At 71.6% G+C, this 44752-nt stretch carries 43 protein-coding genes, 2 tRNA genes and 4 pseudogenes (1 of these 49 running past the window's edge); 27 read left to right on the top strand and 22 right to left on the bottom strand.

What is annotated here, in order from left to right:
• A pseudogene (locus tag SSQG_RS44150) lies at positions 1-125 on the top strand (Gfo/Idh/MocA family protein); the annotation flags it as partial.
• A 101-nt stretch (positions 126-226) separates the two neighbouring features.
• Here SSQG_RS44150 and SSQG_RS33710 read toward each other — a convergent pair.
• Genes SSQG_RS33710 through SSQG_RS33690 form a run of 5 tightly spaced genes read right to left on the bottom strand, consistent with a single transcriptional unit; the run spans position 227 to position 5166 of the window.
• Positions 227-1249 (bottom strand): Gfo/Idh/MocA family protein, encoded by a 1023-nt coding sequence (locus tag SSQG_RS33710; RefSeq protein ID WP_003994454.1) that lies wholly within the window; start codon positions 1247-1249, stop codon positions 227-229.
• Between the two features lie 18 nt (positions 1250-1267).
• Positions 1268-2170 carry a sugar phosphate isomerase/epimerase family protein gene (locus SSQG_RS33705; protein ID WP_003994453.1) on the bottom strand — a complete coding sequence of 301 codons (903 nt, stop codon included), beginning with the start codon at positions 2168-2170 and terminating at the stop codon, positions 1268-1270.
• A 1-nt stretch (position 2171) separates the two neighbouring features.
• Complete coding sequence (locus SSQG_RS33700; protein ID WP_039934193.1) at positions 2172-3065, bottom strand: ATP-binding cassette domain-containing protein; 894 nt, start codon at positions 3063-3065, stop codon at positions 2172-2174.
• A 5-nt stretch (positions 3066-3070) separates the two neighbouring features.
• Positions 3071-4147, bottom strand: a complete 1077-nt coding sequence (locus tag SSQG_RS33695; RefSeq protein ID WP_003994451.1) for an ABC transporter permease — start codon at positions 4145-4147, stop codon at positions 3071-3073.
• Positions 4147-5166, bottom strand: coding sequence for a sugar ABC transporter substrate-binding protein (locus SSQG_RS33690; protein ID WP_003994450.1), 1020 nt, complete (start codon positions 5164-5166; stop codon positions 4147-4149). Before SSQG_RS33690 ends, SSQG_RS33695 begins: the two co-directional genes overlap by 1 nt.
• Positions 5167-5487: 321 nt before the next feature.
• On the opposite strand from SSQG_RS33690, the gene iolC reads away from it, so the two are divergent.
• The 6 genes from iolC to SSQG_RS33660 all read left to right on the top strand — a co-directional run bounded on the left by iolC (position 5488) and on the right by SSQG_RS33660 (position 12560).
• On the top strand, positions 5488-6465 hold the full coding sequence (gene iolC, locus SSQG_RS33685) for a 5-dehydro-2-deoxygluconokinase (protein ID WP_003994449.1): 978 nt from the start codon (positions 5488-5490) through the stop codon (positions 6463-6465).
• A gap of 13 nt (positions 6466-6478) precedes the next feature.
• Complete coding sequence (locus tag SSQG_RS33680; protein WP_003994448.1) at positions 6479-7357, top strand: Cgl0159 family (beta/alpha)8-fold protein; 879 nt, start codon at positions 6479-6481, stop codon at positions 7355-7357.
• 73 nt (positions 7358-7430) lie between these two features.
• A complete protein-coding gene (gene iolB, locus SSQG_RS33675) occupies positions 7431-8324 on the top strand; it encodes a 5-deoxy-glucuronate isomerase (protein ID WP_003994447.1) in 894 nt (297 codons plus the stop codon).
• Positions 8321-10204, top strand: a complete 1884-nt coding sequence (gene iolD, locus SSQG_RS33670) for a 3D-(3,5/4)-trihydroxycyclohexane-1,2-dione acylhydrolase (decyclizing) (protein WP_003994446.1) — start codon at positions 8321-8323, stop codon at positions 10202-10204. Before iolB ends, iolD begins: the two co-directional genes overlap by 4 nt.
• Positions 10205-10259: 55 nt before the next feature.
• Positions 10260-11753: a CoA-acylating methylmalonate-semialdehyde dehydrogenase gene (locus SSQG_RS33665; protein ID WP_039934191.1), complete on the top strand. Its 1494-nt coding sequence runs from the start codon at positions 10260-10262 to the stop codon at positions 11751-11753.
• Between the two features lie 21 nt (positions 11754-11774).
• The gene (locus SSQG_RS33660) at positions 11775-12560 is read left to right on the top strand and encodes a GntR family transcriptional regulator (RefSeq protein WP_003994444.1); all 786 of its coding nucleotides are present in this window, start codon (positions 11775-11777) and stop codon (positions 12558-12560) included.
• Between the two features lie 9 nt (positions 12561-12569).
• On the opposite strand, the gene SSQG_RS33655 is transcribed toward SSQG_RS33660, so the two are convergent.
• Positions 12570-13385 (bottom strand): DUF427 domain-containing protein, encoded by an 816-nt coding sequence (locus SSQG_RS33655; RefSeq protein ID WP_003994443.1) that lies wholly within the window; start codon positions 13383-13385, stop codon positions 12570-12572.
• A gap of 186 nt (positions 13386-13571) precedes the next feature.
• Here SSQG_RS33655 and SSQG_RS33650 point away from each other — a divergent pair, with 186 nt between their 5' ends.
• Positions 13572-14849, top strand: a complete 1278-nt coding sequence (locus SSQG_RS33650) for a PP2C family protein-serine/threonine phosphatase (RefSeq protein WP_003994442.1) — start codon at positions 13572-13574, stop codon at positions 14847-14849.
• Positions 14850-14935: 86 nt separating this feature from the next.
• Positions 14936-15943 carry an MASE1 domain-containing protein gene (locus SSQG_RS33645; protein ID WP_039934190.1) on the top strand — a complete coding sequence of 336 codons (1008 nt, stop codon included), beginning with the start codon at positions 14936-14938 and terminating at the stop codon, positions 15941-15943.
• 59 nt (positions 15944-16002) lie between these two features.
• Here SSQG_RS33645 and SSQG_RS44145 read toward each other — a convergent pair whose 3' ends face one another.
• Both SSQG_RS44145 and SSQG_RS33640 read right to left on the bottom strand, forming a co-directional pair.
• On the bottom strand, positions 16003-16080 hold the full coding sequence (locus tag SSQG_RS44145) for a 50S ribosomal protein bL37 (RefSeq protein ID WP_370443954.1): 78 nt from the start codon (positions 16078-16080) through the stop codon (positions 16003-16005).
• 207 nt (positions 16081-16287) lie between these two features.
• Positions 16288-16361: transfer RNA gene (locus SSQG_RS33640), tRNA-Pro, on the bottom strand.
• Between the two features lie 99 nt (positions 16362-16460).
• Between SSQG_RS33640 and SSQG_RS33635 the strand changes: the two are divergent.
• The 3 genes and pseudogenes from SSQG_RS33635 (at position 16461) to SSQG_RS33625 (ending at position 18652) form a co-directional block, all read left to right on the top strand.
• Positions 16461-17000 (top strand): annotated as a pseudogene (locus SSQG_RS33635) (DUF309 domain-containing protein).
• A 53-nt stretch (positions 17001-17053) separates the two neighbouring features.
• The gene (gene cobF, locus SSQG_RS33630) at positions 17054-17824 is read left to right on the top strand and encodes a precorrin-6A synthase (deacetylating) (protein ID WP_003994439.1); all 771 of its coding nucleotides are present in this window, start codon (positions 17054-17056) and stop codon (positions 17822-17824) included.
• A gap of 27 nt (positions 17825-17851) precedes the next feature.
• Positions 17852-18652: an HAD-IIA family hydrolase gene (locus SSQG_RS33625; protein WP_003994438.1), complete on the top strand. Its 801-nt coding sequence runs from the start codon at positions 17852-17854 to the stop codon at positions 18650-18652.
• Here the strand turns inward: SSQG_RS33625 and SSQG_RS33620 are convergent.
• Together SSQG_RS33620 and SSQG_RS33615 are read right to left on the bottom strand one after the other, a co-directional pair.
• Positions 18638-19411, bottom strand: coding sequence for a sulfite exporter TauE/SafE family protein (locus SSQG_RS33620; protein WP_003994437.1), 774 nt, complete (start codon positions 19409-19411; stop codon positions 18638-18640). The two genes, SSQG_RS33625 and SSQG_RS33620, sit on opposite strands and share 15 nt — an antisense overlap.
• A gap of 75 nt (positions 19412-19486) precedes the next feature.
• A pseudogene (locus SSQG_RS33615) lies at positions 19487-20675 on the bottom strand (thiolase family protein).
• Positions 20676-20871: 196 nt separating this feature from the next.
• Between SSQG_RS33615 and SSQG_RS33610 the strand changes: the two are divergent.
• From SSQG_RS33610 to SSQG_RS33595, 4 genes are read left to right on the top strand one after another with little or no spacing between them, the layout of a single operon-like run.
• Positions 20872-21126: a WhiB family transcriptional regulator gene (locus tag SSQG_RS33610; RefSeq protein ID WP_039934188.1), complete on the top strand. Its 255-nt coding sequence runs from the start codon at positions 20872-20874 to the stop codon at positions 21124-21126.
• Entirely contained in the window at positions 21123-21605 is a 483-nt protein-coding gene (locus tag SSQG_RS33605; protein ID WP_003994434.1) for a Dps family protein, read from the top strand. Before SSQG_RS33610 ends, SSQG_RS33605 begins: the two co-directional genes overlap by 4 nt.
• Before the next feature lie 33 nt (positions 21606-21638).
• A complete protein-coding gene (locus SSQG_RS33600; protein WP_003994433.1) occupies positions 21639-21983 on the top strand; it encodes a DUF3140 domain-containing protein in 345 nt (114 codons plus the stop codon).
• 3 nt (positions 21984-21986) lie between these two features.
• Positions 21987-22634, top strand: coding sequence for a hypothetical protein (locus tag SSQG_RS33595; RefSeq protein ID WP_003994432.1), 648 nt, complete (start codon positions 21987-21989; stop codon positions 22632-22634).
• 9 nt (positions 22635-22643) lie between these two features.
• On the opposite strand, the gene SSQG_RS33590 is transcribed toward SSQG_RS33595, so the two are convergent.
• The 7 genes from SSQG_RS33590 to SSQG_RS33560 are packed head-to-tail and all read right to left on the bottom strand — an operon-like array spanning position 22644 to position 29604.
• Positions 22644-23333, bottom strand: a complete 690-nt coding sequence (locus SSQG_RS33590; RefSeq protein WP_003994431.1) for an SDR family oxidoreductase — start codon at positions 23331-23333, stop codon at positions 22644-22646.
• Positions 23330-24217, bottom strand: a complete 888-nt coding sequence (locus SSQG_RS38380; RefSeq protein ID WP_003994430.1) for a cupin domain-containing protein — start codon at positions 24215-24217, stop codon at positions 23330-23332. The genes SSQG_RS33590 and SSQG_RS38380 overlap by 4 nt, the downstream gene beginning before the upstream one ends.
• Positions 24214-25590 carry an amidohydrolase family protein gene (locus tag SSQG_RS33580; protein WP_039934187.1) on the bottom strand — a complete coding sequence of 459 codons (1377 nt, stop codon included), beginning with the start codon at positions 25588-25590 and terminating at the stop codon, positions 24214-24216. Before SSQG_RS33580 ends, SSQG_RS38380 begins: the two co-directional genes overlap by 4 nt.
• 40 nt (positions 25591-25630) lie before the next feature.
• Entirely contained in the window at positions 25631-26611 is a 981-nt protein-coding gene (locus tag SSQG_RS33575) for an alpha-ketoacid dehydrogenase subunit beta (protein ID WP_003994428.1), read from the bottom strand.
• Positions 26599-27576, bottom strand: coding sequence for a thiamine pyrophosphate-dependent dehydrogenase E1 component subunit alpha (locus tag SSQG_RS33570; protein ID WP_039934186.1), 978 nt, complete (start codon positions 27574-27576; stop codon positions 26599-26601). Before SSQG_RS33570 ends, SSQG_RS33575 begins: the two co-directional genes overlap by 13 nt.
• Positions 27576-28913: a M24 family metallopeptidase gene (locus SSQG_RS33565; protein WP_039934185.1), complete on the bottom strand. Its 1338-nt coding sequence runs from the start codon at positions 28911-28913 to the stop codon at positions 27576-27578. The genes SSQG_RS33570 and SSQG_RS33565 overlap by 1 nt, the downstream gene beginning before the upstream one ends.
• Before the next feature lie 52 nt (positions 28914-28965).
• Complete coding sequence (locus tag SSQG_RS33560; protein ID WP_003994425.1) at positions 28966-29604, bottom strand: helix-turn-helix domain-containing protein; 639 nt, start codon at positions 29602-29604, stop codon at positions 28966-28968.
• A gap of 192 nt (positions 29605-29796) precedes the next feature.
• Here SSQG_RS33560 and SSQG_RS33555 point away from each other — a divergent pair, with 192 nt between their 5' ends.
• The 7 genes and pseudogenes from SSQG_RS33555 to SSQG_RS44140 all read left to right on the top strand — a co-directional run.
• On the top strand, positions 29797-30630 hold the full coding sequence (locus SSQG_RS33555; protein ID WP_003994424.1) for a hypothetical protein: 834 nt from the start codon (positions 29797-29799) through the stop codon (positions 30628-30630).
• A gap of 147 nt (positions 30631-30777) precedes the next feature.
• Positions 30778-31590 carry an SAM-dependent methyltransferase gene (locus tag SSQG_RS33550; RefSeq protein WP_003994423.1) on the top strand — a complete coding sequence of 271 codons (813 nt, stop codon included), beginning with the start codon at positions 30778-30780 and terminating at the stop codon, positions 31588-31590.
• A gap of 23 nt (positions 31591-31613) precedes the next feature.
• Positions 31614-33017, top strand: a complete 1404-nt coding sequence (locus tag SSQG_RS33545) for a glutamine synthetase family protein (RefSeq protein WP_003994422.1) — start codon at positions 31614-31616, stop codon at positions 33015-33017.
• A 1-nt stretch (position 33018) separates the two neighbouring features.
• Positions 33019-34143, top strand: coding sequence for an amidohydrolase family protein (locus tag SSQG_RS33540; protein WP_003994421.1), 1125 nt, complete (start codon positions 33019-33021; stop codon positions 34141-34143).
• 84 nt (positions 34144-34227) lie between these two features.
• Positions 34228-34755 carry an NUDIX hydrolase family protein gene (locus SSQG_RS33535; protein WP_039935612.1) on the top strand — a complete coding sequence of 176 codons (528 nt, stop codon included), beginning with the start codon at positions 34228-34230 and terminating at the stop codon, positions 34753-34755.
• Between the two features lie 32 nt (positions 34756-34787).
• A complete protein-coding gene (locus SSQG_RS33530) occupies positions 34788-35789 on the top strand; it encodes a glycoside hydrolase family 43 protein (protein WP_039934183.1) in 1002 nt (333 codons plus the stop codon).
• A 78-nt stretch (positions 35790-35867) separates the two neighbouring features.
• Positions 35868-36061: pseudogene (locus SSQG_RS44140) on the top strand (hypothetical protein); the annotation flags it as partial.
• A 147-nt stretch (positions 36062-36208) separates the two neighbouring features.
• Here the strand turns inward: SSQG_RS44140 and SSQG_RS33525 are convergent.
• The gene (locus tag SSQG_RS33525; protein ID WP_003994417.1) at positions 36209-38380 is read right to left on the bottom strand and encodes a TerD family protein; all 2172 of its coding nucleotides are present in this window, start codon (positions 38378-38380) and stop codon (positions 36209-36211) included.
• 173 nt (positions 38381-38553) lie between these two features.
• On the opposite strand from SSQG_RS33525, the gene SSQG_RS33520 reads away from it, so the two are divergent.
• Together SSQG_RS33520 and SSQG_RS33515 are read left to right on the top strand one after the other, a co-directional pair.
• Positions 38554-39567: a LacI family DNA-binding transcriptional regulator gene (locus SSQG_RS33520; RefSeq protein ID WP_244299334.1), complete on the top strand. Its 1014-nt coding sequence runs from the start codon at positions 38554-38556 to the stop codon at positions 39565-39567.
• 183 nt (positions 39568-39750) lie between these two features.
• The gene (locus tag SSQG_RS33515; RefSeq protein ID WP_003994415.1) at positions 39751-41085 is read left to right on the top strand and encodes a glycoside hydrolase family 68 protein; all 1335 of its coding nucleotides are present in this window, start codon (positions 39751-39753) and stop codon (positions 41083-41085) included.
• A 363-nt stretch (positions 41086-41448) separates the two neighbouring features.
• Here SSQG_RS33515 and SSQG_RS33510 read toward each other — a convergent pair.
• Positions 41449-41522: transfer RNA gene (locus tag SSQG_RS33510), tRNA-Pro, on the bottom strand.
• A 136-nt stretch (positions 41523-41658) separates the two neighbouring features.
• Between SSQG_RS33510 and SSQG_RS33505 the strand changes: the two genes are divergently transcribed.
• The gene (locus SSQG_RS33505; protein WP_003994413.1) at positions 41659-42360 is read left to right on the top strand and encodes a transketolase; all 702 of its coding nucleotides are present in this window, start codon (positions 41659-41661) and stop codon (positions 42358-42360) included.
• A 49-nt stretch (positions 42361-42409) separates the two neighbouring features.
• Positions 42410-43330, top strand: coding sequence for a transketolase family protein (locus tag SSQG_RS33500; RefSeq protein WP_003994412.1), 921 nt, complete (start codon positions 42410-42412; stop codon positions 43328-43330).
• A gap of 13 nt (positions 43331-43343) precedes the next feature.
• Here SSQG_RS33500 and SSQG_RS33495 read toward each other — a convergent pair whose 3' ends face one another.
• The 3 genes in view from SSQG_RS33495 to SSQG_RS33485 are tightly spaced (at most 30 nt apart) and all read right to left on the bottom strand, a layout consistent with a single transcriptional unit that may run on beyond the window.
• Entirely contained in the window at positions 43344-43703 is a 360-nt protein-coding gene (locus SSQG_RS33495) for an MmcQ/YjbR family DNA-binding protein (RefSeq protein WP_039934182.1), read from the bottom strand.
• Positions 43704-43733: 30 nt separating this feature from the next.
• Positions 43734-44267 (bottom strand): GNAT family N-acetyltransferase, encoded by a 534-nt coding sequence (locus tag SSQG_RS33490; protein WP_003994410.1) that lies wholly within the window; start codon positions 44265-44267, stop codon positions 43734-43736.
• Positions 44264-44752, bottom strand: partial view of a helix-turn-helix domain-containing protein gene (locus SSQG_RS33485; protein ID WP_003994409.1) — the 3' portion only. Its footprint extends 87 nt past the window's final position; 489 of the gene's 576 nt are visible here — the last part of the coding sequence; its start codon lies off the right edge, out of view — the gene reads right to left on this strand; its stop codon occupies positions 44264-44266. Before SSQG_RS33485 ends, SSQG_RS33490 begins: the two co-directional genes overlap by 4 nt.

Below are 44752 nucleotides of genomic sequence, written 5' to 3'. Positions count from 1 at the left end.
CGCCCGGGTGCGGGACGGCGCACCGCTGCCACTGGACCCGGACGACGCGGTGACGACGATGGAACTGATCGACGCCTGTTACCGGGCGGCCCGGGTTCGAGCCCCGGCCGCGGACCAGGATCTGACGCACACACGGAAAGGGCCCGGGGCGTGACCCCGGGCCCTTTCCCGCATACAGCGTTCACGCACACATCGGTCAGGCACACATCGGTCAGGCACACAGCGGTCAGGCGTACAGCGCGGGTCTCTCCACGAGTTCGACCTCGACCCGCCCCCCGTCCTCCAGCGCCCGGACCCCGGCCTCGCACACCGCCGCCGCGGCGTAGCCGTCCCAGACGCTCGGGCCGGTGACCTCGCCTCGGCGGGTGGCGTCGACCCAGGTCTGGACCTCCTGGTCGTAGGCCGTCTCGAAGCGTTCGGTGAAGTCCTGGGCGATGGTGCCGCCCCAGCGGCCGGCCATGTTGGTGACCAGGGCGTGGCCGTCGCCGATGCGGGCGGTGCCGCGCTCGCAGACCACCTCGGCCTGGACCTGGTAGCCGAAGCCGCAGTTGACGAAGATCTCCACGTCGGAGAGGGCGCCGCCGTCGGTCTCGAAGACGACGAACTGCGGATCGCGCAGCCCGTCGGGGGCGTTGGCGGACGGGGTCGGGCGCAGCACCGTGACCGCCGTGATCTCGTGACCCAGGAGCCAGCGGGTCGCGTCCGCCTCGTGGGCGACGGAGTCGCTGATGAGCATGGTGCTGGTGAAGAAGGGCGGGCTGGCCGCGTTGCGGTGCCGGTTGTGCACCATCAGCGGCCTGCCCAGCTGGCCGGTGGTCAGCAGGGCCTTCAGCTTCACGTACTCGGGGTCGTAGCGGCGCATGAAGCCGACCTGGACACGGCGGTGGCCGAGGCGCAGTTCGGCTTCGAGGACGCGCAGGGCGGAGGCCGCGTCGGGGGTGAGGGGCTTCTCGCACAGGACGGGCAGGTCGCGCTCGAAGGCGGCGAGCAGGGTGGCTTCGTGGGCCGGGCCCGGTGAGGCGATCAGGACGGCCTCGACGTCGGCCGCGGCCATCGCGGCGGCCGGGTCGGTGTAGGCGGTGCAGCCGTCGACGCGGGCGGCGACGGCCTTCGCGCGTTCCGCGTCGACGTCCACGACGGCTGTCACCCGTGCTCCGCTGGTGACTTCATGGATGCGGCGCACATGGTCGGCGCCCATCCTTCCGGTACCGATGACCGCGACTCCAAGGGTGGTGGCGCGCTCAGTCATGGCCGTCCTTTCGGGTCGTCAGGCGCCGCAGGACCGAAGGAACTTGCGGGTGCGCACCGCGATCGGCAGCGGCTTGTCCGGCTCGCAGGGGTACATGTCCTGCTCGACGATGGCGAAGAGGTCCACGCCGAGCTTCTGCGCGGCCGTCAGGACCGGGCCCAGCTCCGGGACACCGGCGGGCGGTTCGCACATGACGCCGCGCGCCACCGCGGGGCCGAACGGCACCTCGTTCTTCACCACGTCCGCGAGGATCTCCGGGTCGACCTGCTTGAGGTGGAGGTAGCCGATGCGCTCGCCGTACGTCTCGATCAGCTTGACGCTGTCACCACCGCAGTAGGCGTAGTGCCCGGTGTCCAGGCAGAGGTTGACCGCGTCGGAGTCCGTCGAATCGAGGAACTGCTCGACGTGCTCCTCGGTGTCGATGTGGGTGTCGGCGTGCGGGTGGACGACGATGTCCAGGCCGTACCTGTCCTTCACCTCACGGCCGAGACGCTCCATGCCCGTGGTGAGGTTGCGCCACTGCTCGGTGGTGAGCTCCGGCGCCTCCAGGATCTCGGCGGTCTTGTCGTCCCGCCAGAAGGACGGGATGACGACCAGGTGCTTCGCGTCCATGGCCTGGGTGAGGGCGGCGACCCGGCTGACCTGCTCCCAGGTGGAGTCCCACTCGGAGGGGCCGCGGTGCAGTCCGCAGAAGATCGTGCCGGCGGAGACCTTCAGGTTCCGCTTGGTCACCTCGTCGGTGAGCCGGGCCGGGTCGGTCGGCAGGTAGCCGTAGGGGCCGAGTTCGATCCACGAGTAGCCGGCTTCGGTGACCTCGTCGAGGAAGCGTTCCCAGGGCACCTGCTGGGGGTCGTCGGGGAACCAGACGCCCCAGGAGTCGGGGGCGGAGCCGACCCGGATACGGTCGAGCGCGAGGGCCATGTCAGGACTTTCCTTCCGAAGACGAGGCTACGGGGGCGGTGAGGTCTCCCGCCTCGGGGAGCTCTTCGACGTCGACGCCGCGTACCTGCGCCAACTCGTGCTTGAGGGAGGCCAGTTCGGTACCGCCGGCCATGTGGTTGGTCAGCTCCTCGAGGCTGACCTCGCTGCGGGAGGCGGACAGTTCCATGGTGCCCAGGCGCAGCACGCTGAAGTGGTCGCCGACCATGTAGGCGTGGTGGGGGTTGTGGGTGATGAAGATGACGCCGAGGCCCTTCTCGCGGGCGGCGGCGATGTACTTCAGCACGACACCGGACTGCTTGACGCCGAGGGCGGCGGTGGGCTCGTCCAGGATCAGGACGCGGGCGCCGAAGTAGACGGCGCGGGCGATGGCCACGCACTGGCGCTGGCCGCCGGAGAGCGTGCCGATGGGCTGTTCCATGTCGTCCAGGACGATGCCCATGTTGCGCAGCTCTTCGTCGGCGGTCTTCTTCATCTTCTCGATGTCGAGACGGCGGACGGGCCAGGGGCCCTTGGTCAGCTCGGAGCCGAGGAAGAAGTTGCGCCACACCGGCATCAGCGGGACGACCGCGAGGTCCTGGTACACGGTGGCGATGCCCTTGTCGAGGGCCTCGCGCGGGGTGGAGAAGCGCACCGGTGCGCCGTCGACGAGGAAGTCGCCCTCGGTGTGCTGGTGCAGCCCGGAGACGATCTTGATGAGGGTGGACTTGCCGGCGCCGTTGTCGCCGAGGACGCAGGTCACCTTGCCGGGATGGACGGTGAGGTCCACCCCGTGCAGGGCACGGATGTTGCCGTAGGACTTGCCGGCGCCCTTGAGTTCGACGAGAGCGGCGTCCTGGGTGGCGGCCTCGTCGGTGGCGGTTGCTTCGCTGGTCATTGCGGTCACCTCCGGGTCGCCGTGCGCTGGACCCACAGATTGATGAGGACGGCGCCGAGGAGCATCACGCCGAGGAAGGCCTTGAACCAGTCGGGGTTCCAGCCGGCGTAGACGATGCCCTGCTGCACCATGCCGAACATGAAGGCGCCGAAGACCGGGCCGATCGCGCTGCCGGAACCACCGGTGAGCAGACAGCCGCCGATGACGGCCGCGGCGATGTAGATGAGCTCCTGGCCCACACCCTCACCGGACTGCACGGTGTTGAAGGAGAACAGCTGGTGCATGCCGACGAACCAGGCGCCGAAGCCGACCAGCATGAACAGGGAGATCTTGGTGAAGGTCACCGGGACACCGACGGCCCGCGCCGACTCCTTGTTGCCGCCGACCGCGAAGATCCAGTTGCCGTACTTGGTGCGCAGCAGCACCCAGGTGGCCAGGGCCGCGAAAACCAGCCACCACACCACGGTGATCTTCACGTTGACCCCGCCGACCTGGAAGGTCGAGGCGAAGAGCTTCTGCGCCTGCGTGAAGCCGTCCATGTCGCTGATGTCGTCGGTGGCGACGTTGCCGGTGACCAGCTTGGTCACCGCGAGGTTCACACCCTGCAGGATCAGGAAGGTGCCGAGGGTGACCAGGAAGCTCGGCAGCCCGGTCTTGACCAGCAGCCAGCCGTTGAAGGCGCCGATGCCGAGCGAGACCAGCAGGGCGACGATCACGCCCACCCAGACGTTCAGCGTGAGCTGGTAGCTGAGCATCGACGCGGTCAGCGCCGAGGTGACCACGGCGACACCGGCCGAGAGGTCGAACTCGCCGCCGATCATCAGCAGCGCGACCGGAAGGGCCATGATCCCGATGGTCGACGACTGGTACAGGATGTTCGCCATCGAACTGCCGTCGCGCACCGGCGGGGCGGCGAACAGGAAGAACACGAGCACGGCGACCGCGCCGAGGAACACGCCGACCTCGGGCCGGGCGAGCAGCCGCAGTGCCGGCGGGCGCTGCCGCGTCCGGCCGTCGGACTGCTTGGGGCCGGGGGCCGGCGGTGTGTCCGCCGCCGGCGTGGCCTGCTGGGTCATGCTCATCACCGGGTGCCCTTCGCGGCGAACTCCCCGATCTTGTCCACGTTGGACTTGTCGACGAAGGCCGGGCCGGTCAGCACGGGCTGCTCACCGCCGCCGCTGTAGTTGCCGTTGTTCTTGTAGAGCCACAGGCCGTCGACGGCCAGGTAGCCCTGGAGGTAGGGCTGCTGGTCGACGGCGAACTGGATGTCGCCGGCCTTGATGGACTTGATCAGGTCCTTGTTGAGGTCGAAGGTGGCGACCTTCGCCTTGCTGCCGGCGTCGCCGACCGACTGCACCGCGGTCAGCGCGAAGGGGGCGCCGAGCGTGACGACGTAGTCGATGGACGGGTCCTGCTTCAGCTTGGCGGTGATCGTCGACTTCACGGACGGCATGTCGGTGCCGTTGACGTTCTGCGGGTCGACCTTGCCCTCGAAGGTCTTCGCCACACCGTCGCAGCGTTGCGTCAGGCCGACGTTGCCCTGCTCCTGCATGACGCAGAGGACCTTCTTGGCGCCGACCTCGTTGAGCTTCTTGCCGAAGGCCTCGCCGGCCACGGACTCGTCCTGGCCGAAGAACTCCAGCATGTTGAGCTTCTTCCAGTCGCTCAGGCCGGAGTTGAGGCCGACGACGGGTATGCCGGACTTCTCGGCCTTGCCTATGACGCCCTTGAGGGCGTCCGGCTTGGCGAGGGTGACGGCGATGCCGTCGACCTTCTGGTCGATCGCGTTCTGGACCAGGTTGGCCTGGTTGCCCGCGTTCGGGTCGGCGGAGTAGACGAGCTTGATGTTGTCCTTGGCGGCTGCGGCCTCGGCGCCCTTGCGGACGGTGTCCCAGAAGGTGTCGCCGGGCGCCTGGTGGGTGACCAGGGCGACGGTCATGCGCGGCGTGGTCGCCTTGCCGGCGGAGGCGTTCGCTGCGCCTTCCTCGGACTTCTTGCCCCCGGAACTGCTGGAGCAGCCGGCGAGGGTCAGGGCCGCCGCCGCGGCCACGGCGACGACGGGCGCGATCCTGCGAGAGCGGGGGTGAGAAGAGCGGTCCATCTTTCCTGGCACCTCACTGTGGTACTGCGGGGGAAAGGGAGGGGATCACGAGGATCCGTGGTCCCGGAGCCTTACGGAGTCCGGATCATGATGCCGCAAACACACTGTTGCGATGCCACGGGATCCAAGTCCTTGCCGCGCCTGCTGTCAATACTTTGTTAAGACATCATTTCACAAGCAGGTCCGAATGTAAGTACAAAGTCTTGACAGGGCCGCCCTCGGAGACCTAAATCTGAGAGGCGGCAGGTCCATGGATCCACGCCCCCCACCGTGTCAGGGCGCCCCGGGACCCGCATCCCCAGCTTCCCGAGGAGGTCGCGCATGGCCGAGCCAGCCCAGTATTTCGACTTGATCACGATGGGCCGCATCGGGGTCGACCTGTATCCCCTGCAGACCGGCGTCCCGCTGCCCCAAGTGGAGACGTTCGGGAAGTTCCTGGGAGGTTCGGCGGCCAATGTGGCGGTCGCGACGGCCCGCCTCGGACGCCGGACGGCGGTGATCACCCGGACCGGCGCCGACCCCTTCGGCACCTACCTGCACGAGGAGCTGAGGTCCTTCGGCGTCGACGACCGCTGGGTCACCCCGGTCGACGCGCACCCCACGCCGATCACGTTCTGCGAGATCTTCCCGCCGGACGACTTCCCGCTGTACTTCTACCGGCGGCCCAAGGCACCGGACCTGGAGATACACACCGACGAGCTGGACTTCTTCGCGATCCGCGGCGCCCGCATCTTCTGGATCACCGGCACCGGCCTGAGCGAGGAGCCGAGCCGCTCCGCCACGCTCGCCGCCCTCAAGGCCCGCGACAAGGCGGGCATCACCGTCTTCGACCTCGACTGGCGCCCGATGTTCTGGCGCGACCCCGAGGAGGCCCGCCCGTACTACCGCGAGGCCCTGAGCCATGCCACCGTCGCGGTCGGCAACCTCGACGAGTGCGAGATCGCCACCGGTGTGCGCGAGCCGCAGGCCTGCGCCGACGCGCTGCTGGAGGCGGGCGTGGAGCTGGCCGTCGTCAAGCAGGGCCCCAAGGGCGTCCTGGCCGTGCACCGCGACGGCACCCGGGCCGAGGTGCCGCCGGTGCCGGTCGAGGTGGTCAACGGCCTGGGCGCGGGCGACGCCTTCGGCGGCTCGCTCTGCCACGGTCTGCTCTCCGGCTGGGACCTGGAGAAGACCATGCGCCACGCCAACGCCGCCGGCGCCCTCGTCGCCTCCCGCCTCGCCTGCTCCTCCGCGATGCCCACCGAGTCCGAGGTCGAGGACCTCCTCGCCGGGGTGCCGTCGCCGAGCACGAGCCACTGAATCGGAGCCTTCCTTGAACATCGGCATCCCCGACCTCACCACGGTCAGAGCCCGCACCCCCGAGGCCGTCGCCGAGGCGGCGGCCCGCCGGGTGCGCCGCCCGCTGATCGGCGACAGCGGCAGGCTGATGATCGTGGCCGCCGACCACCCGGCGCGCGGCGCCCTCGGGGTCGGCGACCGGCGCCTGGCCATGGCCAACCGCGCGGACCTGCTGGAACGGTTGTGCGTCGCGCTGTCGAGGCCAGGTGTCGACGGGGTGCTCGCCACCGCCGACATCCTGGAGGACCTGCTCCTGCTCGGGGTGCTGGAGAACAAGGTCGTCATGGGCTCGATGAACCGCGGCGGACTCGCCGGGGCCTCCTTCGAGATGGACGACCGTTTCACCGGGCACCGCGCCGAGGACATCGCCCGGCTCCGCTTCGACGCGGGCAAGCTCCTGGTGCGCATCGACTACGACGACCCGGGTTCGCTGACCACCCTGGAGTCCACCGCCCGGGCCATCGACGCCATGGCGGCCCGGCAACTGCCCCTGTTCGTCGAGCCGTTCATCTCCCGGCGGGTCGACGGCAAGGTCCGCAACGACCTGTCCGCCGAGGCTGTCACGCGGTCCGTCGCGATCGCCTCGGGCCTCGGCGGCACCTCCGCCTACACCTGGCTGAAGCTGCCCGTCACCGACGACCCGGACGACATGGCCGAGGTCCTGGAGACCTCCACACTGCCCGTGGTGCTGCTCGGCGGCGAGGTCGGCGACGACCAGGAAGGCGCCTACGAACGCTGGCGCAAGGCCCTGCGCCTGCCCACCGTCCAGGGCCTGGTCGTCGGGCGCTCGCTGCTCTACCCGGCCGAGGGCAGCGTGGCACAGGCCGTGGACACGGCCGTCGGCCTGCTGTGACGCACGAGGCATCCGCCGTGTTGCACAAGGCATCTGCTGTGAGTGGCACCCGCTGTGATCCGAAAGGCACACGATGACGTATCACCTTCCCGCCGGTAAGGCCCTCGGCGGCCCCTACACCGTCGACGTCACGCCCGAGAAGGCGGGCTGGAGCCACTCCAGCCTGCGGATCCTGGAGCTGCCGCCGGGCGGCACCCACACCTTCGACACCGACGGCAGCGAGTGGATCGTCGTCCCGCTGAGCGGCGGCTGCACGGTCACGGCGGCGGACGACTTCGGGCAGGACACCTTCGAACTCCAGGGCCGTACCGATGTGTTCAGCGGCGTCAGCGACTTCGCGTACGTGCCGCGCGACGCCCGGGCGACTGTGACGTCCGCCGCGGGCGGCCGGTTCGCGCTGACCGGCGCCCGCTGCTCGCGGCGGCTGCCCGCCCGCTACGGACCGGCCTCCGAGGTGCCCGTGGAGCTGCGGGGCACCGGGAACTGCTCCCGGCAGGTCAACAACTTCGGCGCGGCCGGCGTGTTCGAGTGCGACAAGCTCATCGCGGTCGAGGTGATCACCCCGGGCGGCAACTGGTCGTCGTTCCCGCCGCACAAGCACGACGAGCACCGGCCGGGCGAGGAGTCGGTGCTGGAGGAGATCTACTACTTCGAGTTCGCCGGCCACGACGGCATCCCCGGCCTCGGCTACCAGCGGGTCTTCCCGTCCGGCCCGGGCCGGGACACCGACGTGCTGGCCGAGGTCCGCGACGGCGACGTCGTCCTCATCCCGGACGGCTGGCACGGGCCCTCGATGGCCACACCCGGCCACCACATGTACTACCTGAACGTCATGGCGGGCCCGGAGGCCGAGCGCGCCTGGCTGATCTGCGACCACCCCGACCACGCCTGGGTCCGCGACACCTGGCCGGACCAGCCGGTCGATGCCCGGCTCCCCCTCTACACCGCCCCGGAGACCTCCGCATGAACGCCCGCACCCGCCGACTGACGACCGCCCAGGCCCTGGTGCGGTTCCTGTCCGCCCAGTACACCGAGCGGGACGGCGTGCGGCGCCGGCTGATCGCCGGGACCTGGGGCATCTTCGGCCATGGCAACGTTGCCGGGGTCGGCCAGGCCCTGATGGAGGCAGGCATCGGGCCAGGCGCCGCCATGCCGTTCCACCAGGGCCGCAACGAGCAGTCCATGGTGCACGCGGCGGTCGGCTACGCCCGGCAGCTGAACCGCCTGTCCGCGCAGGCGGTGACGACCTCGATCGGCCCGGGCGCCACCAACCTCGTCACGGGTGCCGCCCTCGCGACCATCAATCGGCTGCCGGTGCTGCTGCTGCCCGGCGACTACTTCGCCTCGCACGCCCCCGACCCGCTGCTCCAGCAGCTGGAGCACCCCGTCGAGGCCGACGTGTCGGTCAACGACACGCTGCGCCCGGTGTCCCGGTACTTCGACCGGATCACCCGCCCCGAGGCGCTGATCCCGTCGGCGCTCCAGGCCGTGCGCGTGCTGGCCGACCCGGCCGAGACCGGCGCCGTCACCCTCGCCCTGCCCCAGGACGTGCAGGCGGAGGCGTACGACTGGCCGGAGGAGTTCTTCGCCGAGCGCGTCTGGTACGTACGGCGTCCGGCGCCGGACCCGGTGGAGCTCACAGCGGCCGTCGAGGCGATCCGGTCCGCCGGACGCCCGCTGATCGTGGCGGGCGGCGGCGTCCACCACAGCGAGGCCGAAGAGGCTCTGAAGGCGTTCGTGGAGGCCACCGGCATCCCCGTCGCCTCCACCCAGGCCGGCAAGGGCTCCCTGCGGTACGACCACCCCGCCGACCTCGGCGGCATCGGCCACACCGGCACGGCCGTCAGCGACGAACTCGCCCGCACCGCCGACCTGGTGATCGGCGTGGGCACGCGCTACACCGACTTCACCACCGCCTCCGGCACGCTCTTCCAGAACCCGGACGTACGGTTCCTCAACCTCAACATCACCGGCTTCGACGCGCACAAGCTGGCCGCCCGCACGCTGGTGTGCGACGCGCGGTCCGGTCTCGAGAAGCTGCTGGAGCAGCTCTCCGGTCACCGAGTCGGCACGGAGTACGAGGCGGAGTACCGGAGGGGCAAGGAGCGCTGGGACGAGGTCGTCGAGGCCGCGTACCGCGCCGGCGACGAGAACGCGGTCCCGACCCAGACCCAGGTGCTCGGCGCGCTGGACGCCGCCGTCGGCGACGACGACGTGGTGATCAACGCGGCCGGCTCACTCCCCGGCGACCTGCACAAGCTGTGGCGCTCCCGCAGCCCGCGCCAGTACCACCTGGAGTACGGCTACTCCTGCATGGGCTACGAGATCCCGGCCGGCATCGGCGTCCAGCAGGCCGCTCCCGGCACACCGGTGTGGGCGCTGGTCGGTGACGGCACCTACCTGATGATGCCGACGGAGATCGTCACAGCGGTCCAGGAGGGCCTGCCCGTCAACATCGTCCTCATCCAGAACCACGGCTACGCCTCCATCGGCGGTCTGTCGGAGGAGACCGGCGGTGAGCGGTTCGGCACCGCCTACCGCTTCCGGGCCGCCGACGGCACCTTCACGGGCGCCCCGCTGCCCGTGGACCTCGCCGCCAACGCCGCCAGCCTGGGCATGGACGTGCTGCGCGCCAAGACCGTGCGCGAGCTGCGCGAGGCGCTGGCCGCGGCCCGCTCCTCCGAGCGTCCGACGTGCGTGTACGTCGAGACCGACCCGGCGCCCACCGCTCCCCCGGCCGAGGCCTGGTGGGACGTGCCCGTGGCCGAGACCGCCTCCCGGGAGGCCGCCGTCGAGGCCCGCGAGCGCTACGACCGCCAGGTGGCGGACCGCCGCCGCCACCTCTGAATCCCCGCCGCACTCCCCCACCGAACTCAGGCTCCACGAAAGGCCCTTGCGCACCATGAAGACCATCACCCACTGGATCGACGGCAAGCCCGTCGAGGGCACCTCGGGCCGCTTCGGCCCCGTCTACGACCCGGCCACCGGCGCCCAGGAGAAGCAGGTCGCGTTCGCGAGCGTCGACGAGGTGGACGCCGCGGTCGCCTCCGCCAGGGCCGCCTTCGAGTCCTGGGGCGAGTCCTCCCTGGCCAAGCGCACGGCCATCCTGTTCAAGTACCGCGAGCTGCTGGACGCCCACCGCGACGAGATCGCCGAGCTGATCACCGCCGAGCACGGCAAGGTGCACTCCGACGCGCTCGGCGAGGTCGCGCGCGGCATGGAGATCGTGGAGCTCGCCTGCGGGATCTCCGTCCAGCTCAAGGGCGAGCTGTCCACCCAGGTCTCCACCCGGGTCGACGTGGCCTCGATCCGGCAGCCGCTGGGTGTGGTCGCCGGCATCACGCCGTTCAACTTCCCGGCGATGGTGCCGATGTGGATGTTCCCGCTGGCCATCGCCTGCGGCAACACCTTCGTCCTCAAGCCGAGCGAGAAGGACCCGTCGGCGTCGCTCAAGCTCGCCGAACTGGCCACCGAGGCCGGTCTGCCGGAGGGCGTCCTCAACATCGTGCAGGGCGACAAGACGGCCGTGGACCGCATCCTGGAGCACCCGGACATCGAGGCGGTCTCCTTCGTCGGCTCCACCCCGATCGCCAAGTACATCCAGCTGAAGGCCGTCGAGCACGGCAAGCGGGTGCAGGCACTGGGCGGTGCCAAGAACCACATGCTCGTCCTGCCCGACGCGGACCTGGACCTCGCCGCCGACCAGGCGATCAACGCGGCGTACGGCTCGGCGGGCGAGCGCTGCATGGCCGTGTCGGTCGTGGTCGCGGTCGGTGACATCGGTGACGAGCTGGTCGGCAGGATCACCGAGCGGGCGAAGAACCTCAGGATCGGCCCCGGCAACGACCCGGCGAGCGAGATGGGCCCGCTGATCACCCGTGAGCACCGCGACAAGGTGGCCTCCTACGTGGCGAGCGCGGCCGAGCAGGGCGCCGAGGTCGTCGTCGACGGCACCGGCTACTCGGTCGAGGGCCACGAGGACGGCTTCTTCCTCGGCGTCTGCCTGCTGGACCGGGTGCCGCTGACGGCGGACGCCTACCGGGACGAGATCTTCGGCCCGGTGCTGTGCGTGGTGCGCGCGGAGACGTACGAAGAGGCCATCAAGCTGATCAACGACTCCCGCTGGGGCAACGGCACCGCGATCTTCACCCGGGACGGCGGCGCCGCCCGCCGGTTCCAGCTGGAGGTCAAGGCGGGCATGGTCGGCGTCAACGTGCCGATCCCGGTCCCCGTGGGCTACCACTCCTTCGGCGGCTGGAAGGACTCGCTCTTCGGCGACCTGCACATCTACGGCAACGACGGCATCGCCTTCTACACCCAGGGCAAGGTCGTCACCACCCGCTGGCCGGACCCGTCCGACGGCGGCATCAATCTCGGTTTCCCGAGCAACTCCTGACACCCGTAGGGGGGTTCGGCCATGGCGAAGACCGGTGACCGGGCGCGCACCGCGCCCGCTGCCGCACTCAGTTCGCTGGACTTCGCCCTGGACCGGGGCAGTCCCGTGCCGCTGTACCACCAGCTCGCGCAGCAGCTGGAGGCGGCGATCGAGCACGGGGCCCTGGCGCCGGGCAACCTCCTCGGCAACGAGGTCGACCTCTCCGTGCGCCTCGGCCTCTCCCGCCCCACGGTCCGCCAGGCCATCCAGTCCCTCGTCGACAAGGGGCTGCTGGTCCGGCGGCGCGGGGTGGGCACACAGGTGGTGCACAGCCAGGTGAAACGACCGCTGGAACTGAGCAGCCTGTACGACGACCTGGAGGCGGCCGGGCAGGGGCCGACCACGCAGGTCGTGCGCCACGAGGTGGTCCCGGCGTCCTGCGACGTGGCCGCCGCCCTCGGTGTCGCGGAGGGCAGCGAGGTCGCCTTCCTGGAACGGCTGCGCAGCACGCACGGTCAGCCCGTCGCCCTGCTGTGCAACTACCTGCCGCCCGCCCTGCTGGGCCTCGACAGCGCCCGTCTGGAGTCGACGGGCCTGTACCGGATGATGCGGGCGGCGGGCATCACCCTGCACAGCGCCCGCCAGACCGTCGGCGCCCGCGCGGCCGACGCGCAGGAGGCCGCGCGCCTGGACGAGCAGGAGGGCGCGGCGCTGCTCACCATGCAGCGCACCGCGTACGACGACACCGGGCGCCCGGTCGAGTACGGCACGCACATCTACCGGGCCTCGCGCTACACCTTCGACTTCCAGTTGCTGGTGAGGCCGTGAGGGGGCCGGTCACCTCGTGCGCAGCATCCGGCTGAAGGGTGTGGCGGGGCGTTCCAGGCGCTCGCCGTCCAGTGTGATGTCCACGACCTCGTTGAAGAAGGCGAGGCGCCCCTGGACCGCCGCCACCGCGGGCAGCGGGTCGGGGTAGCTCCAGACGATGTTGGGCGGCACATCGCCCTCGCCGCGCCAGGACCAGTACTCGGCGGTGCCCTTGTAGGGGCAGCCGGTGCTGTGGTCGGTGGCGTCGAAGAAGTCGAGGCGGACGTCCTCGCGGGGGATGTAGTAGCGGGTCGGCAGCGAGGTCTCGAAGAGCAGGACGGGGGCGTGGGTGTCCGCGACGAGCCGCCCGTCGATCTCGACCCGCACATGGCGGCTGCTCGGCAGCGCGTCCACGCGTTTGTGCGGGTCACGGGGGTGGATGAAGATCTCCTCGTCCTCCTCGTACCAGTGGTCGAGGCCCGTGTCGGTGCGCGGGAACCACTCGAAGGCGAGGTGGCCGGCCAGGTCGTCGGCGGGGAACCGAAAGGCCGCGTTGGCGCGCACCTCGCCGTCGGCGTCGAGGTCGTAGAAGGTGCGGGAGCCGGTGTGGGTGCCGGTGGGCGGGTTCTTCGCCGGGCGGAGCAGATCGGTGCGGACGTCCGCGTCCGGGAAGACGTACTGCGGCACGGGCAGGTGGGGTTCCCAGACGAGGACCGGGCGCCGGCTGTCGACGACGGTGACGTCGCCCTTGCGGCCGCGCACCCAGCGCTCGCTGGGCTCCCACATGAGGCCTTCCGGGGTTGTCCTGATCGACCGGGCGCCGGGGTGAGCGGGACGGATGGTCATGGCCGTTGCTCCTTCAGGAGGTCCGGATGTCCGGTCCCTCCACGGTCCCACGATCTCGGCGCGCACTAAGCTGTACCAGGTGAGAGAGCCCGCCAAGGCGGCGTGACACCAGGCCACGAGGCGCTCGTGATGGCAGGAGCGAGGCGAGGGCAGCAGCCGAGGCAGCCGCAGCTGCCTGACCTGCACGTGCGCCTGCGTACGGAGCTGGGCCGGATCGACGAGCAGTTGCGGGCCCTCCTCGAAACCATGGACCGGATGCAGGGTCTGCTCGACGCGGTCGTGGCCATCAGCCGTGAGGTGGAGCTGACCGCGGTGCTGCACCGCATCGTGACCACGGCCATGGATCTCGTAGGCGCCCGTTACGGGGCGCTGGGGGTGCTCAACGAGTCGGGCGAGCAGCTGGAGGAGTTCATCACGGCCGGTCTCTCCGAGCAGGAGCGCACCGACCTGGCCGGGACCGACCTGCCGCGCGGCCTGGGCGTTCTCGGGCATCTGATCAGCCATCCCGAACCCCACCGGATCGACGACATCGAAGCCCACCCGGCTTCCGCCGGCTTCCCGTCCGGGCATCCGCGTCTGCGCACGCTGCTCGGTGTCGCCATCAGCGTCCGCGGCGAGATCTACGGCGACCTGTACCTCTCCGAGCGGCGCGACGGACAGCCCTTCGACATCCACGACGAGAACGTCGTCACGGCCCTGGCCAGCGCCGCCGGCATCGCCATCGAGAACGTCCGCCTGTTCGAGCAGGTCCGGGTCGGAGCGGAGCAGTTCCAGCGGCTCCTCCTGCCCGCGCTGCCGGACCTGCGGCCCTTCAGCGCGGCGGCGATCTACCGGCCGGCGGCCGAGCCCAGCAAACTCGGCGGGGACTGGTACGACGCGATCCCCCTGTCCGGCGACGTGGTGGCGGTCGTCATCGGTGACGTGGTCGGCCACGATCTGAAGGCCGCGGCCGCCATGGCCTCAACCCGCAACATGCTGCGGGCCCTGCTGTTCGACCGGGGCAGCACCCCCGGTGCGCTCCTGGCCCGGCTCGACCGCACGCTCCAGGCCATCACCACCAACCCGGTCACCACCACCGCCCTGGCCCGCATCGAACCGGAGGAACCGGGCTGGCGCATCCACTGGAGTACGGCGGGCCACGTGCCGCCCCTGCTGATCCCCCCTGGGGGCCCGGCGGAGTATCTGCTGGCCGAGCCCGGGCTGCCGCTCGGGGTCGACCTCGAGGAACCCCGGCCCGACCACTCCCGGTTCCTCGCCCCCGGCTCCACCGTGGTCTTCTTCACCGACGGGCTGGTCGAGCATCCCGCCCACCCCATCGACGAGAGCCTGGACGCGCTCGCCGATCTCGCCACCGCCCACGCGGCCCGGCCCGTGCCCGAGTTCGTGCGGGCACTGGCCGATCACCACCCGAGCGACGGCCACGACGACATGGCCGTCCTCGCCCTGCGCACCCCGCCCCCCTGAGGCCCCTCCGCCCGAGGACGGTGGCGTGGAGGTTCCGCTGGATCCGGTGGATGATGGTCGAGGGGATGCCGACGGGGAGGTCCCCGATGACTGTCGCGTGGCACACCTGGCCCCGGCGCCACGGCTTGGTCGCCCTGGAGATCTGCGCCGTCGCCGCGCTGTACTACGGCTCGGCCGAGCTCGGACTGCTCCAGCAGCTGGTGCGTGGCCAGGTCACGCCGCTGTGGCCGCCGAGCGGTATCGCGCTGGCCAGCCTGCTCCTGCTCGGGCGGCGGGTCTGGCCCGGGATCGCGATCGGCGCTTTCCTGACCAACGTCTGGCTGGGGCCGTCGGTCCTGTCCGTCCTCGCCATCGCGGCGGGCAACACGCTCGCACCGCTCTGCTCGTACGCCCTGCTCCGCCGTGTCGGATTCCGTCACGAGATGAACCGCCTGCGCGACGCCCTCGCCCTGATCTTCCTCGGCGCCTTCACCGGCATGTTGGTCAGTTCCACGATCGGCACCGGGACGCTCGTCCTCACCGGGGTGCTGGACGCCGGCGACTTCTGGCCGACGTGGTCGGTCTGGTGGACCGGTGACGCGATGGGCGTGCTGGCCGTCACCCCGGTCCTGCTCCTCCTCCGCTCGGCACGATGGCCCAGGGGCGCCCCGCCGTCCCGTTGGGCTGAGGGGATCCTGCTGCTCGCGGCCACGCTCTGCGTGGGCATCGTCGAGACGAGCAACACGCCGCTGCTGTTCCTCGGCTTCCCGCTGCTGATCTGGGCGGCCTTCCGCTTCCAGCTGGCCGGGGCCGCGCCCTGCGCCCTCGCCGTGTCCACTTTCGCGATCATCGCGGCCGGCCAGAAGGCCGGCCCGTTCGCCGGCCACGACCTGTTCACCAACATGATCACCCTGCAGGCGTTCAACGGTTCCGCCTCGCTGACCGCCCTCCTGCTCGCGGCGGCGGTCAGCGAACGCGCCCAGGCGGAAAAGGAGATCGCACTGGCCTGCAGACAGCTCGCCTCGATGGTGACCATGATCTCCAGCAGTGACAGCCACCCGACCCTGCCCGCCGGTGAGGAGGAGCGGGCAGCGAGGGACACGGCCCGGAAATGACGAAGGTGGGTGGCAACTGCCACCCACCCCGAAGCCGTCGACGCGCCCGCAGGACGTGCTCAGGACTGCGGACGGCTGCCGTGGTTCGCGCCGTTCTTGCGGCGGGCCTTCTTCTTACGACGTCGCTTCGAGGACATCGAACCTCCTCTTTCTGCTTTGGGCCTCTATCCACCGGATTGTCACGTCCGGTGTCTACAGAGCCGCTTTCCAGCCGACGCGACGCCAAACCCGCACGACGCGGCTGCACATGGGTGGCCTACGTCACAGTGACGGCCCGGCCCCAGAACGACGAAGAGGCCACTTCCGATCACACGGAAATGACCTCCGACCTGCCGCTTCGCAAGTCGGGACGACAGGATTTGAACCTGCGACCCCTTGACCCCCAGTCAAGTGCGCTACCAAGCTGCGCCACGTCCCGGTGCGCGTTCGGCCGCGGTGGACCGCGTGATCGCGCGAACAGCACTTTACCCCACACCCCTGGCCACCCCGAAAACGGCCCGGGCGAGACAATCGGCGTATGGGCAACACGAGCAGCGGCAGCACAGGAAGGCGGGCCGGCGCACGGGACCGCGACGGCGAGGGCCGGGCGCGCAACGCCCGGCCTCGGGACGGTCTCGGACGGCCCCTGCCGTACGACGCGCAGGCGTGCCCCGGCAGCCCGAGGGCGTCGTCCGCGCGCCGAAGGAGACCGTGCCCGAGGCGCAGCGGCTGCTGGACGAGGGGAAACCGTTCCACGCGCACGAGGTCTTCGAGGACGCCTGGAAGTCGGGGCCCCGACGAGGAGCGGGAGCTGTGGCGCGGGCTCGCGCAGCTCGCCGTGGGGCTGACGCACGCCGCCCGCGGCAACCTCACGGGCGGGGCCCGGCTGCTGCGGCGCGGCGCGGGTGCGGCCGAGGCGTGGGTGTCCGGCTCCGGCCGGGCACAGCCGTACGGGATCGACGTGGAGCGGGTCGCCGCCTGGGCGCGGGAGCTGGCCCGGGACGTGGAGCGGGACGGCCGTCCGGTGGACGCGGGGGCGCGGGCGCCCCGGCTGCGGGGAGCGGACGCACGTCCCTGACTCCGGACGGCGCCGGGGTGGGGGCGGTCGGCGGTGTGCGGCAGACTCGGGGCGTGCGAAGGATTCAGGTCATCGGTATCGGCGCGGGCGACCCCGAGCAGCTGACCCTGCAGGCGGTCAGGGCGCTGCGCGGCGCGGACGTGTTCTTCGTCCTGGACAAGGGCGAGATCAAGGCGGACCTCACCGGGCTGCGCCGGGACCTGCTCGACACGCACGTACCGGACAGGACGTACCGGATCGTCGAGGCGAGCGACCCCGAGCGTGACCGTACCGCCGTGGGCGCGGCCTACGCCCCCGCCGTCGGGGACTGGCGCAGCGCCCGGGCCGGCATCTACGAGCGGCTGATCGGCGAGGAGCTCGGCGAGGACGAGACCGGCGCGTTCCTGGTGTGGGGAGATCCCTCGCTGTACGACAGCACGCTGGGGATCCTGGAGGAGGTGCTGGAGCGGGGCTCGGTGGCGTTCGAGTACGACGTCGTGCCGGGCGTCTCCAGCGTCTCGGCGCTCGCCGCCCGGCACCGCACGGCGCTCAACCGGGTGGCCCGGCCGGTGCAGATCACCACCGGCCGGCGGCTCGCGGAGGGCTTCCCGGAGGGCGTGGACGACGTGGTGGTGATGCTCGACGCCCACCAGGCCTTCCGGCGGTACGCGCACGAGGACATCGACATCTACTGGGGCGCCTACGTGGGCACCCCGGACGAGATCCTCGTCTCCGGCCCGATCGCCGAGGCCGCGCCCCGTATCGAGCGGCTGCGCGCCGAGGCCCGCGAGCGCAAGGGCTGGATCATGGACACGTACCTGCTGCGCCGGCGCTCCCGCGACTGACCGGCTCCGGTTGGCTATCGTCCAGGCATGGAGTCCGTGCGTGCCGTGCTCGTCGACATCGACGGGGTGCTCACCGTGTCCTGGCGGCCCCTGCCGGGGGCCGTGGAGGCGTTGCGGGAGGTCCGGGAGGCCGGGCTCGCCGTCCTGCTGGTCACGAACACCACCTCCCGTACGCGGGCGTCGATCGCGGCGACGCTCGGCGACGCGGGGTTCCCGGTGTCCGCCGAGGACATCCTGACCGCGCCGGCCGCCACCGCCGCGTATCTCGCCGAGCACTGCCCCGGGGCCCGGTGCGCCCTGCTGAACAGCGGTGACATCGCTGAGGACCTGGAGGGTGTGACGGTCGTGGACGCGGCGGACTCCGGTGCCGTGCCGGATGTCGTGCTCGTGGGCGGGGCGGGGCCCGAGTTCGGGTACCGGGCGCTGGACCGGGCCTTCGGGCATCTGCAGCGCGGGGCCCGGCTGGTGGCGATGCACCGCAACCTGTACTGGCGTACGGCCGAGGGGCTGCGGCTGGACTCCGGGGCGTTCCTGACCGGCCTGGAGCAGGCCGCCCGGGTCGAGGCCGAGGTCACCGGCAAACCGGCGCGGGCGTTCTTCGAGGCGGCGCTCGCCCGGCTGGGCGCCAGTGCGGAGGAGGCCGTGATGGTCGGGGACGACGTCGAGTCCGACGTGCTCGCGGCCCAGCGGGCCGGGGTCACCGGGGTCCTCGTGCGGACCGGCAAGTTCCAGCCGGAGGCGCTCCGGGCCGCCGACGGCACGCCCGACCACGTCATCGACTCGTTCGCGGACCTGCCCGGGCTGCTGCGGGGGTCAGCGCAGCAGTAGTTGCAGACCGCCCACGACGGTCGCCGCGATGACCAGCTGTTCGAACCGTCGCTGGTTGATCCTGTGCACGGCCCATTTGCCGAACAGCGCGCCGGGCACCACGAACACCACGAGCGCCAGGTCGAGCAGGAGCGAGCGGGCGTCGATCAGGCCGAGCCCGGCGCTGAAGGGCAGCTTGGAGACGTTGACGATCAGGAAGAAGAAGGCCGAGGTGCCGAGGAAGCCGAGCTTGCGGAAGCCCGCGGAGAGCAGGTACATCGACATCACCGGGCCGCCCGCGTTGGCGACCATGGTGGTGAACCCGCCGAGGACGCCGTACGAACGGGCCTTGAGGCGGCCCGTCCGGGTGGTGACCGACTCCGGCTCCCGCTCCGCGTCCGCGGTACGTCTGCGCCACACCGTCACCGCGGCCATCAGCAGCAGGATCGCGCCGATCGAGGTCCGGACGATCGCGTCGTCCGCCCACATCAGGAACACGGTGCCGACGACGACGCCCGCGGCGACCGCCGGGAACAGCCGCCACAGCGTGGGCCAGTGGGCGTGCCTGCGGTAGGTGGCGACGGCGAGCAGGTCCCCGGCGATCAGGACCGGCAGCAGGACGCCGGTGGAGGCGCGGGCGGGCAGCACCGCGGCGAAGACGGCGAGGCTGACCGTGTTGGCCCCGCTCACGGCGGTCTTGGAGAAGCCGACGAGCAGGGCCGCGAAGGCGAGGGCGGCGAACTCCCAGCCGGTGATGTGCCAGAGCGTCATGGTGTTCATGCGAACACTGATGCTATGTGCAACGAACCGGGGCGTGCGGTGCCGTCTCGCCTGGTGGTTGCGCTACCCCCCGCGCTAGGCCCGTTCGACCAGGAGCGCGCTGCCCTGCCCGACCCCGACGCACATCGTCGCCAGCCCTCGCCCGGCCCCGGTCCGCCGCATGCGGTGGAGCAGCGTCGTCAGGATGCGGGCGCCGGAGCAGCCCAGGGGGTGGCCGAGGGCGATCGCGCCGCCGCTCGGGTTGACGAGGCCGGGGTCGATGCCGAGTTCGTCGACGCAGGCCAGGGCCTGGGCCGCGAAGGCCTCGTTGAACTCGGCCTCGTCCAGGTCGCCGATGCTCCAGCCCGCGCGGGTGAGCGCCTTGCGGGTGGCGGGGACCGGGCCGATGCCCATGACGTCGGGGTGGACTCCGGCACAGGCGCCGGCGACGTAGCGGCCCAGAGACTCCAGGCCCAGTTCGTTCAGGGCGTCCTCGCTGACCAGGAGGAGGCCGGCGGCGCCGTCGTTCATCGGGGAGGCGTTGCCCGCGGTGACCGTGCCCGCCGTCCCGGAACACCGGCTTCAGCCGGGACAGTTTCTCGAGGGAGGTGTCCTCGCGGACGCACTCGTCGGTGTCGACGACGACCCCGTCGGGGCGTTCCACGGGCAGGAGTTCGTCGTCGAAGTGGCCGTTCTTGCGGGCCAGGGCGGCCTGTCGGTGGCTGCGCAGAGCGAAGTCGTCCTGGCGTTCGCGCGGGATGCCGTACCGCGCGGCGACCTCCTCCGCGGTCTCGCCCATGGACAGCAGGCCGTGCAGGTCCCGCATCGCGGGGTTGACCAGGCGCCAGCCGAGGCGGGTGTCGGCGGTCTCGATGCGGTGCGGCAGGGCCTCGTCGGGGCGGGGCAGGACGAAGGGGGCGCGGCTCATGGACTCGGAGCCGCCCGCGATCACGATGTCGGCCTCGCCGGCGGCGATGGTGCGGGCGGCGGTCGTCACGGCCTCCAGGCCGGACGCGCAGAGCCGGTTGACCGTGGCGCCGGGCACGGACTCGGGGAGGCCGGCGAGCAGCGCGGCCATGCGGGCGACGTTGCGGTTGTCCTCGCCGGCCTGGTTGGCGGCGCCCCAGTAGACGTCGTCGACGCGGGCCGGGTCCAGGGCGGGCACGCCGGCGACGAGGGCGCGGACGACGGTCGCGGCGAGGTCGTCGGGCCGTACCGAGGAGAGCGAGCCCCTCAGCTTGCCGATGGGGGTGCGGCGGGCGGCCGCGAAGTGGACGGGACGCACGAGAGGACTCCTCACACCGCACATTAATTAGCACTGCTAGTTTTGGACTATAGCCCCTCGACCGCCTCCGGGGAAGGTTTCGCGGGTCCAGGCGCTGACGGAGGACGTTGTCGCAGGCAGCGGCGCCGCCACGGGACCGGCCCGGATCCGCCGCACGTCGCGTTTGCACCAGGGAGCCCGGGGCACCCGCGCGTTCATGGAGTGGTTGCGGAGCGCCGCCTGCGTGGACGAGGACCCCGAGCTGTTCTTCCCCGTGGGCACCACAGGCCCGTCGTTGCGGGACATCTCGGCCGCGAAGCGGATCTGCTCCCGCTGCCCGGTGACCGACCAGTGCCTGAGCTTCGCGCTGAGCAGCGGCCGGACCTCGGGCGTGTGGGGCGGGACCTGTGAGGAGGAGCGCGACGCGCTGCTCCGGACCACGAACGACGCGGGAAGGAGAAGCGCCCTATGACGCCTGTGAGGAGCACGCTGCCCGACGACGCCCGGCGGGTCGCCTGTGAGGCACTCCAGGACACCCTGGTGGATCTGATCGGACTGTCGCTGATCGGCAAGCAGGCGCACTGGAACATCGTCGGACCGCGGTTCCGGTCGATCCATCTCCAGCTCGACGAAGTGGTCTCGGCCTCGCGGACGTTCGCCGACACGGTGGCGGAGCGATCCGCGGCGCTCGGCGTCCCGCCGGACGGCCGGCCCGAGACCATCTCCAAGGCCTTCACCCTGCCCGCCCCCAAGGAGGGCTGGGTGCGCGACTCGGACGCCGTGCGGGTGATGGCGGACTCGCTCCAGGACGCGGTCGGCCGGCTGCGCGAGCGCATCGCCGCGACCGAGAAGGCCGACCCGGTCACCCAGGACCTGCTGATCGGCATCACCGCCGAGCTGGAGAAGCAGCGCTGGATGTTCGACGCGGAGAACGTCCCCGGCGAAGGCTGACCGGCGCGCACGTACGTACGGAAGGGGCACCCGATGACCGACGCCCTCGAACTCGACGCGCTGTGGGAGGACTTCCACCGCGTGGTGAACATGACCTCGCAGGAGCTCGCGGCCTGGCTGCGGATGCGGGACGCCGACGAGGAGACGGAGCCGCTGCCCGAACAGGCGGGCACGAAGACCGGGCAGCACGTCCTGGCCATCCTCCAGAAGCGGCGCACCGACCTGACCGAGGACGATCTGCGGGTGATGCGGAAGGTCGTGGACACGGTCACCTCGCAGGTGGACGTGGAGAACGAGCCGGAGCCCGAGGTGACGGAGGCCGACACCCGCCGTCGCCGCCGGCTGATGACCGTCGGCCACGACCCGCTGAGGGGCTGAGCCGTGCACCGGCGGGAGCGCGTCGTCCGCGAACTCGTCGGCGCGCACGGCCGGACCTTCGCGGACGAGGCGGGCATCCGGCTGAGGGACACCCCGCAGCCGCTGTACCGGCTGCTGGTGCTGTCCCATCTGCTCAGTGCCCGCATCCGCGGCTCGATCGCGCTGGCCACCGCCCGTGCCCTGCACGAGGCGGGGCTGCGCGATCCGCGCCGCATGGCCGAGGCCTCCTGGCAGGAGCGTGTCGACGCGCTCGGCCGGGGCGGCTACCGGCGCTACGACGAGCGCACCGCGACCCAACTCGGTGAGGAAGCCGAGCTGTTGACCGATCGGTGGGGCGGAGACCTGCGGCGGCTGCGCCGGGAGGCGGACGGCAAGGTGAGCGAACTGCGCCATCTGCTCCAGGATTTCCCCGGGATGGGGCCGGCCGGTAGCGACATCTTCCTGCGCGAGGCGCAGGGCGTCTGGCCGGAGGCGGCCCCCTACCTGGACGCCAAGGCACTCCAGGGCGCCGAGCGCCTGAATCTGCCGAAGGACCCGGAGCACCTTGCCGACCTGGCCGGGAGCACCGATCCGGCCGTTCTCGCCGCGGCGCTGGTACGGGCCGCGGTGGACAAGGAGGTGGCCGAGGACACGCTGCGGCGCGCCGGGTGACGAACCGGGTCAGCCCAGCAACCACCCTCCGTCCACGGTCAGTTCGACGGCGTTGACCGAGCCGTTGCGGAGCAGGAAGTCCACCGCGTCCACCACGTCCACCATCGTGGCGAGCCGCCCGGTGGGCGTCTCGGTGCGCAACGTGGCGAGCACCTTGTCCGGTTTGGCCTGCCAGTACGGGCTGTCGCCGACGACACCGGGATGCACGGTGTTGACCCGGATGGGGGCGAGTTCGACGGCGAGGGAGTTCATCAGGCCCCGTACCCCCGCGTTGACCGTCGCGACCGTCGTCGCGCCCGGGTAGGGGCGTTCCTTGGCCTGGCCGCCGAACAACACGACGGCGCTGTCGTCGTGCAGCCGGGGGCGCAGCGCGTGCACGACCTCGGTGTAGCCGACGAGCTTGAGGGTGACCAGGTCCAGGGCGGCGCCGATGTCGTACTCGGTCACCTTGTTGTCGTCCCGGGAGACGCCCGCGATCACCAGATGGTCGACCCGCCCGACGTCGGCCACGGCCGCCGCGATCTCCAGCGGCCGCGTCAGGTCCAGGGCGATGCCCCGGGCGCCGAACTCCTTGGCCACCGTGTCGGCGCGGTGGGCGTCGCGACTGGTGAGGACGACCTCGTCCCCGCGCCCGGCGCGGGTCCGCGCGAACTCGAGGCCGATCCCCGACGTGCCGCCGACGACAAGGACGTTGCTCATGAGCCCTCCCGAAGTGCCTGGCGCAGGTAGTCCCAGTCCCTGGTGAACCGGTAGGAGTGCCGTGCCGGCGGCTGCGGCGCCTGTGTCTCCAGCCACCGCAAAGGCCCCTGCCCGGCGTTGAGGAACCCATGCACACAACCGGCGCCCGCCCACGCGAGGTCCCCGGGCTCCAGCCGGTACCGCTCACCGTCGAGGGTCGCCTCCGCCACGCCCTCGATGATCAGGTACGTCTCCTCGAAGGGGTGGTCGTGCGCGCCGATGACGCCGTCGGACGCGTACCGCACCATGAACATCGTCGAGCCGACCGCGCCCAGGTCGCGGTCGACCATCATCTTCACCGTGATGCCGCTGTAGACCATCAGCGCGGTGCGCATGCTCGCCGTGACGGCCAGCAGGTCCTGGGACTGTCCGGCCGGGTCCATCTGGCCGGGCTCGAAGTGGCCGAAGGAGCGGGTGCGCGGGTCGCGGACGTCGATCCGAACCGGTTCGCGAACGGGCAGCTCCGGCACCGCCTGGGTGTCGTGTCCGTAGCGGGCCCTCGGCACCGGCGCCAGCATGTCGGCCCAGCGGCCGCCGGTGCCCCCGGCGCCGCGCCAGGCGTGCGGGACGCCGATCGGCAGCAGCCCGTAGTCCCCCGCCTCCAGCAGGTACGCCCCTTCGGGCAGGTCGAGGACCCACCGCCCCCCGTCGAGGACGTGGAAACTCTCCTCGTACGAGTGCACATGCGCGGGCACGCGGGCCGTCCGGCCGCAGTTCGCACAGGCCGAAGCCGGTGTGCACACTGCCGTCGTCCTCACCGACCAGGGCCCGCCGCCGGTGTCCGTTGAGCGTCGTAGGGCGGCTCGGGGCACGTCGGCGGCGCGGCGCACCAGTTGGTTCGTCATGCCGTGGCCTTCTCGCCCTTCGCGGTCGCCGCCCTCGCCTCCTTCGCGGCGACGAGCCGGTCGCGGGACTCCGTGACGAGCCGCAGGGCGCGTCCGGTGTCGGCGAGCATCCTGCCGTCGCGCTTGTGGACCACGCCGTCGACGAGGACGGTGTCCACGTCGGACACGTCCGCGCACAGGGTGACCGCGGCGGCCGCGTCGTGCACGGGCGCGACGTTCAGGGCGGTGGCGTCGATCGCGACGATGTCCGCGCGCTTCCCGGGCGTCAGCGAGCCGGTACGGTCCTCCAGGCCGGCGACGTGGGCGCCGTTGACGGTGGCGATCTCCAGCATCTGACGTGCTGTCAGCATGGTGCTCGGGACGGGCAGGTTGGCCTGCCAGCAGTCGGCGTTGACCCGGGCGCGCTCGGCGCCGAAGGCCGCGCGGATCTGGGTGAACATGTCGCCGGGTGCGGTGGTGACGACGTCGATGCTGAGCGACGGCCGCAGACCGTGCTCGATCGCCTGCATCACGGGCGGCCAGCCGTGCCCCATCTGGAGCTCCACCTGTGGTGCGACGGAGACCGTGCCGCCGCTGTCGGCGACCAGCCGCCACTCCTCCTCGCTGAGGTGGCAGGAGTGGACATAGGTGGTGTCCGGCCCGAGGAGTCCCAGGTCGCGGAGTTGCCTGACCATGCCGAAGCGGCCGGCCAGCCGTCCCATGGCCACGTGCACGGTGATCGGGATGCCGAGTTCGCGGGCGAGGCCCCACTCGGCGGTGACGACGTCGTTGACGCAGAAGCCGGGTCCGCGCGTGGCGAGCCCCATGGTCAGCAGGCCGTCGTCGGACGCGAAATACCGCGCGCGGATCCGCCGCACGTCGTCGGCCGGCATCACGAGCTTGCTCTCGAACCAGTAGTCGGCGAGGGAGGTGTTGGCGCTGCCGTACGCGTACTGCGCCCGGATGCCGGACTCCGCCAGGCCCTGGATCGCGGCGTCCGGATGGTCGGGGGTGTTGTTGATGTGCGACCAGTCCACGAGCGTGGTGATGCCGGCGTTGACGCACTCCAGCGCGCCCGCGAGGTTGGCCGCGTAGACGTCCTCCGGGGTGTACAGGGGTGCGAAGGTGTCGAGGATGTCGACGAAGTAGTCGTCGAGGGTGGCGTTCGGGGCGACGCCCCGGATCGGGGCCTCCCAGGTGTGGCGGTGGGTGTCCACGAAGCCGGGGATCACGATGCGGCCGGTCATGTCCAGGATCTCGGCGTCGGCGCCGATCTCCGGTTCCACGGCCGCGATCCTGCCGTCCTCGACGAGGACGTCCCCCTGGGGCAGGTCCCCGACCGCGGGGTCCATCGAGATCACGTGACCGGAGCGAAGCAGTTTCCTGGTGGTCATCGCGCTTCCTCCCATGGGGTGTTCGGTGGCGGTGGGCGGCTCAGTAGGCGGCGAGTCTGAGGACCTCCATGACGACCTTGTCGACCGTGGGGATGACCTGCTCCTCCAGCGCGTCGGCGAAGGGCAGCGGGACGCACTCCGCCGCCACCCGCCGCACGGGCGCGTCCAGCAGGCCGAAGCCCTCGTCGGCGACGATCGAGACGACGGTGGCGCCCCAGCCGCCCTGGTACGGGTTCTCCTCGACGGTGACGAGCCGGGAGGTCGTGCACACCGAGGCGAGGACGGTCGCGGCGTCCAGCGGGACCAGGCAGCGCAGGTCGACCACCTCCGCCTCGATCCCCTCCCCCGACAGCACCTCGGCGGCCTTCAGTGCCAGGGGCACCATGGAGGCGAGCGCGACGAGCGTGACGTCGTCGCCCGGACGGACGACGCAGGCCCGGCCCAGCTCGACGACGTGGCCGGGCGGCGGCGCTGCCCCCTTGGTCGCGAGGAGAGCCTTGTGCTCGAAGAAGACCACGGGGTCGTCGCTGCGGATCGCCGCCGCCATCATGCCGACGACGTCGGCGGGTGTCGCCGGTGCCGCGATCTTCAGGCCCGGGACGGTCAGGGCCCAGTTCTCGGTCGCCTGGGAGTGCTGGGCGCCGAAGCCCAGTCCGCCGCCGTTGGCGGTGCGTACGACGAGCGGCACGGTCACCTGGCCGCCGGTCATGTAGCGGACCTTGGGGATCTCGTTGGCGAGGTAGTCCCAGCAGCAGGCCAGGAAGTCGGAGAACATGATCTCGGCGACGGGCCGCCTCCCGGTCATGGCGGCGCCCATCGCGGCGCCCACGATGGCCTGTTCGGATATGGGCGTGTCCCACACCCGCTCGGGACCGAACTCCTCGTGCAGCCCCGTGGTCGTCTTGAACACTCCGCCGGCCGCGCCGATGTCCTCCCCGAGGCACACGACCGACGTGTCCCGGCGCATCTCGCGGGCGATGCCCTCGGCGACCGCCTCCCGGTAGGTGATCACGTCCGCCATGCGGCACCTCCGTCCGCCCACACGTCGGCGAGTGCCTCCCGCGGTTCGGGCGGCGGCGCGGCCTTCGCCGCCTCGACGGCCCGCTCCACGACGGCCCGGGCCCGGTCGTCGGCCTCGGCGACCGTCGCCTCCGCCACGCCCAGCTCGGCGAGCCGTCCCCGCGCGAGGTCCAACGGATCGTGCGCGAGCCAGCGTTCGACCTCCTCGGCCGGACGGTAGGCCGCCGGGTCGGCACGGCTGTGACCGAAGTGCCGGTAGGTCGCGGCCTCCAGCACGGCGGGTCCGTCCCCGCCCCGGGCCCGCCGTGCGAGCCGCTCCACCGCCTCCTCGACGGCCATGACGTCGTTGCCGTCGACGACCTCGCCCGGGATGCCGTAGGCGGGTGCCCGGTCGGCGGCGGGCCGGGGCACCGCCGTGACGTCGGCGATGGGCGTGTACTCCATGTACAGGTTGTTCTCGCACACGAACAGCACGGGCAGCTTCCACACGGCGGCCAGGTTGAGCGACTCGTGGAAGGCGCCGATGTTGGTGGCGCCGTCGCCGAAGAAGGCGACGGCGAGCTGGTCGGTCCCCCGCAGCCGGGCCGACCAGGCCGCGCCGACCGCCATCGGCAGGTGGGAGCCGACGATGGCGTAGGAGCCGAGCATGCCGGTCGCCGCCTTGGTCAGGTGCATGGAGCCGCCCTTGGCCTTGCACAGCCCGGTCGCCCGGCTCATGAGCTCGGCGAGGCACTCCTGCGGGGTGGCGCCGCGGGCGAGCGCGTGGTGATGGCCTCGGTAGGTGGCGAACACGTAGTCGTCCGGCCGCAGGGCGGCGCTCGCCCCCACCGCGACCGCCTCCTGTCCGGCGGCGAGGTGGGTGGTGCCCTTCACCAGGCCCTGGAGGAACAGGTCGTGCGCGGCCTTCTCCGTGCGGCGGATGACGGCCATCCGCTCGTAGGCGGTGAGGAGCCCGGCCGCGTCCATCAGGGCACCCCGTCGGCGTGCGAGGTGTTGAGGTGGGACTGCGACTCGCGCCGGGTGTCGAGCTCCCCGCCCACCGTCCAGTACTTGCGCCCCGCCACCAGCAGTTCCTCCGCCGGGAACTTGGTGATCACCTCGCACCCGTCGGCGGTGACGACCAGTTCCTCCTCGATCCGGGCGGCGGACCAGCCGTCGGCGGCCGGCCAGTAGGTCTCCAGGGCGAACACCATGCCCTCTTCGAGGACCTCGGGGTGGTCGAGGGAGACCAGCCGGCTGAAGATCGGCTTCTCCCAGATCGACAGTCCGACGCCGTGGCCGTACTGGAGGGCGAAGGCGGCGGTCTCGTCGGCGAAGCCGAACTCCTCGGCGCGCGGCCAGACCTGGACGATGTCGGCGGTGGTGGCGCCCGGCCGGACGAGCGCGATCGCCTGGTCCATGTACGCCCGGCAGCGCACATAGGCGTCCCGCTGCGCGCGGGATGCGGAGCCCACCGCGAACGTGCGGTAGTAGCAGGTGCGGTAGCCGAGGTGGCTGTGCAGGATGTCGAAGAAGGCGGGGTCGCCGGGGCGGACGAGGCGGTCGCTGTAGACGTGCGGATGCGGTGAACAGCGCTCGCCCGAGATGGCGTTGACGCCCTCGACGTACTCGCTGCCGAGGTCGTACAGGACCTTGCTGACGACGCCGACACACTCGTTCTCGCGGACGCCCGGCCGCAGATACCCGTACAGCTCCTCGTAGGCCGCGTCGACCATGGCGCAGGCCTGGGTGAGCAGGGCGATCTCGTCACCGGTCTTGATCCGGCGGGCTTCCAGGAAGACCTGCTGCCCGTCGACCACGTCGATGCCCTCGGCGCGCAGGGCGGCGAGGACGGGCATCTCGGCGACGTCGACGCCGAGGGGCTCGTTCGCCAGCCCGTGCTCGCGCAGCTCGCCGGCGATCTTGGCGGCGACGTCCTCGGCGATGCCCGCGTCCGGATGGAAGGCGCCGCGCAGGGTGGAGATGCCTGCGCGGGCCCCGGTCGGCGGGCCGCCCTTGCCGTCGCTGTAGTCGAGCCACGGGTTGTACAGCTGGTGGTGGCGGGCGGCGGAGCCGAAGTCCCAGACGACCGGTTCGCCGTCACGCACCAGCAGGGCGAAGCGGATCAGCTTGTCCATCGCCCAGGTGCCGATGTGGGTGGCGGTCATGTAGCGGATGTTGGCGAAGTCGAAACTGAGCACCGCGCCGAGCGTGGAGCGGTTCAGGGACTCGTGGAGCCGGGCCAGCCGCTGTCCGCGCAGCCGGTCCAGGTCGATGCGTTCTTCCCAGTCGACGGCGCCCGGGCCGTATGTGCGGATCGCCATGGCGACCACCCCCACTTCGGAGTGAACGCCCGGGCTGTACGGGTGTCAAGTGTCACTGAACGTCGCCCGACACGAACCAGACACCCACAGCCGGTACCTCTCCATCGTTGCGGTAACGGTGGGGAGTCGTCGACTCGAAGCTGACGGCGTCGCCCGGGCGCACGGTGTACTCGTCGAAGCCGAGGGTGAGCACGAGCTCGCCCGAGGTCAGATAGCCGTACTCGGTGCCCGGGTGCCGCATCAGGCCGCCGGAGCCGGAGGAGGAGCCGCCGGGCCGGTAGGTCACCAGCAGGAAGTCGACGTCCACGCCCGGCACCCGCCCGAGCCGCTCCCACACCACCCCCGAGTCCAGCTCCAGCGTCTCGCGCTCACCGGCGCCGACCAGCGGACCGATGCGCCGGCCGGGGTCGGCGGCCAGGGCGGCCAGGGCGCGCAGGACGGTGCCGGGTGGGCTCGCGGCGGCCACGGGCGCGGAGGCCCGGGCGTCGAAGAGGGACTCGACGGAGATGCCGAGGGCCGTCGTGATGGCGTACAGCGTGCTGACGGACGGCTGGCTCTTCCCGGTCTCGATCTGTGACACGAGGCTCGCCGACACGCCGACCTCCCGGGCGAGGGCGCGCAGGCTGGTCCCGCGCTCCAGACGCGCCTGCCGGATACGCGCTCCGACGGGCGGCACGACGGCGGACGACACGGGCGGCTCCTCTCACGCGTGGCGGGTGTGCAGCTTCATTGAACAGTCCCTGCGGCCCGCCACGCCAGGGGCCGGAGGGGCTCGCCCCGGCCGCCGGCACCGTGCTCACCCGAACAGTCCGGTGCCGGTGGTGGGCCGTCGGTGCCGGTGGTGCGCTGAGGACACGCGTCACGTTCTCAGGAGGCTCTTGCGATGACCCGTCGCTCACCCCGGCTCGCCCGCGTCCTGTCCGGCGCCCTGGCGGCAGGCACGCTGTTGACCACCGCCGCCTGCTCGTCGCAGGACGGCGACCGGGACGGCTCTCGGGTCTCGGGCGTCACCGCGTCACAGGTGGCCGGGAAGCGGCAGACCCCGTCCCCCTCCCCCACCGCCACCCTCAGCGAGGACGGCGCCCGGGCCGCGCTGATCACCGAGGCGGACATCGAGGACGACTGGACCCAGGTCAAGCAGACGGAGGCCGAGGACTGGCACGACAACCTGCTGATCGGCACGGTCGACGTCTCCGACTTCCTCACCGCCAAGACCGACGCGGCCGACTGCCAGCGGCTGCTCGACTCGCTCTTCGGCGAGGACTTCCTGGGCAGGCCGTCGGGCGTGTCCGCGCTGCGCGGCTTCACACAGGGCGACTCGCGGCTGCTGTACCAGGTGGCCTCCTACGACCGGACCGACCCGCAGGACTCCTTGAACTGGATGGCGACCCTGCCGCAGAAGTGCGCCCAGTTCACCGCGACCGAGAAGGGCGAACAGCGCACCGTGCAGGTCATCGAGACGTCGCCGCCGAACGTGGGCGACGCCCGTGAGGGGCTGCGCGTGACGGTTCAGGGCACGGCCGGGGGAACTCAGGCCACGCTGACCCTGGACATCGCCGCCGTCCGGGTCGGCGACGACGCGATCACCGTCACGGCGGGCGGGCTCGACGGCGGCGAGCAGGACTCCGTCGACCAGGCGGTGAAGCTCGGCACCCAGCGCCTGAAGGACGTGCTGGCCGGCAAGACGCCCTCGTCGAATCCCAGCACGTTCGACTAGCCCGGCCCTGCGCCTCTCCCCGCAGCGCGCCGATGGCCCCGCCGCGCCCCGCCGGCCCCGTCGATTCCCGGGACAGCGTGATCACCGGAGCGGCACAATGGGCGGCGACGACCGGCCTCGGTCGCTCGTGCGAGGAGAGGAAGAGACGTGAGTGAGAGCCACACCCCGCCGAGCGGCTCGGCGCGGCTGAACACCGGTGTGGCGCACAACGCGCGCGTGTGGAACTACTGGATCGGCGGCAAGGACAACTACGAGGTCGACCAGCGGGTCGGCGAGCACGTCGCCGGCATGTTCCCGATCATCCGGGACATCGCCCGGGCGGACCGGGACTTCCTGGGCCGGGCCGTGTCGTTCCTGGCCGGCGAGCGCGGGGTGCGGCAGTTCCTCGACATCGGCACGGGGCTGCCGACGGCGGACAACACCCACGAGATCGCCCAGCGGATCGCGCCCGACTCCCGGATCGTCTACGTCGACAACGACCCGATCGTGCTGGTGCACGCCCGCACCCTGCTGACCGGCAGTCGCGACGGTGTCACCGCCTACGTCGACGCGGACGTGCACGACCCGGACGCCATCCTCGAACGGGCCCGGGAGACCCTCGACTTCAGCCGCCCCGTCGCCGTGATGATGCTGGGCATTCTGAACTTCGTCCTGGACGCCGAGAAGGCCCGGGACATCGTGCGCCGCGTGATGGCCGCGGTCCCCTCCGGCAGCTTCCTGGTCCTCACCCACCCGACCTTCGACGACGAGCTCGGCGGCGCGGGCCAGATCCCGGCCATGAAGTTCTGGAACGAGAACGCCACTCCCCCCATCACCGCTCGCGGCGGCGCGGACATCGCCGCGTTCTTCGACGGCCTGGAGCTGCTGGACCCGGGCATGGTGTCGTGCGGGCAGTGGCGGGCCGAGGACGGCTCCGGTGTGCTGGTGCCGCAGTACGGCGCGGTGGCCGTGAAGGCCTGAAGCCCGCTCGTCGAGGAGGACGCATGACCACTCTGGCCGACCCCGTCCCCGGCGGCCGTCCCGGCGATGTCGAGCGGGCCACCGCGGCGGCCGGCGAGCTCGCCGGGCGGGGCGTGCACGGCGTCGTGCTGGCCTATGTCGACACCGCGGGCATCGCCCGGGTGAAGACCGTCCCGACGGCCAGGCTCGCCTCCGCCGCGGCCTGGGGCGTCGGCATGTCCCCGGTGTTCGACACCTTCCTGGCGAACGACTCCATCGTCACCACCGACGTGCTCGGCTCCCCCGACGGCGACCTGCGCCTCTACCCCGACCTCGACCAGCTCGTGGTGCTGGCCGGGCAGCCCGGCTGGGCGTGGGCGCCGGTCGACCGGGTCACGCAGGACGGGGAGCGGCACCCCGGCTGCACCCGCACGTTCCTGCGCCACGTCGTCGCCGAGGCGGCCGAGCGGCACGGCCTGACCTTCAAGGCGGCCGTGGAGGTGGAGTGGACCGTGGCCCGGGGCGACGCGCCCGGCGACGCGTTCGTGCCGGCGACGACCGGACCGGCGTACGGGGCTGCCCGGCAGGTGGAACTCGGCGACTACACCGCTGACCTGCTGGCGGCGTGCGCGGCCCAGGGACTCGACGTCGAGCAGGTCCATCCCGAGTACGCGGCCGGGCAGTTCGAGATCTCGGTGCGTGCCGTCGATCCGGTGGCGGCGGCCGACCGCAGCGTGCTGGTACGGCAGACCGTCCGGGCGGTGGCCCTGCGGCACGGGCTGCGCGTCTCCTTCGCCCCGGCCGTCGTGGGGCAGGGCGTCGGCAACGGCGGGCACGTCCACCTCTCCGTCTGGCGCGACGGGGCCAATCTGCACGCCGGGGGCGAGGGCCGGTACGGCATGACGGCCGAGGCCGAGTCGTTCACGGCCGGCCTGCTGGCTCATCTGCCCGGCCTCACGGCGGTGACCGCGCCGAGCCCCGCCAGCTATCTGCGGCTCAGGCCCTCCCAGTGGGCCGGGGTGTTCACCGCCTGGGGCCGCGAGACCCGGGAGACCGCCCTGCGTGTCGTCACCGGCACCGCCGGCCTGCGCGACCAGGCGGCCAACCTGGAGGTCAAGCCGGTCGACCTGGCCGCCAATCCCTATCTCGCGCTCGGCTGCCTGATCGCCGCCGGGCTGGACGGCCTGACGTCGTCCGCCGCCCTGCCCGAGGAGGTCACCGGGGACCCGGCGCGGCTGGCCGAGGCGGAGGCGGCGGCCCGGGGCGTGCGGCGGCTGCCGGTCTCGCTGGAGCGGGCCGTCGAGGAGTTCCGCGCGGACGAACCGCTGCGGGCGGCCCTCGGCCCGGTTCTGGCCGACGCGGTGATCGCGGTGCGGCGCGGGGAGGCGGCGTCCGTCGCCGGGCTGGACGACGACCAGGTGGCGGCGGCCTACCGCTGGAAGTACTGACGTGAGCGCGGTCCGCGAGGCGCTCGACGCCCTGAGGCTGGTCGACCACCACTGCCACGGCACGGTGACCGGCGACCTCGGCCGGGAGGCCTTCGAGCCGCTCCTGACGGAGGGCGACGCCTGGCCGGGCGTCTCGCCCTTCGACAGCCCGGTGGGCGTGGCCGTGCGCCGCCACTGCGCTCCGCTGCTGGACCTGCCGCGGCACGCCCCCGCCGAGGAGTACCTCGCCCGGCGCTCCCAACTGGGCTGGCGGGAGGTGCAACGGCGCTTCCTGCGGGCCTCGGGCGCGGACGTCTTCTGCGTGGACACCGGCTACTCCCCCGACCGGCTGACCACTCCGCGCGAGGTCGCCGAGGCGGCGGGCGGCTCCGCGTACGAGGTCGTACGGCTGGAGAGCGTCGCCGAGTCGGTGCGGGACGCCGGGGTGGAGCCGGACGCGTACGCGGACGCCTTCCGCGCGGCGGCACTGGACGCCGTGCGGCGGCCCGGCGTGGTGGCGGTGAAGTCGGTGGCGGCCTACCGCACCGGCTTCGGTCTGGATCCGGCCCGGCCGTCGGACGAGGAGGTCGGCGAGGCCGCCCGGCACTGGCTGCCCCGGGGCGGCCGCCTGGACGACCCGGTCCTGGTCAGGCACCTGCTGTGGACGGCCGTCGACCTCGGCCTGCCGCTCCAGCTGCACACCGGGTTCGGCGACAACGACATCCGGCTGCACCGGGCCGACCCGGCCCTCCTCACGGACTGGCTGCACCTGACCGCCGGGACGATCCCCGTGCTGCTGCTGCACTGCTGGCCCTACCAGCGGCAGGCCGCCTACCTGTCCGCCGTCTTCGAGCAGGTGTACCTCGATGTCGGCCTGACCCTCCACCACGTCGGCCCCGCCCGGGCGGGTGCGGTGCTCGCCGAGGCCCTGGAGATCACACCGTTCCGCAAACTGCTGTACAGCTCCGACGCCTACGGTGTGGCCGAGTTCCACCACCTCGGTGCGCTCGCCTTCCGGCAGGGCCTGGCGGGGCTGCTCCAGGAGCGGGTGGACGCCGACGAGCTGTCCCTGCCGGACGCGCTGCGGTTCGCCCGGTGGGCCGGACGGGACAACGCCCTGCGGATCTACCGGCTGAATGACGATTGAACGACGTGGGGCCGGTCACAGTTCTCCAGGAGCGGCTATCCAGGAAGTCCGAACGGCTGAAAGTATGATCAAGCAATGTCTGACATGACCGAAACCACGCCCGGCTGGCTGTCCTCCGACGAACTGGAGATGACACGCGCCCGCATGCCGATCCTGTACGTCGAGGCCGTCCCGGTCCGCGTCGACGACAGCGGCGAAGTCACCAGTGTCGGTGTGCTGCTGCGCATGGGGCCCGACGGAACGGTCAGCCGGACGCTGGTCTCCGGCCGCGTGCTGCACCATGAGCGCGTCCGCGACGCCCTCCTGCGCCACCTGGAGAAGGACCTCGGCCCGGTCGCGCTGCCCCGCGTCCCCACGTCGCTCCAGCCCTTCACGGTCGCGGAGTACTTCCCGACGCAGGGCATCACCCCGTACCACGACCCCCGCCAGCACGCGGTGTCCCTCGCCTACATCGTGCCGGTGACGGGCGACTGCCGGCCCCGGCAGGACGCGCTCGACCTGGTGTGGTTCAGCCCGCAGGAGGCCGTCTCCGAGGCGGTGCAGAGCGAGATGCCCGGCGGCCACGGGGTGCTGCTCAAGCAGGCGTTGGCGCACGCGGGCTGTGCGATCTGACCAAGGGCGGGCCCTCACGAAGGGGTGAGCCGATGCGGCTTGCCGACATGCCGCTGCACGATCCGTTCGTCGTCGCCGACCGCGAGAGGCGCACCTACCACCTCTACACGTCCAACGTCCCGTCCGTGTCGGGCGTGGACGGCACGGGCACGATGGTCTACCGCAGCCCCGACCTGCGCGACTGGACACGCCCCGTGGTGGTGTTCCGGACCGCCGCGCAGGAGGGCATCTGGGCGACGGACGGCGCGTGGGCGCCGGAGGTGCACGCCTGGGAGGGCAGGTACTACCTGTTCACCACGTTGCACGACGAGAACCGGCCACTCCCGGTCCCGGCGCCGAACCAGTGGGGGGTGCCGTTCCGCACCCCGACCCATATGCGCGGCACGATCACCGCCGTCTCCGACTCTCTGCTCGGCCCCTTCACCGTGCTCGACCCCTCACGGCCCGTCCCGCCCGAGCACCTCATGACCCTCGACGGCACGCTGTACGTGGACCCGTCCGGGCAGCCCTGGATGGTGTACGCGCACGAGTGGCTGCAGACGATCGACGGAACCATGGAGGCCGTCCGGCTGGCCCCTGACCTGTCCCGGACGGTCGGTGACCCGGTCTACCTCTTCAAGGCCTCGGACGCGCCCTGGACCGCCGAGCAGATCCCCGCCGGCGTACCGCACCAGCTCGCGCCGTACGTCACCGACGGCCCTCAGCTGTACCGCACGCCCGACGGGTCCCTGCTCATGCTCTGGTCGACCTACGAGAAGAACACGGCCGGCGGGGACGGCACCGTCAGCGGCGGCTACGTGCAGACGTACGCGGTGTCCCGCTCGGGAGAACTCACGGGACCGTGGCGGCAGCACCGCCCGCTGGTCCGCGACGACAGCGGCCACGGCATGCTGTTCCACACCTTCGACGGCCGCCTGATGATGATCCTCCACCGGCCCTTCGAGAACGCACGCGGAAAGCTGTACGAGATGGAACTCCGCGGCCACGAGCTGTCGGTGCTGCGCCGACGTGAGGATCTGGACGGGGGCGGCTGACTCGGTAGTCGTCAGCGGGCCCGCCGTTTCCGGCGGGCCCGCTGACGATTCTGGGCGCGCAGAGCATTCCGCCTCGGGGCCAAGGGCAAGGCACTCGACATCGAGGCGACCTTCTTCCTCAAGGACGCGGAGCGCTTCGGCCTGAAGGTGCGCACCGGTCCGACCAGATCTTCCCCGACCCCTCCAGCACCGGCGTCCAGGTGTTCGTCGAAGGAGGCACCGCCACCCTCGACCACCTCCAGGCGTGGCGGGTGAAGTCCATCTGGCGCTGACGAGCAGTCGGCGTACGAAAACCGGGAGGCGCCACGCGGGCGCCTCCCGGCCGGAGTCGAGGGCGAGGAGAGCGAAGGAACTCGTTTTCATAAGGAGTGAATGAGAAGGAAGCCCCTTCATGGCCTCGCCGTCGGCAACGCTAGCACTCAGGCCGGGATCAGGTCGCGCAGATTTTCGAGGGTGATGATCCGGGAGTCCGGGTGCAGCCCCTCGGGCCGTTCGAGACCGATGTACGTCACGGGCTCCTCAGGGACCGGCTCGCCGTCCCACAGATCCACGGCCGTGGTGTCGCGGGACATCAGGTCGATCAGGTACCTCGTCGTGAGCTGCTCCCGCTCCACGAGGGCACGCACCACCTTGGACACCGACACCTGGTTCTCCTCGACCCGGTTCGCCTGCGAGATGCCCTTCAGATACAGGTGCAGCCACTTCGCGTGCCACGTGCCGTCGTCCCCGCGCCGGAAGACCAGTGGCAGTGCCACACGGCCGATCCCACGCAGCTCCGACTTCATCCGCACCGTGCGCGGCTCGAACGGACGGCCCTTCTGCGCACGGTCGCGCAGCATGAACCCGAAGAACGACTCCTCGGCCTCCTCGAAGCCCTCGCCCGCGTAGATGTTGACCTGCGGAACGATGTAGGTGCCGCGCACCCGGTCCAGGGAGAGGTCGATGAACTCCGAAGCCCCGTCGGGCGCCTCGGTGACATCGCCCGAGTGCCGGCCCCCGACGGCTTTGAGGGACGTGTAGGAGAGCCAGGCGTCGGTGCTGTAGTCGCGGTGCAGGAGCAGGGCCGACAGGTCGTAGTCGGTGCGGACCTCGGTCTGCTTCCAGTACACGAAGAAGCGCAGCAGTTCGCCGTCGACCCGCGAGAGCGAGCCCCGCGGCAGGACGCCGAACCCGGCCGTGGTCGCCCTGCCGCTGAGCGGGAGCGCCACGTCGAGGACTTCGGGGTCGAGCAGCAGGCGACGCGGCGCCGGGAGGCGACGGCGGATCTCCGTGTCGAGGGCGGAGATCAGACGATCGCGGTCCGCGGCCGGTACCGGGGGCCGGTCGTCGGGGGTCACCCAGGCGCGGCCCCGGCGGTTGACGAAGATACGGGGTGCGTCGGTCTCCCGCTCCCGGTTGTGGAAGTGCTCACGGACCGAGAGGACGACCCGGCCGGAGACCTCGGGAGCGACTTCCACCGCGGCGGCCACCACCGCGTCCCGCTCCTCCTGGCCGGCGGCGACGCGCAGCAGCAGGTCCAGGGCGCGGAACAGCTTGCCGGGAGCGGACTTCAGCAGCTTCACCGCACCGGTGACGTCGTACTCGTCGAGCAGTTTCTCGACGCGGCTGCCGAAGGAGCGGGCCTCCTTCTCGCCCCGCGCCACGGCGAACACGTCGGCGGCGTGCGGCCAGCGGGGGTACTCGTGCGGGTGGAGACGCTCACCGAGGCGCTTGAAGGGCTCCCGGTGCGCGTGCACGTCGGCGAGCTTCGCCGGGTTCGCCGCGACCACCGCGTCGAGGCCCGCGAGCAGCCCCCGGCGGACCGGCCGCGGCAGCGCCTGGAACCGGGTGGGTTCCTGGAGCGTCACATCGCCGCCCGACAGGGCGCAGGCCAGACGCAGCACGTCGGTGACGGTGTCCAGCAGGAGGCCGGCGCCGACGCCGAGGCGGGCCTCGTTGACGACCGCCCGGTGCTCCCGGACGGGGATCGACTCCGGCTGGGGGCCGTCGGCGCAGCGTTCGGCGAGGGTCCTGAGGTCGCGCAGGTGGTCCTCGCCCAGGGGCGTCGTGCTGCCCGCCAGGGCCAGGTAGAGGTCCGTGAGTTCGGCGTCCAGGTCCCGGCCGAGGTGCAGGACGGTCACCCGGTCACCCGCCGAGGCCATCAGCTCGTCCTGTGCCGCGAGCATCTCCTCGTAGGTGTGCTGGTAGCGGCCGTACGTGGGGAGGCTGAGCAGGTTCAGGGCCCCCCGCGTCAGCTGCGCCAGCACGTTCTCGCGCGAGGTGTCGTCGGCGAGCGCCTTCGCCACGCATCGCATCCAGAACTCTTCGGTGTCCGGCACATTCGCCGGGAAGTCGATGAAGTAGGAGTTGTGCCGGACGTGGTCACCCACCATCTCACTCACGGTGGCCAGCGTTCGCCGGGCGGTGTGCACGACCGCGGCCTCGGACAGCCCCGACAGCCGCTCCAGCAGTTCGGCGGAGAGTTTGAAGCCCACGGAGGTCAGCGCCGCGTCGAACTGCCGGGCGGCGGTGGCGCCTTCCCCTGCGGATCCCTCGGGGGAAGGCACGCGATGAGTGTGCCGGATGACCAGCGATTCGAAGGTGTGCGCCATTCGGGGATGTTCGCAGAGGTGCACGAGGCGACGCACCGGAGTTTTCCGCGCGACGCCGTGCCCCGGGGCTTCCGGCGAGCGGGCCTCGGCGCAGTTGACGGGCCCGACCGGCACCGGGCACCTAGGAACTGCGTGTCAGCAGGTTGATCTGCGAGTTCGGGTACTGTACGGCCGTGGGAGAACGGGCAACCATCGGCGATGTCGCGGCCCGGGCCGGGGTGGGGGTCGGCACGGTTTCGCGCGTCCTGAACGACAGCCGGAACGTCAGCGAGGACACCCGCGAGCGAGTGCTGCGGGTGATCCGGGATCTGGACTACCGGCCCAACCGGCGCGCTCGCGCCCTGTCCACGGGACGCACCCAGAGCATCGCCGTCATCGCGCCCTTCGCCACCGAGCCGTCGGTCGTCGAGCGGCTGCGCGGCATCTCACACGTGCTGCACGGCAGCGACCACGACCTCACTCTGCTCGACGTGGCCACACCGGATCAGCGCGATCAGCAGTACCGGACGGTGGCGGCCGGTGACCGCTTCGACGGGCTGCTGGCGATCTCGCTCGCTCCCACCGACGACGAAGCGGAGCAGCTGGCACGGGCCGGTCTACCCACGGTGCTGCTGGACTGTGAGCACCCGGACCTGCCACGTGTGGTGATCGACGACGCGCGCGGCGGCATGCTGGCGACGCGTCATCTGCTGCAACTCGGCCATCGCCGGATCGCGTTCATGGGCGACGTCGCCGACGACCGTTTCCGTTTCAGCGCGAGCGCCCGTCGCCGCGAGGGCTGCGAGCTGGCGCTGCGAGCGTACGGCCTCGCGTTGGAGGAGCCATACGTCCGGGTCGGGCCGCACGGCCGCGCGGTGGCGCACCGCCTCACCGACGAGTTGCTGGCCCTTCCGGAGCCCCCCAGCGCGATCGTCACCGCGTCCGACACCCGGGCGCTGGGGGTGATCGAAGCGGCGAACTCGGCGGGCGTGAGGGTTCCTCAGGAACTGTCCGTGGTCGGCTTCGACGACCTCGACGTGGCGGCCTACGTAGGGCTGACCACGGTACGCCAGCCCCTGCGCACCAGCGGCGGGATCGCCGCGCGCATGCTCCTGGAACGCATCGGCCGGCCCGTTGGCGAGCCCGTCGAGAAGATGCTGGAACTGGAACTCGTGCCCCGGCGTACGACGGCTGTCGCCGGAACCTGATCCGCGCTGCGCCGACGACATTGGATCGGTTTCCATTAACTTCCACAGCGCGACTCCGCCCGCTGCTCGTAGGTAAATCTTCACCTCACAAGTTCACTCTTTTCCCGCAAAACTGAGGTAGCGTCAGCGATGGAACCGGCTCCACAGCTTCCATTCGTTCCCTCTTCCCCCCAAGGGTGACGTATGTACAGAGCAAGACGAGTGGTGCTCCGGCTGGCGACGGGTCTGGCAGCCCTCGCGACGCTGAGCGGCATCATCACTCCCGCTTCCGCCTCCCCCCACGAGGCGTCCCGGACGGGCGCACGGCAGTACACCGCCGACGACGACCACACAGCCGTCTGGTCCCGCGCGGACGCCCTGAAACTCAAGCAGGACAGGACCAACACCGCCCCTCGCGTGTCACCGGACTTCCCGGTGATGACCGACAAGGTGTGGGTGTGGGACACCTGGCCGCTCACCAAGCTCAACACGCAGACCGCCACCTACAAGGGCTGGCACGTCATCTTCTCGCTGACGGCCCCGCGCTCGGTGCCGTTCGGTGACCGGCACTGGTACGCGAAGATCGGCTACTTCTACTCGCGTGACGCCAAGAGCTGGAAGTACGGCGGCGACCTGTTCCCGGCCGGCACCTCGTTCGGCTCGCGTGAGTGGGCCGGCTCGACGGCGCTCATCGGCGACAAGGTGCAGTCCTTCTACACCGCCTCCGGGCGCGACAACGGCGGGGTCGACCCCAGCGACGCGCTGCAGCGCCTGGCGCAGGCGACCGGCAAGATCCACGCGGACAAGAACCGCGTGTGGTTCTCCGGCTTCCGGGACCACCGCATCATCGCCCAGGCAGACGGCAAGCTGTACCAGACCCTCGAACAGTCGCAACAAGGCCCGATCATCTACGCCTTCCGCGACCCGTTCGTCTTCCGCGACCCACGGGACCGCAAGATCCATCTGCTGTTCGAGGGCAACACGGGCGGCACCGCGGGCTCGTACCAGTGCACCAAGCGTGACCTGGGTGACCTCCCGGCCGGCCACGAGGTGCCGGAGGACTCGAAGTACTACACGGGCAACATCGGGCTGGCCACGGCCGACGGCGACAGCATGGAGAACTGGAAGCTCCAGCCCCCGCTGCTCTCGGCCAACTGCGTGAACCAGCAGACCGAACGGCCGCACCTGATCATCCGCGGCGGCAAGTACTACCTGTTCACGATCAGCCACAAGTTCACGTTCGCGCCGGGACTGAGCGGCTGGGACGGCCTCTACGGGTTCGTCGGCCCGGGGCTGCGCAGCGAGTACCAGCCGCTCAACGGCAGCGCGCTGGTGCTGGGCAACCCCGAGGACGCCCCGACACAGCAGTACTCGCACTACGTGATGCCCAACGGACTCGTGGAGAGCTTCATCGACACGGTCCCGACCGCCGACGGCGGGACCCGCTTCGGCGGCACCCTCGCACGCACCCTCGCGCTGTCCCTGAAGGACGACAGGACGAGGCTGGCCGGTCAGTTGGACTACGGCTTCATTCCGTAGACCAGGCCGAGCGGGTCGGGGGGCGGCTGATTCGGTCAGCCGCCCCCTGTCCGTAAAGCCCTTTGAGCGTGGCGGCGCCCCGCTGTCGTACGTGTCATGGCGAGGCGCGGCAGCGCGATGCGGGGTCGGTCGATGGGGTGGTCGGCGCAGAGGCGCTGCTTGAGCACCGGCAGGAGGTGGGCCGACGGCGGGGTGCCGTGGAGTGCGGCTTCGGCCAGGTCGGCTGCGCGCACCGCGCTCGCCAGCCCGATCGTCGTGACCCGATGACCCGGTCAGGGACGCTGGCCCCGACTGGTCCCCAAGAACGGTCAAAGGCCGGTTTCGGATACCTCCGAAACCGGCCTGACCTGCAAATGTCTCCAGTCGGGACGACAGGATTTGAACCTGCGACCCCTTGACCCCCAGTCAAGTGCGCTACCAAGCTGCGCCACGTCCCGTTGCCCGTCTGACCTGGGGATTCCCCCGGCCGAACGCGCAGGGAAACAATACCGCACTCACGCCGGTGATCGCGCATCCGTTTCCGGGCGGCCCGCGCTTGACCTCAATCTTGGTTGAGGTTGCACGCTCGTCGGCATGACGAACGCGACGGACACCACGTACACCTATGCCGACCTGCCGGGGCTGATGGGCCTGATGACCGGCGACGAGAAGCACGGCCCGGCCGCGACCTCCACGCTGGACGTGCTGTGGGTGCTCTACGACCGGGTGCTCCGGGTGAGCCCGGAGCGGTGGGACGACCCGGAGCGGGACCGGTTCCTGCTGTCGAAGGGGCACGGGCCGATGGCGTACTACGCCGTGCTGGCCGCCCGGGGCTTCGTGCCGGTGGAGTGGCTGCCCGGCTTCGGCTCGTACGACTCCCCGCTCGGCCACCACCCCGATCGCACGCTCGTGCCGGGGGCCGAGATCGGCAGCGGATCGCTGGGGCACGGGCTGCCGATCGCCGTCGGCACCGCGCTGGGGCTGCGCGCCCAGGGGCTCGACGAGCCGCGGGTGTGGACGCTGGTCGGGGACGCCGAGCTGGACGAGGGCAGCAACCACGAGGCGATCGCCTTCGCCGGGCCCGCCGGACTGGACCGGCTGCACACCGTCGTGGTCGACAACTCCTCGGCGTCGCACCAGCGGCCCGGCGGGATCGCCGCCCGCTTCGAGGCGGCCGGCTGGTCCGCGCTGACCGTCGACGGCCGTGACCACGAGGCGCTGTACGGGGCGTTCACCGCGCCGCACCCGGGCCGTCCGCACGTGGTCGTGGCCCGGGTCGAGCCCAAATCCGCCTGAACCTCCCTGCCCGACCTGAACCCTCCTGCCCGAAAGGAACCCGAACTCCATGGACACCATGCGTGACCGCTTCGCTCCTGTCGTCTCCCGGCTGCTCGACGAGGACCCCCGGGTCGCCGTGGTCCTCGCCGAGATCGGCGCGGCCGGCTTCGACGAGGCCGCCCGCCGCCATCCCGACCGGGTCGTCAACGTCGGCATCCGCGAGCAGCTGCTGGTCGGGGCGGCGGCGGGACTGGCCCTGACCGGGCTGCGGCCCGTCGTGCACACCTTCGCCAGCTTTCTCGTCGAGCGGCCCTTCGAGCAGATCAAGCTGGACCTCGGCCATCAGGACGCGGGCGCAGTGCTGGTGAGCGCCGCCGCCTCCTTCGACTGGCCGGCGGGCGGCTACACCCACATGGCGCCGGGCGACGTCGCGCTGCTGGACACCCTGGACGGCTGGACCGTCCATGTGCCGGGCCACCCGGACGAGGCCGAGACACTGCTCCGGCAGGCGGTCGCCGCGGGCGACGACAAGGTGTACGTGCGGCTGTCGCTCCAGGCCAACGGACGGGCCCTGCCCGTCGACGGGGAGCGCTTCCGGACCGTCCGCGAGGGGCGGTCCGGGGTCGTGGTCGCGGTCGGGCCGATGCTCGACGCGGTGCTCGCCGCCGCCGAGGGCCTCGACGTCACCGTCCTGTACGCGACCACCGTCCGCCCGTTCGACGGGGCCGCTCTGCGCCGGGCCGTCGGGGCCGCCGGGGCAGATGTCGTGCTCGTCGAGCCCTACCTGGCGGGCACCTCGACGGCCGCCGCGAACGACGCGCTGCACGAGGTCCCCCACCGCGTCCTGGGGCTGGGTGTGGGCCGTCGCGAACTGCGCCGGTACGGGCAGATCGAGGAGCATGTCGCCGCCCACGGCCTCGACGCCCGGTCACTGCGGGAGCGCATCGGGAGCTTCCTCGGGGCGGGGGCGGCCGTCGCCCCCGCGTGAGACCCGTGGGCCGTCACTCCGTCGCCGGGAGGCCCAGCCGGGGGTGTGCTTCCAGGAGCCGGGTCGGGGCCGCCTGGCGCCAGGAGTCGGCGAGGATGTCCCGCAGCTCGCCCTCGCCCTCCAGCGCGTCGAGCCGGGCCCGCACCCAGGCGAACTGCGCCTCGTGGGAAGCGATCCAGAACTTCCCCGGCTCGGCGAGCACCAGCTCGTCCCGCTCGACCTTGGGGCAGCGCACGGCGATGGACGTCTCGTTCTCCGGCAGCGTGGCGAACATCTTTCCCGCGACCCGGAACGTGGGCATGCTCCAGGCGATCTTCTCCGTGGTGTCCGGCAGGGACAGGGCGATACGGCGTACGTCTTCGGCATCCGGCATGGCAGGCACGTTAGCCGCTGCCACTGACACTCACCTGGTGAGAGCGCCTGCCGGTACCTGCTTGTAGTAGATCGTCGTCGGCCGCAGCTCCCCGCCGGGGCTCGCCGCGTAGTCGGGGATCGCGCCGATCGCGGTCCAGCCGGCGGACCGGTAGAGGTGCTCGGCGGGGCTGCCGGTCTCGGTGTCGAGGTGCAGGAGGGTGATGTCGGCGGCCGCCGCCGCGTCCTCCGCGACGCCCAGGAGCCTGCGTCCGAGGCCTCGGCCGCGGGTGTCCCGGTGCACCATGAGCTTGACGAGTTCGGCGCGGTGACGGCTGTTGGCCTTGCCGGGGAAGGCCAGGCTCACGGTGCCGAGCACCCGGTCCCCGTCGTACGCCGCCCACAGGGCGAGCCGGCCCGTGGCCACGTCCGCGGCCCGCTCTTCCCACCAGCTGCGCGCCTCCGCGCGGTCGAGGGGCGCGAGGAAACCGACCGAGGCGCCGGCGTTGACGGTATCGGCCAGCAGGTCCGCCAACGGGCCCGCGTTCGCGGCCAGTCGGGCTGCGTCGAGCCGGTCGACGATCACGGCCGCACCACCGCCAGCAGATACCGGACGCCGTCGGGGGCGGCGCACCGGAACCGGGTCGGCCCCCACACCCGCATCCGCAGGCAGTCGCCGGTGCCGAGACGGTGTTCGGTGTCCTGGGCGGTCACCAGGAGAGCTCCTTCCAGGATCCAGATGTGCTGTTCGAGACCGGCCACGGGCGGACGGTCGTAGGCGATGTCGGCGCCGGCGGTCAGCCGTCCCTCGACGAGTTCGCCGCGCAGGGCGGGGTGCGGCGGTGACACGGACCGCCGCACGAAGCCGGAGGTCCGGTCCTGCCACACGGGCTGGTCCGGGGCGCGCATCACGGGTGCCGGTTCGGCCTCGACCTCGCTGAGCAACTGGGACATGGTCCGTCCGTAGACGGCGCACAGGCGGTTCAGGAGCGCGGCCGTGGGGCTGGTCTCCGCGCGTTCGGCCCGGGACAGGGTGGACCGGCTCACTCCGCTGCGTTCGGCCAACTCGCC

Source organism: Streptomyces viridochromogenes DSM 40736 (genome assembly GCF_000158955.1).
GTDB lineage: Bacteria > Actinomycetota > Actinomycetes > Streptomycetales > Streptomycetaceae > Streptomyces > Streptomyces venetus.
This window is presented reverse-complemented; position numbering and strand designations above follow the sequence as displayed.

Coding starts and splice junctions, on each gene's coding strand:
- SSQG_RS33710 (WP_003994454.1), bottom strand. CDS start 1,249: ATGACTGAGCGCGCCACCACCCTTGGAGTCGCGGTCATCGGTACCGGA.
- SSQG_RS33705 (WP_003994453.1), bottom strand. CDS start 2,170: ATGGCCCTCGCGCTCGACCGTATCCGGGTCGGCTCCGCCCCCGACTCC.
- SSQG_RS33700 (WP_039934193.1), bottom strand. CDS start 3,065: ATGACCAGCGAAGCAACCGCCACCGACGAGGCCGCCACCCAGGACGCC.
- SSQG_RS33695 (WP_003994451.1), bottom strand. CDS start 4,147: ATGAGCATGACCCAGCAGGCCACGCCGGCGGCGGACACACCGCCGGCC.
- SSQG_RS33690 (WP_003994450.1), bottom strand. CDS start 5,166: ATGGACCGCTCTTCTCACCCCCGCTCTCGCAGGATCGCGCCCGTCGTC.
- iolC (WP_003994449.1), top strand. CDS start 5,488: ATGGCCGAGCCAGCCCAGTATTTCGACTTGATCACGATGGGCCGCATC.
- iolB (WP_003994447.1), top strand. CDS start 7,431: ATGACGTATCACCTTCCCGCCGGTAAGGCCCTCGGCGGCCCCTACACC.
- iolD (WP_003994446.1), top strand. CDS start 8,321: ATGAACGCCCGCACCCGCCGACTGACGACCGCCCAGGCCCTGGTGCGG.
- SSQG_RS33665 (WP_039934191.1), top strand. CDS start 10,260: ATGAAGACCATCACCCACTGGATCGACGGCAAGCCCGTCGAGGGCACC.
- SSQG_RS33660 (WP_003994444.1), top strand. CDS start 11,775: ATGGCGAAGACCGGTGACCGGGCGCGCACCGCGCCCGCTGCCGCACTC.
- SSQG_RS33655 (WP_003994443.1), bottom strand. CDS start 13,385: ATGACCATCCGTCCCGCTCACCCCGGCGCCCGGTCGATCAGGACAACC.
- SSQG_RS33645 (WP_039934190.1), top strand. CDS start 14,936: ATGACTGTCGCGTGGCACACCTGGCCCCGGCGCCACGGCTTGGTCGCC.
- SSQG_RS44145 (WP_370443954.1), bottom strand. CDS start 16,080: ATGTCCTCGAAGCGACGTCGTAAGAAGAAGGCCCGCCGCAAGAACGGC.
- SSQG_RS33625 (WP_003994438.1), top strand. CDS start 17,852: ATGGAGTCCGTGCGTGCCGTGCTCGTCGACATCGACGGGGTGCTCACC.
- SSQG_RS33620 (WP_003994437.1), bottom strand. CDS start 19,411: ATGAACACCATGACGCTCTGGCACATCACCGGCTGGGAGTTCGCCGCC.
- SSQG_RS33610 (WP_039934188.1), top strand. CDS start 20,872: ATGGAGTGGTTGCGGAGCGCCGCCTGCGTGGACGAGGACCCCGAGCTG.
- SSQG_RS33605 (WP_003994434.1), top strand. CDS start 21,123: ATGACGCCTGTGAGGAGCACGCTGCCCGACGACGCCCGGCGGGTCGCC.
- SSQG_RS33600 (WP_003994433.1), top strand. CDS start 21,639: ATGACCGACGCCCTCGAACTCGACGCGCTGTGGGAGGACTTCCACCGC.
- SSQG_RS33590 (WP_003994431.1), bottom strand. CDS start 23,333: ATGAGCAACGTCCTTGTCGTCGGCGGCACGTCGGGGATCGGCCTCGAG.
- SSQG_RS38380 (WP_003994430.1), bottom strand. CDS start 24,217: ATGACGAACCAACTGGTGCGCCGCGCCGCCGACGTGCCCCGAGCCGCC.
- SSQG_RS33580 (WP_039934187.1), bottom strand. CDS start 25,590: ATGACCACCAGGAAACTGCTTCGCTCCGGTCACGTGATCTCGATGGAC.
- SSQG_RS33575 (WP_003994428.1), bottom strand. CDS start 26,611: ATGGCGGACGTGATCACCTACCGGGAGGCGGTCGCCGAGGGCATCGCC.
- SSQG_RS33570 (WP_039934186.1), bottom strand. CDS start 27,576: ATGGACGCGGCCGGGCTCCTCACCGCCTACGAGCGGATGGCCGTCATC.
- SSQG_RS33565 (WP_039934185.1), bottom strand. CDS start 28,913: ATGGCGATCCGCACATACGGCCCGGGCGCCGTCGACTGGGAAGAACGC.
- SSQG_RS33555 (WP_003994424.1), top strand. CDS start 29,797: ATGACCCGTCGCTCACCCCGGCTCGCCCGCGTCCTGTCCGGCGCCCTG.
- SSQG_RS33545 (WP_003994422.1), top strand. CDS start 31,614: ATGACCACTCTGGCCGACCCCGTCCCCGGCGGCCGTCCCGGCGATGTC.
- SSQG_RS33535 (WP_039935612.1), top strand. CDS start 34,228: ATGACCGAAACCACGCCCGGCTGGCTGTCCTCCGACGAACTGGAGATG.
- SSQG_RS33530 (WP_039934183.1), top strand. CDS start 34,788: ATGCGGCTTGCCGACATGCCGCTGCACGATCCGTTCGTCGTCGCCGAC.
- SSQG_RS33525 (WP_003994417.1), bottom strand. CDS start 38,380: ATGGCGCACACCTTCGAATCGCTGGTCATCCGGCACACTCATCGCGTG.
- SSQG_RS33515 (WP_003994415.1), top strand. CDS start 39,751: ATGTACAGAGCAAGACGAGTGGTGCTCCGGCTGGCGACGGGTCTGGCA.
- SSQG_RS33505 (WP_003994413.1), top strand. CDS start 41,659: ATGACGAACGCGACGGACACCACGTACACCTATGCCGACCTGCCGGGG.
- SSQG_RS33500 (WP_003994412.1), top strand. CDS start 42,410: ATGGACACCATGCGTGACCGCTTCGCTCCTGTCGTCTCCCGGCTGCTC.
- SSQG_RS33495 (WP_039934182.1), bottom strand. CDS start 43,703: ATGCCGGATGCCGAAGACGTACGCCGTATCGCCCTGTCCCTGCCGGAC.